The organism is Bifidobacterium erythrocebi, assembly GCF_012932675.1.
GTDB lineage: Bacteria > Actinomycetota > Actinomycetes > Actinomycetales > Bifidobacteriaceae > Bifidobacterium > Bifidobacterium erythrocebi.
On sequence record NZ_JAAIIF010000003.1, the window covers coordinates 1 to 57,671 of the forward strand.

General features: G+C 62.8%; 44 protein-coding genes, 1 tRNA gene and 1 rRNA gene (1 of these 46 running past the window's edge). 28 read left to right on the forward strand and 18 right to left on the reverse strand.

Going from position 1 to position 57,671, the window contains the following annotated elements; translation table 11 throughout:
• The first annotated feature begins 210 nt into the window (after positions 1 to 210).
• Positions 211 to 327: ribosomal RNA gene (gene rrf, locus G1C98_RS00700) — 5S ribosomal RNA — on the forward strand.
• A gap of 824 nt (positions 328 to 1,151) precedes the next feature.
• On the opposite strand, the gene G1C98_RS00705 is transcribed toward rrf, so the two are convergent.
• Positions 1,152 to 1,748, reverse strand: coding sequence for a biotin transporter BioY (locus tag G1C98_RS00705; protein WP_169078305.1), 597 nt, complete (start codon positions 1,746 to 1,748; stop codon positions 1,152 to 1,154).
• Positions 1,749 to 1,914: 166 nt separating this feature from the next.
• On the opposite strand from G1C98_RS00705, the gene G1C98_RS00710 reads away from it, so the two are divergent.
• The 16 genes from G1C98_RS00710 (at position 1,915) to G1C98_RS00780 (ending at position 28,233) form a co-directional block, all read left to right on the forward strand.
• A complete protein-coding gene (locus G1C98_RS00710; RefSeq protein WP_169078307.1) occupies positions 1,915 to 3,762 on the forward strand; it encodes an ATP-binding protein in 1,848 nt (615 codons plus the stop codon).
• A complete protein-coding gene (locus G1C98_RS00715; protein ID WP_169078309.1) occupies positions 3,759 to 5,345 on the forward strand; it encodes an acyl-CoA carboxylase subunit beta in 1,587 nt (528 codons plus the stop codon). Before G1C98_RS00710 ends, G1C98_RS00715 begins: the two co-directional genes overlap by 4 nt.
• Positions 5,346 to 5,438: 93 nt before the next feature.
• Complete coding sequence (locus G1C98_RS00720; protein ID WP_169078311.1) at positions 5,439 to 14,762, forward strand: type I polyketide synthase; 9,324 nt, start codon at positions 5,439 to 5,441, stop codon at positions 14,760 to 14,762.
• Between the two features lie 209 nt (positions 14,763 to 14,971).
• Complete coding sequence (locus tag G1C98_RS00725) at positions 14,972 to 15,478, forward strand: holo-ACP synthase (protein ID WP_169078439.1); 507 nt, start codon at positions 14,972 to 14,974, stop codon at positions 15,476 to 15,478.
• Positions 15,479 to 15,602: 124 nt separating this feature from the next.
• Positions 15,603 to 16,463 (forward strand): biotin--[acetyl-CoA-carboxylase] ligase, encoded by an 861-nt coding sequence (locus tag G1C98_RS00730; RefSeq protein WP_169078441.1) that lies wholly within the window; start codon positions 15,603 to 15,605, stop codon positions 16,461 to 16,463.
• 44 nt (positions 16,464 to 16,507) lie between these two features.
• Positions 16,508 to 16,581: transfer RNA gene (locus tag G1C98_RS00735), tRNA-Gly, on the forward strand.
• Between the two features lie 171 nt (positions 16,582 to 16,752).
• The gene (locus tag G1C98_RS00740; protein ID WP_205831824.1) at positions 16,753 to 17,490 is read left to right on the forward strand and encodes a hypothetical protein; all 738 of its coding nucleotides are present in this window, start codon (positions 16,753 to 16,755) and stop codon (positions 17,488 to 17,490) included.
• Positions 17,491 to 17,676: 186 nt separating this feature from the next.
• Positions 17,677 to 19,002: a UDP-N-acetylglucosamine 1-carboxyvinyltransferase gene (murA, locus tag G1C98_RS00745; RefSeq protein ID WP_169078313.1), complete on the forward strand. Its 1,326-nt coding sequence runs from the start codon at positions 17,677 to 17,679 to the stop codon at positions 19,000 to 19,002.
• 511 nt (positions 19,003 to 19,513) lie between these two features.
• On the forward strand, positions 19,514 to 20,236 hold the full coding sequence (locus G1C98_RS00750; RefSeq protein WP_169078315.1) for a hypothetical protein: 723 nt from the start codon (positions 19,514 to 19,516) through the stop codon (positions 20,234 to 20,236).
• Positions 20,237 to 20,239: 3 nt separating this feature from the next.
• The gene (locus G1C98_RS00755) at positions 20,240 to 23,089 is read left to right on the forward strand and encodes a SpaA isopeptide-forming pilin-related protein (protein WP_169078317.1); all 2,850 of its coding nucleotides are present in this window, start codon (positions 20,240 to 20,242) and stop codon (positions 23,087 to 23,089) included.
• A 20-nt stretch (positions 23,090 to 23,109) separates the two neighbouring features.
• On the forward strand, positions 23,110 to 24,138 hold the full coding sequence (locus tag G1C98_RS00760) for a Cna B-type domain-containing protein (RefSeq protein ID WP_169078319.1): 1,029 nt from the start codon (positions 23,110 to 23,112) through the stop codon (positions 24,136 to 24,138).
• A 301-nt stretch (positions 24,139 to 24,439) separates the two neighbouring features.
• Positions 24,440 to 24,568, forward strand: a complete 129-nt coding sequence (locus tag G1C98_RS09415; protein ID WP_277347553.1) for a hypothetical protein — start codon at positions 24,440 to 24,442, stop codon at positions 24,566 to 24,568.
• Positions 24,569 to 24,622: 54 nt separating this feature from the next.
• Positions 24,623 to 25,084 (forward strand): hypothetical protein, encoded by a 462-nt coding sequence (locus tag G1C98_RS00765; protein WP_169078321.1) that lies wholly within the window; start codon positions 24,623 to 24,625, stop codon positions 25,082 to 25,084.
• Positions 25,085 to 25,099: 15 nt separating this feature from the next.
• On the forward strand, positions 25,100 to 25,981 hold the full coding sequence (locus G1C98_RS00770) for a lysophospholipid acyltransferase family protein (RefSeq protein WP_169078323.1): 882 nt from the start codon (positions 25,100 to 25,102) through the stop codon (positions 25,979 to 25,981).
• Positions 25,982 to 26,084: 103 nt separating this feature from the next.
• Positions 26,085 to 27,083 carry an NAD(P)H-dependent glycerol-3-phosphate dehydrogenase gene (locus tag G1C98_RS00775; RefSeq protein ID WP_169078325.1) on the forward strand — a complete coding sequence of 333 codons (999 nt, stop codon included), beginning with the start codon at positions 26,085 to 26,087 and terminating at the stop codon, positions 27,081 to 27,083.
• 16 nt (positions 27,084 to 27,099) lie between these two features.
• Positions 27,100 to 28,233, forward strand: coding sequence for a D-alanine--D-alanine ligase family protein (locus G1C98_RS00780; RefSeq protein WP_169078327.1), 1,134 nt, complete (start codon positions 27,100 to 27,102; stop codon positions 28,231 to 28,233).
• A gap of 138 nt (positions 28,234 to 28,371) precedes the next feature.
• On the opposite strand, the gene G1C98_RS00785 is transcribed toward G1C98_RS00780, so the two are convergent.
• The 3 genes from G1C98_RS00785 to G1C98_RS00795 all read right to left on the reverse strand — a co-directional run bounded on the left by G1C98_RS00785 (position 28,372) and on the right by G1C98_RS00795 (position 31,378).
• Positions 28,372 to 29,001 carry a TetR/AcrR family transcriptional regulator gene (locus G1C98_RS00785; protein ID WP_169078329.1) on the reverse strand — a complete coding sequence of 210 codons (630 nt, stop codon included), beginning with the start codon at positions 28,999 to 29,001 and terminating at the stop codon, positions 28,372 to 28,374.
• 69 nt (positions 29,002 to 29,070) lie between these two features.
• Entirely contained in the window at positions 29,071 to 30,282 is a 1,212-nt protein-coding gene (locus G1C98_RS00790) for a DUF2974 domain-containing protein (RefSeq protein ID WP_169078331.1), read from the reverse strand.
• Between the two features lie 61 nt (positions 30,283 to 30,343).
• A complete protein-coding gene (locus G1C98_RS00795; RefSeq protein WP_169078333.1) occupies positions 30,344 to 31,378 on the reverse strand; it encodes a PfkB family carbohydrate kinase in 1,035 nt (344 codons plus the stop codon).
• A gap of 273 nt (positions 31,379 to 31,651) precedes the next feature.
• Between G1C98_RS00795 and rpmB the strand changes: the two genes are divergently transcribed.
• The 3 genes from rpmB (at position 31,652) to rsmD (ending at position 35,139) form a co-directional block, all read left to right on the forward strand.
• Positions 31,652 to 31,846: a 50S ribosomal protein L28 gene (gene rpmB / locus G1C98_RS00800; RefSeq protein ID WP_003827419.1), complete on the forward strand. Its 195-nt coding sequence runs from the start codon at positions 31,652 to 31,654 to the stop codon at positions 31,844 to 31,846.
• A gap of 150 nt (positions 31,847 to 31,996) precedes the next feature.
• Positions 31,997 to 34,411, forward strand: a complete 2,415-nt coding sequence (locus G1C98_RS00805; protein ID WP_169078335.1) for an ATP-dependent DNA helicase RecG — start codon at positions 31,997 to 31,999, stop codon at positions 34,409 to 34,411.
• Positions 34,412 to 34,491: 80 nt separating this feature from the next.
• Positions 34,492 to 35,139 carry a 16S rRNA (guanine(966)-N(2))-methyltransferase RsmD gene (rsmD, locus tag G1C98_RS00810; RefSeq protein WP_169078337.1) on the forward strand — a complete coding sequence of 216 codons (648 nt, stop codon included), beginning with the start codon at positions 34,492 to 34,494 and terminating at the stop codon, positions 35,137 to 35,139.
• Here rsmD and trmD read toward each other — a convergent pair.
• Positions 35,136 to 36,047 (reverse strand): tRNA (guanosine(37)-N1)-methyltransferase TrmD, encoded by a 912-nt coding sequence (gene trmD / locus G1C98_RS00815; RefSeq protein WP_169078339.1) that lies wholly within the window; start codon positions 36,045 to 36,047, stop codon positions 35,136 to 35,138. The genes rsmD and trmD overlap by 4 nt on opposite strands.
• A 132-nt stretch (positions 36,048 to 36,179) precedes the next feature.
• A complete protein-coding gene (locus G1C98_RS00820; RefSeq protein WP_205831819.1) occupies positions 36,180 to 37,703 on the reverse strand; it encodes an aspartate ammonia-lyase in 1,524 nt (507 codons plus the stop codon).
• A gap of 125 nt (positions 37,704 to 37,828) precedes the next feature.
• On the opposite strand from G1C98_RS00820, the gene G1C98_RS00825 reads away from it, so the two are divergent.
• Positions 37,829 to 38,740, forward strand: coding sequence for a LysR family transcriptional regulator (locus G1C98_RS00825; RefSeq protein ID WP_169078341.1), 912 nt, complete (start codon positions 37,829 to 37,831; stop codon positions 38,738 to 38,740).
• A gap of 75 nt (positions 38,741 to 38,815) precedes the next feature.
• Here G1C98_RS00825 and rimM read toward each other — a convergent pair whose 3' ends face one another.
• From rimM to cysS, 6 genes are all read right to left on the reverse strand, one after another.
• On the reverse strand, positions 38,816 to 39,430 hold the full coding sequence (gene rimM, locus G1C98_RS00830) for a ribosome maturation factor RimM (RefSeq protein WP_169078343.1): 615 nt from the start codon (positions 39,428 to 39,430) through the stop codon (positions 38,816 to 38,818).
• Positions 39,431 to 39,480: 50 nt separating this feature from the next.
• Entirely contained in the window at positions 39,481 to 39,714 is a 234-nt protein-coding gene (locus G1C98_RS00835) for an RNA-binding protein (protein ID WP_003827435.1), read from the reverse strand.
• 42 nt (positions 39,715 to 39,756) lie between these two features.
• Complete coding sequence (gene rpsP, locus G1C98_RS00840) at positions 39,757 to 40,224, reverse strand: 30S ribosomal protein S16 (RefSeq protein ID WP_169078345.1); 468 nt, start codon at positions 40,222 to 40,224, stop codon at positions 39,757 to 39,759.
• 166 nt (positions 40,225 to 40,390) lie between these two features.
• Complete coding sequence (locus G1C98_RS00845) at positions 40,391 to 41,452, reverse strand: endonuclease/exonuclease/phosphatase family protein (RefSeq protein ID WP_169078347.1); 1,062 nt, start codon at positions 41,450 to 41,452, stop codon at positions 40,391 to 40,393.
• 220 nt (positions 41,453 to 41,672) lie between these two features.
• Positions 41,673 to 43,322: a signal recognition particle protein gene (gene ffh / locus G1C98_RS00850; protein WP_169078349.1), complete on the reverse strand. Its 1,650-nt coding sequence runs from the start codon at positions 43,320 to 43,322 to the stop codon at positions 41,673 to 41,675.
• Between the two features lie 195 nt (positions 43,323 to 43,517).
• Entirely contained in the window at positions 43,518 to 45,164 is a 1,647-nt protein-coding gene (cysS, locus tag G1C98_RS00855; protein ID WP_169078351.1) for a cysteine--tRNA ligase, read from the reverse strand.
• 101 nt (positions 45,165 to 45,265) lie between these two features.
• On the opposite strand from cysS, the gene G1C98_RS00860 reads away from it, so the two are divergent.
• From G1C98_RS00860 to G1C98_RS00875, 4 genes are all read left to right on the forward strand, one after another.
• The gene (locus tag G1C98_RS00860; protein ID WP_169078353.1) at positions 45,266 to 45,991 is read left to right on the forward strand and encodes a type 1 glutamine amidotransferase; all 726 of its coding nucleotides are present in this window, start codon (positions 45,266 to 45,268) and stop codon (positions 45,989 to 45,991) included.
• A gap of 129 nt (positions 45,992 to 46,120) precedes the next feature.
• Positions 46,121 to 47,155 (forward strand): adenosine deaminase, encoded by a 1,035-nt coding sequence (locus G1C98_RS00865; RefSeq protein ID WP_169078355.1) that lies wholly within the window; start codon positions 46,121 to 46,123, stop codon positions 47,153 to 47,155.
• A gap of 136 nt (positions 47,156 to 47,291) precedes the next feature.
• The gene (locus G1C98_RS00870) at positions 47,292 to 48,623 is read left to right on the forward strand and encodes an amidohydrolase family protein (RefSeq protein WP_205831820.1); all 1,332 of its coding nucleotides are present in this window, start codon (positions 47,292 to 47,294) and stop codon (positions 48,621 to 48,623) included.
• Positions 48,624 to 48,697: 74 nt separating this feature from the next.
• A complete protein-coding gene (locus G1C98_RS00875; protein WP_169078357.1) occupies positions 48,698 to 50,887 on the forward strand; it encodes an ABC-F family ATP-binding cassette domain-containing protein in 2,190 nt (729 codons plus the stop codon).
• A gap of 44 nt (positions 50,888 to 50,931) precedes the next feature.
• Here G1C98_RS00875 and G1C98_RS00880 read toward each other — a convergent pair whose 3' ends face one another.
• From G1C98_RS00880 to G1C98_RS00890, 3 genes are all read right to left on the reverse strand, one after another.
• Complete coding sequence (locus G1C98_RS00880) at positions 50,932 to 51,231, reverse strand: type II toxin-antitoxin system RelE/ParE family toxin (RefSeq protein ID WP_169078359.1); 300 nt, start codon at positions 51,229 to 51,231, stop codon at positions 50,932 to 50,934.
• The gene (locus G1C98_RS00885) at positions 51,231 to 51,503 is read right to left on the reverse strand and encodes a type II toxin-antitoxin system RelB/DinJ family antitoxin (RefSeq protein ID WP_169078361.1); all 273 of its coding nucleotides are present in this window, start codon (positions 51,501 to 51,503) and stop codon (positions 51,231 to 51,233) included. Before G1C98_RS00885 ends, G1C98_RS00880 begins: the two co-directional genes overlap by 1 nt.
• A gap of 115 nt (positions 51,504 to 51,618) precedes the next feature.
• On the reverse strand, positions 51,619 to 52,230 hold the full coding sequence (locus G1C98_RS00890) for a hypothetical protein (RefSeq protein ID WP_169078363.1): 612 nt from the start codon (positions 52,228 to 52,230) through the stop codon (positions 51,619 to 51,621).
• A gap of 408 nt (positions 52,231 to 52,638) precedes the next feature.
• Here G1C98_RS00890 and G1C98_RS00895 point away from each other — a divergent pair, with 408 nt between their 5' ends.
• The gene (locus G1C98_RS00895; RefSeq protein WP_169078365.1) at positions 52,639 to 53,178 is read left to right on the forward strand and encodes a hypothetical protein; all 540 of its coding nucleotides are present in this window, start codon (positions 52,639 to 52,641) and stop codon (positions 53,176 to 53,178) included.
• On the opposite strand, the gene G1C98_RS00900 is transcribed toward G1C98_RS00895, so the two are convergent.
• Positions 53,166 to 54,323: a sensor histidine kinase gene (locus tag G1C98_RS00900; protein ID WP_240944870.1), complete on the reverse strand. Its 1,158-nt coding sequence runs from the start codon at positions 54,321 to 54,323 to the stop codon at positions 53,166 to 53,168. The two genes, G1C98_RS00895 and G1C98_RS00900, sit on opposite strands and share 13 nt — an antisense overlap.
• A gap of 23 nt (positions 54,324 to 54,346) precedes the next feature.
• The gene (locus tag G1C98_RS00905; protein WP_169078369.1) at positions 54,347 to 54,976 is read right to left on the reverse strand and encodes a response regulator transcription factor; all 630 of its coding nucleotides are present in this window, start codon (positions 54,974 to 54,976) and stop codon (positions 54,347 to 54,349) included.
• A gap of 157 nt (positions 54,977 to 55,133) precedes the next feature.
• Here G1C98_RS00905 and G1C98_RS00910 point away from each other — a divergent pair, with 157 nt between their 5' ends.
• Positions 55,134 to 55,745 (forward strand): ArsR/SmtB family transcription factor, encoded by a 612-nt coding sequence (locus G1C98_RS00910; RefSeq protein ID WP_205831822.1) that lies wholly within the window; start codon positions 55,134 to 55,136, stop codon positions 55,743 to 55,745.
• A gap of 50 nt (positions 55,746 to 55,795) precedes the next feature.
• Entirely contained in the window at positions 55,796 to 57,055 is a 1,260-nt protein-coding gene (locus G1C98_RS00915) for an MFS transporter (protein WP_169078371.1), read from the forward strand.
• A gap of 86 nt (positions 57,056 to 57,141) precedes the next feature.
• Here G1C98_RS00915 and ilvN read toward each other — a convergent pair whose 3' ends face one another.
• Positions 57,142 to 57,671: the 3' portion of an acetolactate synthase small subunit gene (gene ilvN, locus G1C98_RS00920; protein WP_003827458.1), read on the reverse strand. Its footprint extends 25 nt past the window's final position; only the last 530 of its 555 coding nucleotides appear in the window; its start codon lies off the right edge, out of view — the gene reads right to left on this strand; its stop codon occupies positions 57,142 to 57,144.

Genomic DNA, 57,671 nt, shown 5'->3' on the forward strand with positions numbered 1-57,671 from the left:
TGGAGCTGACCGGTACTAACGGGGGAAAGGCAATCATACTTTCACCATCCGCTTGGGTGGTGGCCCGTATTGCGTCCTGTTTGGTTGTTCCCTCGGCAGGGAGCGTCCGATCTGCGTCACAAGACGAAATGTTTTCGCGTCCATTGTCCGGTTCCCGGACCGTCACGGTCCGATCCCCCCGAACCGTGTTCGGGGACGGTCGAAAAGGTTTGCGGCGACCATAGCCAAGGTGAGACGCCCGGTCCCATTCCGAACCCGGAAGCTAAGGCCTTGCACGGCGATGGTACTGCACCTGAGAGGGTGTGGGAGAGTAGCGCGTCGCCGCTTCATACGTCATGGGGGGTTCCCGTCGAGCACAGGCTCCGGGAACCCCCCATTTTTTATATTGGACCGCACCCCGATTGTCGGGCTGAAGCAATTCAGACTCGATGATCGGAGGTGCGGTTCTTTCGTATGCGTGAGGATCGAAGAAGACGCTACGACGACGGATACCGGCGCGAGGCGCTGAAACCCATCAGGAATGGCCCTCCTTATCCCGTTTTTCCTCGCAGTCCCGGTCCTTACGCTCCTTTCCCGTTTCTCATAGGGCGTGGCTCATGCACGGGAGGGGCCATATACGAAGACGGCAATGAGAGGAAGCAGGAGGCGTCGGAAAGGGACATGGTATGTTCTCCACGGAAAGCCTTGGGGAGGAATTGAACACGGACGTTTCGAGGGTGCCGTCTATTCCGGGCATCCCATGCCGCAGTTTGTGTGTGAAATGGGGCTCGTGTTGTGCCAAAGGGGTATGTGTCAGAGGGAACTGCGTACGAAGGCGTACGAAGGTCCATGAGGGGCCTTGAGCATGGTAGACGGGAAGATACCAGGAGAGTGGAACAGTGGCGTTCTGAAGGCCATTTTGAGTTGTATAGAGGGGCATGTCTTCGTTGCTGCGCCCGAATCATTAACGGTGGCATAAAACAGCGTTACGCAATTGGATGCCGAAGCTGCTCGCTACGCTGCGAGGATCCTTGATATTGCTGTGGACAGTAGAAGCGGCATCGGTGCCGGGGCGGGAAACGACAGTATCGGCGAATACTTGAACTCGTTACGTATGCAAAAGGCCGCCCAGGTGTTTCTGGACGGCCCGAATGGAATCAGAACGAAGAAGATCAGCGGTCGAGACGCGTCAGTCCTGTTGCGGCCAAGGAAGCGATGCAGACCTTGATGATGTCTCCGATGACGAAGCCCATGGAGGCGATGGCGACCACCTTGATGGAGAGGCCGGTAAGCGCGGACTGGACGATGAATCCAAGCGCGTAATCAAGCACGATGCAGCCGGCGAACGCGGCGAACAGGTACCGTGTGACGGTCATCAGCGTGCGCAGAGGGGTGCTGGTATCGGCCTTGCCCTTCAGCGCTGCGGTCAGCATGGCCGCGGGAAGAAAACCGATGAGGAAGCCTGCGCTCGGTCCGACCAGTGCCATGGTGGAGGCGCCACCGGCGAACACCGGCAGGCCGATCGCACCGGCGGCAAGATACATGGCGATCGCAGCCCCTGCCTGACGCCAGGTGAGCATCAGACCGGCGAGCATCACCACGAAGGTCTGCAGAGTGATCGGAACCGGGGTGCCAGGAATCGGAATGCTGCCCGCCGCACTGGCCGCCCAAAGCAGCACGGCGAACATCGCCGGCTTGGCCACGGTGCCGATCCGGCCGCGGGACAAGGCGGCGCAGCGTGCGGAAATCAAAGCAAAGGTATTACGCATGAGATGCCTTTCTAGGCGTGACAAATGAAGGGAATATGTCAATTCCGAGTACAGGATACGGCTGTTTACCTACGGTGACGTTTGTAAATCCTCACAAAAGGTTCGTATCGATTTTGTGTTGCGCAAGATTGTTTTGCCGTGCATACGGGCGTAAATAATTAACACTATGGCGTCAAATGTCAAAAAATTACTGATTGCAAACCGTGGCGAGATCGCCCTGCGCGTGGTACGTACCGCACGTGAGATGGGCATAGCCACTGTTGCCGTATATTCCGAGCAGGATCGCGAATCGCAGTATGTCGACCTCGCCGACGAGGCGTTCCTGCTGAGCGGCGATACGTACAAAGATACCTACCTCAATGAGGACGTGCTGATCGATATCCTTCGCCGCACCGGCGCGAACGCCGTGCATCCGGGGTACGGTTTCCTCTCCGAGGTGCCGAGCTTCGCAAGCAAGGTCATCGAAAACGGTGCCATCTGGGTCGGTCCGAGCGCCGACGCCCTGATCGAACTGGGCGACAAGATCAGCGCCCGCCGAGTGGCGGCACGCGCCAAGGTTCCGCCCGTTCCCGGCCTGTCCGAACCGGTGAGCAGCATCCGCAAGCTGCTGGACTTCGCGCACACCTACGGCTATCCGATCATGATGAAGCGCACCGATGGCGGCGGCGGACACGGCATCACCGTCGTGAACGACGACGAGGAGCTCCGCAGGTTCTTCGCCAGCCATGATTCCCTGCAGGGCGGCGATCTCAACGCGTACTTCATCGAGAAGTTCGTGCGTGCCGCACGTCACGTCGAAACGCAGTGCGGACGCGACTCGCACGGCAACTTCACCGTGTACTCCACCCGCGACTGCTCGCTGCAGCGCCGCAACCAGAAGCTCGTGGAGGAGGCCCCGGCGCCGTTCCTGAACGACGACATCATCGACACGCTTGGCGAATACTCCCGCAGGCTCTTCGAAACCGTGGATTACGTGGGGCTGGGCACCTGCGAGTTCATGGTGACCGAGCAGGGCAAGGTCTACTTCCTTGAGGTCAACCCGCGCCTGCAGGTCGAGCACACCGTTTCCGAGGAAGTGTGCGGCCTTGACCTGGTGCGCGAACAGCTCGTCATCGCCGATGGCGGCGAACTGACTCCGGCACCTGCGCCGCGCGGCCACAGCTTCGAGCTGCGCATCACCTCCGAGGACCCGAACACCAACCTGACCCCGGCCGCAGGCACGCTGGAACGCATCGTCTGGCCCACCGGCCCCGGTGTCCGCGTCGATACCGGCGTGATCGAAGGCGATTCCGTGTCCCCCAAGTTCGATTCGATGATGGGCAAGGTCATCGTCACCGCACAGGATCGCGAAACCGCCGTGGCACGTGTGCGCCGAGTGCTTGACGAACTGGTGATCGAAGGCGTGCCCACGCCGATCCCGCTGTTCAAGGAGATCTTCCGCAACGATGACTTCACCGCGGAACACGGCCATCCGTTCTCCGTGCACACCAAGTGGCTGGAGAGCCATTACCTCAACCGCGAGCCCGCTTCGGCGAAGTCCGGCCAGCCCGCATCGGTCAGCGGTGCCGCGAGCGGCGAACCGTCTGATTCCGGCCGTTCCGAAAGCTTCGTCGTCGAGGTGAACAACCGTCGCGTCAAGCTCACCGTCCCGCTCGACATCGTAGAGAACCTCACCGGCTCGGCACGTGCGCGCGACGCCAAGCGCATCACCCAGCCCCTGCGTGGCGGTGCCCTGCAGCATGCCGGCGAGAAGAACAAGGGCGATAACGGCGACGCCGCCAAGTCCGGCATCATCGCGTCCCCGATGCAGGCCGTCGTCACCCGCATCAACGTGGCGGAAGGGCAGGAGGTTGCCAAGGGAGACCTCATCGTCGTGCTCGAATCCATGAAGATGGAGAACTACGTGTACGCGCCGGCGGCCGGCACCGTGAAGAAGATTTTCGTCGGCCCGGCGAACGGCGTGGAAGCCGGCGACACCTTGGTGACGCTGGACGTGAAGGGAGGCAAGCAGTGAGCGATATTCTCGAAATCGCAGCCGCCCACGCGCAGACGAAGCAGCCGTTGCGCCCGGCCGTGGCCAAGGCGGCGGAATTGGCACGCAACGCCGAGGAACGTGCCCGCACCAAGCAGCACGCCAAGCACAAGAACACCGCACGTGAACGCCTCGATCTGCTGTTCGACACCGGTACCTTCGAGGAGATCGGGCGCTTCCGTGGCGGCGACATCAACGGCGGCAACGCCGGCGCGGCCGTCATCACCGGCTTCGGCGAGGTCTACGGACGCAAGGTCGCCGTATACGCGCAGGACTTCTCCGTGAAGGGCGGCACGCTGGGCGCGGAGGAAGGCCGCAAGATCTGCCATCTGATGGACATGGCGCTGGATCTGAAGATCCCGATCGTCGCCATCGTGGACTCCGGCGGCGCGCGCATCCAGGAAGGCGTGGCCGCGCTGAACCAGTACGGCGAGATCTTCCGCCGCACCTGCCGTGCCAGCGGTTTCGTGCCGCAGATCAGCCTGATTCTCGGCCCCTGCGCCGGCGGTGCCGTGTACTGTCCGGCCCTGACCGACCTCATCATCATGACCCGTGAGAACTCGAACATGTTCGTCACCGGGCCGGATGTGGTGAAGGCCGCCACCGGCGAGACGATCTCCATGGATGATCTCGGCGGCGGCGAAGTGCACAGCACCGTGTCCGGGGTGGCGCACTACCTGGCGGACGGCGAATCGGACGCCATCGACTATGCGCGCACCGTGCTCGCCTACCTGCCGTCCAACGCCGGGCAGAAGCCGCCCGTATACGCGTATGCGCCGACCCGTGCCGAACGCGATGTGGCCAAGCGGCTTGCCGGCATCGTGCCGGACAACGACCGCCAGCCCTACGACATGCTCGACGTGATCCGCTGCATCACCGATTACGGCGAGTTCGTGCAGGTGCACGAGCTGTTCGGCGCATCGTCGATCGTCGGATTCGCCTGCATGGACGGCAAGCCCGTCGGCATCGTCGCCAACCAGCCGGCCGTGAACGCCGGCATCCTCGATGTGGACGCTTCGGAAAAGGTGGCGCGTTTCGTGCGGTTGTGCGACGCGTTCAACCTGCCCATCATCACGCTGGTGGACACCCCCGGCTACAAGCCCGGCTCCGACCAGGAGCACGCCGGCATCATCCGTCGCGGCGCGAAGGTGATCTACGCCTACGCCAACGCGCAGGTGCCGATGATCACCGTCACCCTGCGCAAGGCGTTCGGCGGCGCGTACATCGTGATGGGCTCGAAGTCGATCGGCGCGGACATGAACTTCGCGTGGCCCAACTCGCAGATCGCGGTGCTGGGCGCCGCCGGCGCGGTGAACATCATCCACCGCCACGACCTGAACAAGGCGAAGGCCGCCGGGCAGGACGTGGAGGCGCTGCGCGCCAAGTACATCGACGAATACGAGAAAAGCACCGTCAACGCGAACCTGGCCCTCGAACTCGGAGCCATCGACGCGATGATCGATCCGGAACAGACACGCGAATCCATCGTGAGCTCGCTGAAACTGCTCGCCAACAAGACGCACGTGCGTCGTACGGAAAAGCATCACGGCAACCAACCGCAATGACCGGACGGGCACCTGCCGCAGGCCGATCTTCCGCCGCGCGGCAACGCTCCGCACCACGACTTGAGAATTTTGGAATACAAGTAAGGAAACACCATGAGCAACCCCTTCTTCCTCAACCGCCTCGCCAGCGAGCCGCATGCGCTCGCCTTCGCAGGCCAATCCACCCCATGGCCGGTGGCGCTCGCCGATGAGACGGCGAACCCCGTGCTCGATGAGCGTCTGCACGAGCACATGCGCAGCGCGCAGAACCTGCTGTATCCGGTAAGCGCCGACCTGCTGGCCACCACCGGACGTCCCGTCGACCTGTTCGGCTTCACCCCGAACCCGGCCAAGCTTGGCGCCGCCGCCAACGCCGCGGCCAGCGTGCCGGGCATCGCGCTTTCCCAGCTGGGTGCGCTGATCGACGCCGAAGAGCTCGGCTACAAGCCAGCCGAAGCCAAGCCGGTGGCCGTGCTCGGCCACTCCCAGGGCATTCTTGCCGTGCACATGGTGCAGGCCATTCGTGAGGCCGGCAATGTGGAGGCCGCCGCATCGAAGATCGACGAGATCCTTGCCATCGCGACGCTGATCGGCGTGGCCGGCACCCGTCAGGCCCGTCAGCTCGGCCTGGCCGCTCGTCATGGGGACGCGACCCCGATGCTGTCCGTCAAGGACATCACGCGTGCGCAGGTGGACGCGCTGATCGAACGTGTGGACGGCGCACGCGGCCCGATCGCCGTGGCCGTCACCAATTCCGCCACCCACTACGTGCTGTCCGGCTACCCGGAGGATCTGGCGGCGTTCGGCGTGGAAGTGGCCAAGGAGCACAAGCATCAGGCCAAGCTGCGCGAGGAGAAGGTGCGCGGCGGCCGTGTGTTCGACCCGGTGCTCGAATACCTTGATGTGACGCTGCCGTTCCACAGCCCGCTTATGGCCGACGCTGTTTCACAGACTGTTTCATGGGCCGAGGCCTGCGATATCGACGCCTCCCACGCCCGCGAGCTCGCCGCCGAAGTGCTGCTCAACCATGTGGATTGGGCTGCGCGTGTGCGTGCGCTGATGAACTCCACCGATCCGAGCACGCTGTGGGTGCTGGACTTCGGCCCGGGCACCACCGTCGGCAAGCTGTTCTCCACCGTGGCGCAGGGCACCGGCGTCGGCGTGGTGGAAGCCTCCACCGTGGCCGATCGCGCCGAGCTCTCCACACTGGAGACCTCGCCGGAACGCACCCAGAACTGGACGCGCTTCGCGCCGAGCATCATCCACACCTCCGCGGGCGACAAGGTACGCACCGCGTTCACCGAACTCACCGGTAAGGCCCCGGTGCTGCTGGCCGGCATGACGCCGACCACCGTGGAACCGGAGATCGTGGCCGCGGCCGCCAACGCCGGCTATTGGGCCGAGCTTGCCGGCGGCGGCCAGGTGACCGCCGAGGTGTTCGACCGCCATGTGGCCAAGCTTGAGGAAGAGCTGGAAGAGGGCCGCACCGTCGAGTTCAACGCCATGTTCATGGACCGCTATCTGTGGAACCTGCAATTCGGCGGCCAGCGCATCGTGCCGAAGAAGCGTGCCAGCGGCACGCCGATCGACGGCGTGGTCGTCTCCGCAGGCATCCCCGAACTCGACGAGGCCGTCGAACTCATCCACACGCTCAACGCGGACGGCTTCCCGTACGTGAGCTTCAAGCCGGGCACCGTCGACCAGATCCGTCAGGTCGTGCGCATCGCCAAGGCCGTGGCACCCACCAAGGTGCTCATCGAGGTCGAAGGCGGCTCCGCCGGCGGCCATCACTCCTGGGAGGCTCTGGACGATCTGCTGCTGAGCACCTACGCCGAAGTGCGCGAACAGCCCAACCTGGTGCTCGTGGCCGGCGGCGGCATCGGCACGCCGGAACGCGGTGCCGACTACATCACCGGCGAATGGTCGAAGGAATACGGCCGTCCGCTCATGCCCGTCGACGGCGTGCTCATCGGCACCGCCGTCATGACCGCCAAGGAAGCCCACACCAGCCCCGAAGTCAAGCAGATGCTGGTGAACACCCCCGGCATCCCCGCCAAGGACCCGAACGCCGATCCGTTCGCCCCGCTCGGCGAGCAGTGGGTGCCGTCCGGCCAGGCCAAGGGCGGCGTCACCTCCGGCCTGAGCCACCTGCATGCCGACATCTACGAGCTGGAGAACGCCTCCGCCCGTTGCGGCCGCCTGCTGGTGCGCGTGATGAAGCACCCGGAGGAGCTGGAAAGCCGCCGCGATGAGATCATCGAGGCGCTCAACGCCACCGCCAAGCCGTACTTCGGCGACCTGAAGACCATGACCTACCTTGAGTGGGCCCAGCGCTTCGCCGACCTCGCCTTCCCGTGGGTCGACGAGACCTACGCCGACCGTTTCCTGCACCTGCTGCAGCGCATCGAAGCCCGTGTGACCAAGCAGGAGAGCGGCGAATTCGAATCGCTGTTCGCCTCCCGCGCCGACGTGGAATCCGATCCGAACGCCGCCATCGCCAAGCTGCAGGCCGCCTACCCGCAGGCCGCCGAGCTGAAGGTGACCCCGATGGACGAGGCATGGTTCCCGGTGCTCGTGCGCGAGTACCCCAAGCCGATGCCGTTCGTACCGGTCATCGACAACGACCTGCTGCGTTGGTGGGGCCAGGATCAGCTGTGGCAGTCCGAGGACTCCCGCTATTCCGCCGATTCCGTGCGCATCATCCCCGGCCCGATCTCCGTGGCCGGCATCACGACCATCGATGAGCCGGTGGCGGATATTCTCGGCCGTTTCGAGCAGGCGATGGTCAAGCGCGTCTCCGCCGATTCGCCGGCCGCCGACAAGGCCGCCTTCGCCGAATTGGGTGCCGCCGCATCCGCCGAGGAATTCATTCGCAAGTCCCCGAACATCTCGTGGGTCGGCCACCTGATGGCGAACCCGGCGTTCGGCACCGCCAACGGCGACGAACACTACGAGATCCGCAAGGTCGGCACCAAGGGCAGTGTCGAGCAGTACGATCTCGACATCCACCTGGACACCTACTGGGACAACGATCCGGACGGCGGCAAGTCCAAGCACGCCGTGCGTGACATTGTCATTCCGCTGAACGTTGACGGTGCCGAATCCGGCCTGTTCCCGGTAGTGGACCGCGACCGCCTGCCGGAACACGTGTATCGCATGCTCGCCGACACCGCAGGCATCGGCAACACCGCCATCACCGGTGACAAGCTCACCGCGATGCCGCAGATCGAAGCGGCCGACGACAAGACCGCATACCCGTTCGGCATCGCCCACGCCAGCTACACGCTGTCCGCCAACCTCGGCTTCGACCATGAGGCCGCCACCGGCGGCGCCCTGCCGAGCGACCTCGTGCCGTCCCGCATCGCGCCGGACGCGCTCGTCGGACCGGCCTGGCCGGCGATCTACGCAGCACTCGGCTCCGTGTACGTCAACGGATTCCCCGTCATCGAAGGCCTGCTCAACGCCGTGCATCTCGACCACCTCATCGAACTTGAGGTGAGCGAGGACGAACTGCTCAAGCACACCGGCGAGACCATCCAGCTCACCAGCTGGGCCGAGGACTACTTCGAATCCGCCTCCGGCCGCGTCGTCACCATCCACGTGACCCACGCCGCTGCCGACGGCACCGTGCTCGCCAACGAGACCGAACGCTTCGCCATCCGTGGCCGCGCCTACTCCGACGCACTGCCGCCCGAGGCCCCCGACTACGGCGGCATCACGGCCGACATCGAAAACACGCCGCGCCGCATGCTGCGCCGCGTCACGGTCACCGCGCCGCACGAGATGACCGCCTTCGCCCGCACCTCCGGCGACTTCAACCCGATCCACACCTCCCACCGTGGTGCCGCCGTCTCCGGCCTGGCCGCTCCGCTGGTCCACGGCATGTGGCTGTCCGCCACCGCCCAGTACGCCGTGCAGGCGCTCGACGAGAAGGGCGCGCACTACGAGATCGCAGGCTGGACCTACAACATGTACGGCATGGTGCAGCTCGACGACGAGGTGGAGATCTCCATCGAACGCGTCGGCCGCGTGGCACACGCCGGCATGGTGCTCGAAGTGACCAGCCGCATCGACGGCAACATCGTCTCCCGCGCCACCGCCATCGTGCGTGCGCCGAAGTCCGCCTTCGTCTACCCGGGTCAGGGCATCCAGAAGCAGGGCATGGTGCTCGACGAACGCGCCAAGTCCCCGGCCGCCCGCGACGTGTGGGAACGCGCCGACAAGCTCACCCGTGAGAAGCTCGGATTCTCGATCCTCGCCGTCGTGCGCGACAACCCGAAGGAACTGACCGCCAACGGCGTGACCTACCGTCACCCGGAAGGCCTGCTCAACCTCACCCAGTTCACCCAGGTGGCGCTCGCCACCGTGGCATTCGCTCAGACCGCACGTCTGCGCGAGGCCGGCGCCGACATCTGGCCGGCGTACTTCGCGGGCCATTCGCTGGGCGAATACAACGCGCTGAGCTCCTTCGCCGGCGTGATTCCGCTGGAAACCGTGCTTGAGCTCGTGTTCCACCGCGGTTCCACCATGCATCACCTCATTCCGCGTGATGAGAAGGGCCGTTCCAACTACCGCATGGGCGCCCTGCGCCCGAACCAGTTCGGTGTGGGCGACGACGGCGTGCGCGAGTACGTCGAGTCCGTGTCCAAGGCCTCCGGCGAGTTCCTGCAGATCGTGAACTACAACCTGGCCGGTCAGCAGTACGCCGTCGCCGGCACCATCGCCGGTCTGAAGGCGCTGAAGGCCGATTCCGCCCGCCGCGTCGCCGAATACGGCGGCAAGCCGGCGTTCATGCTGGTGCCGGGCATCGACGTGCCGTTCCACTCCACGCTGCTGCGCAAGGGCGTGCCGGAGTTCCGCGACAAGCTCGACGCCCTGCTGCCGCAGTACATCGACTACCGTGGCCGCCTGGTCGGACGCTACATTCCGAACCTGGTCGCGGTGCCGTTCGAGATGACCAAGGAATTCGCCGCCAAGATCCTTGAAGTGGTGCCTTCCGAGCGCATCAAGGCCGCGTTGGACGATCCGAAGGTGTGGGACTCCTACGCCGAGGACGACCAGAAGCTCGGCCGACTGCTGCTCACCGAACTGCTGAGCTGGCAGTTCGCCTCCCCGGTGCGCTGGATCGAAACCCAGGCGCTGCTGTTCGGTTCCGCCGAACAGGGCGGCCTCGGCGTCGAGGAATACGTGGAGGTCGGTCTCGGCAACGCGCCGACGCTGGCCAACCTCGGTGCCAAGACCCTGCGTCTGCCGCAGTTCGCCGGCCGCGACGTGACCGTGTACAACGTCGGTCGTGACGAGGGCCGTGTGTACATGACCGATTCCGATTCGCTGGTTCCGGAAGTTGATGACGAGCCGGTCGAGCAGAGCGCTCCGGCCGCCGCTGCTCCGGTGGCGCAGGCCGCGGCTCCGACCCCGACCGCCCAAGCTTCTGCGGCTCCGGCCGTTCCCGAGGCCCCGGCTGGCGCGCCGTCCGGTGCCGCCGTCGCGGACATCCCGTTCAAGGCGTCCGACGCCATCGCCATGCTGCTGGCCTACTCCGCCAAGGTACGTCCTGACCAGATCGGCGATTCCGACACCACCGACACCCTCACCAACGGCGTCTCCTCTCGCCGTAACCAGCTGCTCATGGACATCAGCTCCGAGCTGGGTGTGGCCTCCGTCGACGGTGCCGCCGAAGCGACCGTGAGCGCGCTGAGCGTCCTGGTGAACAAGGTCGCCCCGAACTACAAGGCCTTCGGCCCGGTGCTTTCCGACATCGTGCGCGATCGTGTGCGTGGCCTGTTCGGTGCCGCCGGCGTGAAGCTGGGCCAGATCACCAAGCGCGTGACCGACACCTGGCAGCTCGGCGAAGGCTGGGCCTCCCACGTGGTCGCCGCTCTGGTGCTCGAAACCCGTGACGGTGCCAGCTCCCGTGGCGGTGACCTTGCGTCGCTGCCCACCGACGCCGCCTCCAACGCCGCTGCCGCGAACGCCCTGATCGATGCGGCCGTACAGAAGGTCGCCTCCGATAAGGGCGTGGCCGTGGCCATGCCGAGCGCCGGTGGTGCCGCCGGTGGCGCAGTGGTCGATTCCGCTGCGCTCGACGCCTTCGCTGCCAAGGTCACCGGTGCCGATGGCGTGCTCGCATCCACTGCGAAGTTCGTGCTGAACCAGCTCGGCGTCGCCGCTCCGGCACCCGAGGACGGTGCCGATGAGAACGCCGCTGTGGTCGCCGCCGTCGAGGCCGAGCTTGGCTCCGACTGGCCGAAGCAGGTCGAACCGCGCTTCGACGCCCGCAAGGCCATCCTGTTCGACGATCGCTGGGCATCCGCCCGTGAGGATCTTGCCCGCGCCTACTACGATGGCAACGCATCCGTGCTCTCCGGCAGCTTCGTCGGTCTGGGTAAGGCGGTTGCGGCCGAAGCCAAGTGGTACGCAGACAAGACCGACGACGCCGAGCTGAAGGCCGCCTTCCAGCGCGTGTCCGCCGAAGCTTTGGAATCCGCTTCCGAAGACGCCTCGAGCAGTCGTTTCGCTGGCGACGTGGCCGTGGTGACAGGCGTGGCCCCGAACTCCATCGCCGCGCAGGTGGTCAATGGCCTGCTTGCCGGCGGCGCGACCGTCGTCGCCACCTCGCACAGCTTCAAACCGAGCGTGAAGGCATGGGCCAAGCAGACCTACCGCGAGCATGCGACGGGCGACGCCAAGCTGTGGCTTGTGCCGGCGAACCTCTCCAGCTACCGCGATGTGGACGCTTTGGTGGACTGGGTCGGCAACGTGCAGAAGAAGACCTCCGGCGCGACCACCACGATCCTGAAGCCCGCCTACGAACCGAGCCTGTTCTTCCCGTTCGCGGCCCCGCCGGTGCACGGCACCCTGGCCGATTCGGGCGAACTGTTCGAATCCCAGGCGCGACTCATGCTGTGGGGCGTGGAACGCGCGATTACCGGTCTGGCGAAGATCGGCGCCGATACGGACGTCCAGCACAAGCTGCACGTGATCCTGCCGGGCTCCCCGAACCGCGGCATCTTCGGCGGTGACGGCGCCTACGGCGAGGTGAAGAGCTCCTTCGATGCGATCGTCAACCGCGCCCGCGCCGAAAAGGTGTGGTCCAGCCGTGTGACCTTCGCCCACCCGAAGATCGGCTGGGTGCGTGGCACCGGCCTGATGGGCGGCAACGACCCGCTGGTCGAGGTCGTGGAACGCCATGGTCTGAAGACCTACTCCACCGCGGAGATCGCGGTGAAGCTGCTTGACCTGGCCACCCGCGAATCCCGCGAGGCCGCCGTCAAGGCTCCGCTCGACGTGGATCTGACCGGCGGACTGGGCTCCGAGCCGATCGACATCAAGGCGCTGCGCGCCGAAGCCATGGCCGACGCCGAGAAGGCCGCCAAGGCCGCCGACGATTCGTCCGAGACCGACGAGACGAAGCAGACCGGCGCGCTCATCAAGGCGCTGCCGAGCCCGCACGTCCCGCAGCAGGCCCCGGTCGACCTGTCCGATTGGAAGAACGTCACCGCACGCCCGGAGGACGAGATCGTGATCGTCTCCGTCGGCGAGCTGGGCCCGTGGGGCTCCGGTCGTACCCGTTTCGAGGCCGAGCTGGGCATCCACTCCGACGGCAAGGTCGACCTGTCCGCTGGCGCGGTGCTCGAACTGGCCTGGAACATGGGTCTGCTCACGTGGAACGACAGCCCGAAGCCGGGCTGGTACGACACCGACGGCAACCTGGTGCCCGAAGAGGACATCGCCGAACGCTACCACGACGAGGTCGTGGCACGCTCCGGCATCCGTCCGTTCGAAGAGGGCATGGGCAACGACTACAAGGACGGCGCCGACGAGGAGGAAGCCGAGGTCTTCCTGGACCACGACGTGACCTTCTCCGTGCCGACCCGCGAGATCGCCGAGGAATACGTCAAGCTCGACGAGTCCCACACCACCATCGCCGCGGACAACGAGTCCGGCGAATGGAACGTGACCCGCCACGCCGGCTCCATGATCCGCGTGCCTCGCCGCGCGACCATGACCCGTACCGTCGGTGGCCAGTTCCCGAAGGGCTTCGACCCGGTCAAGTGGGGCATCCCCGCCTCCATGGTCGGCGACGTCGACAAGATCGCCCTGTGGAACATCGTCACCACGGTGGATGCCTACCTGTCCGCGGGCTTCACCCCGGTGGAGATCCTGCAGGCGGTGCACCCGTCCATGGTCGCCTCCACCCAGGGCACCGGTTTCGGCGGCATGTCCTCCATGCGCAAGCTGTACCTTGACCGCTTCCTCAACCACGAGATCCCGACCGACATCCTGCAGGAAGCCCTGCCGAACGTCGTCGCGGCGCACGTGATGCAGTCCTATATCGGCGGCTACGGCAACATGATCCAGCCGGTCTCCGCCTGCGCCACCGCGGCCGTCTCCCTCGAAGAGGGCGCCGACAAGATCGCACTGGGCAAGGCCGACTTCGTGGTCACCGGCGCGATCGACGACATCGGCGTGGAATCCGTGATAGGCTTCGGCAACATGAACGCCACCGCCAACTCCGAGGAGATGTACGCCAAGGGCATCGACGCGCGCTTCTTCTCCCGTGCAAACGACCGTCGCCGTGGCGGCTTCGTCGAGTCTCAGGGCGGCGGCACCATCCTGCTGACCCGTGGCGATATCGCGCTGAAGCTCGGCCTGCCGGTCGCCGGCGTGGTCGGATTCGTCCACTCCTATGCGGACGGCGCGCACACCTCCATCCCGGCTCCGGGACTGGGGGCGCTCGCAGCGGGCATGGGCGGCAAGGACTCCAAGCTCGTGCACGACCTCGCCAAGCTCGGCGTCACGCCGGATGACATCGCCGTGGTCTCCAAGCACGACACGTCCACCAACGCCAACGATCCGAACGAATCCGAACTGCACAACACGCTGGCCCACGCCATCGGCCGCACCGACGGCAACCCGCTGTTCGTGATCTCGCAGAAGACGCTCACCGGCCACGCCAAGGGCGGTGCCTGCATCTTCCAGGTCAACGGCCTGACCCAGCTGTTCAAGTCCGGCGTGATTCCGGCGAACGCGGCCCTCGACTGCGTGGACCCGAAGCTTGCGCGCGACGACCATATGGTCTGGCTGCGCAAGCCGCTGCACGTCGGCTCCGTCAAGGCGGGTCTGGCCACGTCGCTCGGCTTCGGCCATGTCTCCGGTTTCGCCGCGATCGTGAACCCGGGCGCGTTCGAGGCGTCCGTGGCCAACACCGCCGGCACCGAGGCGCTGAACGAATGGCGTGAACGTGCCAACGCTCGCCTGGCTGCCGGTCAGCGTCGCCTTGAGGAGGGCATGATGGGCCGTGCCGCCCTGTACGAGCCGATCGACAACCGTCGCTTCCATGAGGACAAGCGCGGCTACGACTCGCACGAGGTGGAGAAGGCCATGCTGCTCGATCCGAACGCGCGACTCGGCGCTTCCGGCTATTTCGAGGCCTGAGCGCCCCTGCCGGCCTCGCCGTTTCGGCGGCGACGGCCGGTGGCGGTCGGCGCTGAATAGCGCCGAACAGTGATGAATGGCACGCTGCGGGTGCCCGATTCCCAACGATTCGGGCACCCGCAGCGTATTTTTGTTGTGTGGATGCGCGTTATGCGCAACGCGCAGATTGTACAGACGCAACGCCTGAACAAGTGAACGGGGTGAAAACGATGATGCTGATGGGCCTAGGGCACGATGTGGTCGATATCAACGCGTTTGCGGAGCAGATGGCCGAGCCGGGAACGCGCATGCGCGGCCTGTTCTCGGCCCGTGAGCTGCATCAGTACACCCAGCGCGCTCGGCTGAAGCATGATGACGAATCCGTGCATCTTGCCGCTCGCTGGGCCGGCAAGGAGGCGGTGATGAAGGCGTGGTGCGAGGCGATCGCGCAGTTGCCGCACGGTTCGCAGGGCGCGAATGCGGGGGAGGGGGGCTCCGTTGCCGGAGCGTACCCGTACACGCTTGATGATTTCCCGTGGCGCGAAGTGGAGATTCTGGATGATTCCAGGGGTTGCCCACGGGTTGCGCCGTCCGCGGGCGTTCTGCGGGCGGTGTGCCGGTCCCTTGGCCTGACGGATGCGGAAGGTGACGGGCGGCCCAAGCCGGTGTTCCACGTGTCGCTGTCCCATGATGGGCCCGTCGCGTCGGCCGTGGCCATACTGCGTGTGGACGGCTGAACCGCAGTCGACGGATGTCGAAGCACAGCTGATCAGAACGAAAGAGACGGATGATATGAGCGAAAACACCGTACAGGCCCCAAGCGGCAAGTCAAACAGCGAACGCGAGCAGACCAAGCCGCGCATGCCGCGCACCGAACGCGTGGCCGATCGCGTCTTCGCATATCGCACCATCGATTCGACCAATGTGGAGGCCCGTAGATTGCTGCTCGACGGCACGCTGCACCCAGGTTGCGGCTCGATCGCGGTAATTGCCGCCGATACGCAGAGCGCCGGTCGCGGCAGACTCGACCACACGTGGGTGAGCAGACCGGGCGAATCCTTCGCCGTCACCTTCGTGGTGTCGGTGCCGCGCGGGCTGGCCACGGACGGCTCGGTCAACGGCTGGCTGCAGATGATTGCCGGTCTTGCCGCCATCGACGGATTGCGGGGAGCCGTCCGGCAATGCGGTGCCGAACCGGTCGACGGTGAAAGCGGCTGCATGCTCAAATGGCCCAACGATATTTTTATAGGCGACCATAAGCTCGGCGGCATCCTGTCCGAAATGGCGCCTTTGGCGGAGCGTGCGCAGGCGGGTGGCGATCGCATCGCTATCATCTTCGGCATCGGCCTGAACCTCGCCATCGCCGCCGACCGCCTGCCCACGCCGCAGGCCACATCGCTGCAACTCCACTACGCGCCGCTGCCCGAAGCCGAGGAACTGCGCGACAGCATCGCGGCGGGCATCGCCGAATCCCTGCAACGGCGGTTGCACCGCTTCGAATCCAACCCCGAAACGGAGGCGCACGCATTGCGCGACGAAACGGAACGAATCTGCTATACGTTGGGCCGCCACGCCGTGGCGCACTTCGTCGACGGCAGTGAAATGGAAGGTGAGGCGGTGGCCCTGAACGCCGACGCCTCACTGGATTTGCGCACTTCGGACGGTGCCGTGCACACCATTCGCACCGCCGATGTGGGCGTACTGCCCAATCCTTGTGTATAATGGCACACGTCTTGCCACACTATATGGTACAGTTGCAAGGCAGCGCGGATGTAGCTCAATGGTAGAGCCTCAGTCTTCCAAACTGATTACGCGGGTTCGATTCCCGTCATCCGCTCCACTGGAACCCACCGCAATCGGTGGGTTTCGTTGTTTTGGGGCGGCCGCCTGCCGCGCGGCGCATGCTTGCGCCGATCCACGGAAGCGCGTGCGCCCAGCCGAAACCATTATTATGCTGAAAGAAACACCAGGCTTGAGCAACATCAAGCAACACGAGATTCTCGGGGGCGTCATGGACGAAACCACGCGCAATGCAAGCGCATATGCCGAAACCACCCGTTCGGATCAGTCGGACCAATCGGACCATTCGGACAACGAGGCGAGGGAGATCGTCGGCGGCAAGCTCGAAACGGTCGAAGTGTCGAAGCATCCCGACCCCACCATTCCCGACACAGAGCTTTCCCTTGCGGACATCGAACGCAGCAAATCGCACCCCGTGCGCTGGGTCGTATACAGCATCGGCGTGCTCATCGCCATCGTGGTGCCGTATTGGCTCGGCCGCATGCTTGCAGTGAATCACACCGCATGGGTGACCGACCATTTCAACATCCTCAACCCGCAGGGCATGGCCTTCGTCTCATGGACGGTCACGCTGGCCGCGCTCACCTGCCTGGGGCTGGCGGTGGTCGATTCCACGCATTGGTTGTGGCGCATCCTGTTCGCCATAGCGCTCGCGGGCGAACAGCTGATCGCAGGCCTGGCATTGCTGCGCTTCGACTTCTGGTATTCCACCTACGTGGTGTACGGCAAGTCCTGCGCCATTGCGAACGCCGCGAATCTCGGCATCATCTCCGCCGGGTTCGCCGTGGCCGTATTCGCCGTGGTATGGGTCGGCCTGCTGGTGGTGATCAAGAAGGATTCGCCATTGAACGTGCTGACGCGCAGCTGGGCCTCGTTCATCCTGTTCTTCGCGTTCGAGGTGTGCGCGCTGCTGATCGTGCTGTTCGGCGGTCTGCTGGGTACGGTCTGAACAGGTTGGCCGGGTGGGCGTGAGCCCTTGGCCTGTGCCCGTTTTGAACTCCTGCCTGCGATGTAGACTGGGGTGTTGCGCTCAGAGCAGATGAGTTCGGTGTATTTCACGACGTACTCACATGACATATGGCAAACTTGACAACAGTATTTGTGGAGTCACTGCAAACGCAAGAGAGGTTGATCCGTGGCTGAGAAAAAGAATGACGTGCTGCACGTCGAGGGCGGACGCCCGCTGAATGGCACGATTAAGGTGCGTGGCGCGAAGAATTTCGTCAGCAAGGCGATGGTCGCCGCGCTGCTTGCGCCGGGCGTAAGCGTGCTGAAGAACGTACCGGAGATCCGTGACGTCTACGTGGTCTCCGACCTGCTGCGACTGCATGGCGTTGACGTCGCATTCGACGGCGACAAGGGCACGGTGACCATCGACGCCTCCAACGTCAATCTTGCCGACGTGGCCGATGTGGACACGCTTTCCGGTTCGTCGCGCATCCCGATCCTGTTCTCCGGCCCGCTGCTGCACCGCCTGGGCGAGGCGTTCATCCCCGCGCTGGGTGGCTGCAATATCGGCGGCCGTCCGATCGACTTCCATCTGGAGACGCTGCGCAAGCTCGGCGCCGATGTGAACAAGGAGCATCGCGACGGCATCCACATCACCGCACCCCATGGCCTGCATGGTGCCAAGATCCATCTGCCGTACCCCTCCGTGGGCGCCACCGAGCAGACGCTGCTCGCGGCCGTGCTGGCCGAAGGCAAGACCGAGCTGTCCGGTGCGGCCACCGAACCGGAGATCATGGATCTGGTCGCGGTGCTGCAGAAGATGGGCGCCGTGATCTCCGTCGACGTGGACCGTACGTTCCGCATCGAGGGCGTCAAGGAGCTCAAGGGCTACACGCACACCTCGCTCACCGATCGCATCGAGGCCGCCAGCTGGGCTTCCGCCGCACTGGCCACGCACGGCGACATCTTCGTCAAGGGTGCCACCCAGCCGGAGATGATGACCTTCCTCAACGTGTTCCGCAAGGTCGGCGGCGAATTCGACATCACCGACAACGGCATCCGTTTCTGGCATCCGGGCGGCGATCTGCACCCGGTGGCCATCGAGACGGACGTGCACCCCGGCTTCATGACCGACTGGCAACAGCCGCTCGTGGTGGCGCTCACCCAGGCCAAGGGTCTGTCGATCGTGCACGAGACCGTATACGAGAATCGTTTCGGCTTCACCAAGCCGCTGGTGCAGATGGGTGCCACGGTGCAGCTGTACCGCGAATGCCTTGGCTCCCTGCCGTGCCGCTTCCAGCAGCGTAACTACAAGCATTCCGCAGTGATCTTCGGACCGACGCCGCTGACCGGTCGCGATATCGACGTGCCGGATCTGCGTGGTGGATTCAGCCACCTCATCGCCGCACTGGCCGCCAAGGGGCCGTCCAACGTGCAGGGCATCAGCCTGATCGACCGCGGCTATGCGGACTTCCGCGGCAAGCTTGAGGCGCTTGGGGCCGATTTCGAGTAACGAATAGTGCCGGTCCGGCGGTGCCGGGCTGGAATCATGACGCCACCCACGACAGTGGGTGGCGTTTTGCGTTGTGACGTGATTGCGATAGGGGCTCGGCGTGGCTACGGCGTGTCGCTCTGAAAACGTTTTCCGGCGAATGTCGTCAACAATTATGGACACTTTTTTGTTCGTCCGAGGAACAAAGTGGTACTGTTGTATGCAACATTCGGAATTAATCGCTTCATCGATGGTGCTGAAGACTCAGGGTTTTCGGCTGCTATCGTTGTCACGATTTCTGACATATGTGTCATGCGCGCCGCTGTGGCGGAACCGGTGCAATACGGCTGTCACATGATCGTAACCCCCAACGGCGGGGGTTCGGTATGCATTGGAATTCCGGGCTTTTTCAATTTTTCGGGGGTGTTGGAGGCGCTATAGGGGGCTTTGCCCACAAGGTCGGAAAACTATTGTTCCCAAAACGTAATTGTGAACATTTTTTCTGTGCAATGCCGAAAGGTAGCCTCCCCAAATGCGCAAAGTGCGATTCGCCTTGCAGAACCATGTCTGGCGGGGACTCGTCGCCGTTGTGGCGGCGTGCTCCATCGTCGTATCCGTAGTAGCTGCGGCAGGTGGCGTTATGAACCATAGCGCCCAGGCCAGCGAGACCGGTGCCGCGCCTGCGGACATGACGGAATGGATCACCGGCGTGCGGCTCCAGTACAAGAACGAGAAGGGCGAATGGGTCGAGCTGAAGGACGGCGCGACGCTGACGCAAGGCGCTTCCATCGACTTCGATATGGCCTGGCACATCCCATCCGGCGGCCTGGTGGACGCCGACGGCAACCCGACGACCTCGATGAGCTATTCGCTCGGCAAGAACATCAGCATCGAAAGCAAGCTTTCCGGACGCGTGTTCGAAGGCGGCGAGCCGGTAGGCACCTACACGATCGGCACCGACGGCACCATCACCATCGACTATTACCCCGAATTCGCGCGAAAGAACTGGCCGACCGACAAGGGCGGTGACGGCGAAAGCATCGACGGCAGCCTCTCGTTCGAGGGCTCCGCGCAGATGACGGAAAACAACGAATACGAGGATTTCCAGCTGCCCATCGGCAGCGGGCAGACCATCACCGTCCACCAGAAGCGCAAGTACGATCTGAACGTCAGCAAAAGCGTCGTCAGTCAGGACAGGTCGACCGGCAAGGTCGTCTATTCCGTCGTGGTCGATAGCAGCTACGGCACTCCGTAGGACGTGACCCTGAACGATGTCATGACCGGAAACGGCGGGCACGGTCAGGTTCTTGCCGATATAGACTCCTTCAAGGTCGTCGATGCGAACGGCAACGAGGTCGCGGTCTCCAAGCCGCAGGAAGGCGCCTCCGACTTCAGCCTGACACTGCCCAAGATGGCAAGCGGGCAACGGTACGTCATCACCTACACCACGACGTTCGAGGATTTCTCGAAGACCGCCGACATCTCCGGCAACAACACGGCGACCGCCTCGTCCGGCAACGACTATCAGGACAGCGCCAAAGCGAACGTGACCTTCGACAGCACCAAGCCGGACATCAGTAAAACCGCCGGCGAACTCGACGCGGACGGCAACCGCACCTGGACCATCACGGTCAACTCGGCCGGCATGGATGTCAACGGCTGGACGCTGACGGACGTGCTGGGCAACGGCATGAGCATGGCCGGCAACGACGGCAAGGTGACCATCACCACGTCGGACGGAACCTCCTTCAAGACGACGCTGCCGTACACCTTCGGCACGAACGCCAAAGACACGAACACGTCCGCACGCTATACGATCACGTACTCCACTCGCTTCGACGGCCAGTACAAGAACGAGACCAACAAGGCGTTCATCACCCCTCCCGGCGGGCAGGCCGGATCATGTTCCGGCACATGCGCCTCCACCGGCGAGGTGAGCGTGCCGGGCGAAGGCTCCAACGCCTTGGAGAAAACCGGTCAGACCGTTCCCGGCAGCGAGACCGGCACGACCGTGGACTATCTGTGGACCGCGAAAATCGAAGCCAACGCCTCCGACATCACCGGCCCGTGGACGTTCACCGACACGTTGAGCGACAGCACCGAAGGCTGGTACGGTGCCAAGCAGACCATGCTCTCCTCCAAGCAGGAACTGAAGGAAGCCGTGCTGAGCGCGTTCTCCGATGCCGGCGTGGCCATGAAGGCCGACGATCTGACGGTCTCGGTCACGGATGGCGGGTTCACCGTCACCTCGAACAAGACGATTCCCAAGGGAACCGTGGCGCGCTTCCAGTACCGTTCCCGCGCCACGCTGCCGAACAAGAACCTCGCTGATTGGATCTACCAGGGCGGCTACGGGTATTCGAATACGATCAAGCTGGGCTCGCTGCAGGCCACGGGCACGATGTGCTACAAGCCGGTCAAGGACACCGAGATCTCCAAGCTGAACGATACGTACGGCCATTCGTGGGACATGCCCACCGACAAGCGCGAGTACAAGCTGGGCGACGTTCCCTACTACACGGATGCCAACGGCGCCAAGCGGCGCGTGCTGTCGTGGCGCATCAAGACAAGGATCAGCACCGGTTCCACGGGCGTGAGCATCGTCGATCAGCTGCCGAAGGGCCTGACCTTGCTTGATGGCGCGCAGTCGGTGTACTTCGACAATTCCACCGGCACGAAAACGGTCAACGGACTGGGCGTCGGCGTGCTGAAGGACGGCGAATCGGACGGCACATTGAGCCTGCAGGATTTCAGCTTCAATGGGAATTCCGGCACGGCATCCCTTGCCTTCGGCGGCAGGACCTACCAGCTCAAGGCGAGCATCGGCAGCGACGAGAGCCAGCAGACCATCACCATCGATCTGCCGGATGCTTTGGTGAAGGCCATCGGCACCGCGACACTGAACGTCGAGGTCCGGGCGGTCATCAACGAGACACAGTTCCCCGAAGAACTGCTGGTGCAGCACGATTACGACAACACCGCGACCATCCGCTACACCAACGGTGGCCAGGAGCACTCGAAATCCGCCGACCAGCAGCAGAACGTCTACTCGGACGCCATGGCCGATCTGATCGCCAAGGATGGTCAGGCTGAGCAGGACAACAACCGCATCACCTACACGCTGACCGTCAACCCGGAAGCCCGGTGCCTCACCGCAACGGACGCCAAAACGGGTGACACCTGCGTCCCCGTGACTTTCACGGTCAAGGACGAGGCCACCTACAGCCACTACGGCGCGTGGAACAATGCGAGCAACAGCCAGGACATGGTGATGCGACTGGTCCCCGGCAGCGCGAAGGTGTATGAGATCGGGCCGGGATGCACCCGGTACGACCGCTCGAAGTGCGTGGCGCTCGACCCCCAGTCGTATACGCAGACCTACACCAGCGACCACAGCGATCCCACGGCATACAAGGAGCAGCTGAGCTTCGAACTGGCCAACTGCAAGGGCTACCTGATCTCGTACACCTACGAGTATTCGGGCAAATCGGTCGGCGCACAGCTCGTAGTGGATAACAGCGCCACCGTCTTCGGACGGGTCGCCAAGCGCAACGGCATCCAGACCGCCATCAAGAAGCATTCCGCCACCTCGTACACCATCGGCCTGTCCGTCTACAAGGTGAACGAGGAGAACGAATCCGAATTCATCCCCGGCGCGACATTCGATCTGTACGGCTATACGTCCGACGGCACGTGGGAGAAGCTGTCCGGCAGCATCGTCAGCGGTGCGGACGGCAAGCTTTCCGGGTACGGTGCCGCGAACCTGACCTACAACCGCGCATACAAGCTGGTCGAGACCCAGGCGCCGAGCGGATGGACGGTGAACACCAAGCCGCTGTATTTCGTGATTGTTCCGGAAACCACGGGCAAATACCCCGAACTGTACCCTGCGGACACGAAGGATATACGGTTCGTGCAGAACAACGGCATCCTCTACTTCACGGACAAGAGGGAGACGCCGATGCTGCCCGCGACCGGCGGTGAAGGCGTGAACGGCATCATGGCCGGAGGCGCGCTGCTGGCGGCGGCGGCCTGCCTGGGACTTGCCGTGGCGAACACCGTCAAAACGCGCAGGGCGGCCGACGATAGCGAGGTGATCGGACGATGAAACTGACTAAGGGACATAACATGGCGGTCGGTACGGGCATCTCGGCATGGGCCCGATTCCGGAAGCACCTTGCGGCCGTTGCCGTCTGCCTTGCCGCATGCGCGGGCCTGTTTCTTGGGGCTCCGGCAGCAGGAACCGCTTTCGCGGCCGAAACGACCGCGAATGGTGATGCAGCCGGGAATGCAGCCGACGGTCGTATCACGTTGGAATACCGCTACCAGGGCAACAACGTCGTCGGGGCCACGGTGAGCCTGTACCGCGTGGCCGATTGGAACGGCAAAGGAACGTTCAGCCTCACCGGCGCCTTCTCCGGCGTGGACTACGACTGGGACGGCCTGATGGGCCAGCTTGCGGCATCGACTGCAGGCGGGCACCCCGATGCCTCCGCATTCCAGACCGCGGCCACCACCCTCGGCGCGTACGCCAAGGCGCGGAATATCGAGCCGACGCGCAACGGCGTCATCTACGATTCCGGCGCATCCTTCGGTGGGCTGGGCAAGGGGCTGTACCTCATCATGTTCGACCGCTACGCCGATACGCAGGTCCGCTGCGGTGCCTCGGCAAGCCTGGTGTCATTGCCGTTCAACGACAGCGGGAACCTCGTCTCCGAGGTCACGGTGCAGGCCAAGAACGATTGCGTCCCCGCGCCGCATGCGCCGAAGACCACGCGGCTCAGCGTGCGCAAGGTCTGGAACAAGGACGACGCGCGCTCGCGTCCATCATCCATCACCGTGACCCTGCTCAAGGACGGTACGCCGGCGGGCACCGTCGCCCTGACCGCAGCCGGCGGGTGGAAGCACAGCTGGACCGGTCTGAGCGGCGACCACGACTGGACCGCGGTGGAAACCTCCGTGCCGGACGGCTATACGGTGGCCATCGATCGCAACGGCACCGACCTGACCATCACCAATACGGGTGGCGGGCATGCCGCAACCAACGGGAACATCGCCAGAACCGGCGTGGACGCGATGCCCGTGGTGCTGGCGGTGATGGCCGCGGCCGCGATCGCCCTGCCGGTGCTGATCGTGGTCAAGGCAAGGCGCGAATAGCGCTCGCCGCACCGGGCGATCGGTATGAAGACGATGGAACGGATGACGGCGGATGAAGGCAATTGTGAAGATTTTTGCAAAAATCCCATGGCATCGTATTCATCGTGCCAATGCGACATCCCCTTGGAGTAAATATGTCTGCGTAAATTGTCGTTCGAATTTGTTGTAACCATAATTGAGTACCTTTCCGGGAAGGCCGTGCGTCTGGCGCGAGACCGGCTGAAACGTATGTTTTCGGCGAAATCACGGCATTTCGATGCCGGCCGTGTGCACTCCCCGGAAAACCTGAAAGGGTTGGATCATGGCGACAGCACATAGCCTGTTCACGTTGAAGGAAGCGTCATACCTGCAATCCTTGCCCGCCGTGAAGCGTGTGACGGCCACCCGCATCACCTATGAGGAGTCGTTCAAGGTGGAGTGCGTGCGGTGATACCTGCAAGGCGAGTCGGCGCGGAAGATCTTCCGTGAGGCAGGCCTGGACCCGATGCTGATCGGGGAGAAGCGCGTCGAGCGTTGCATCGCCCGGTGGAAGACCACGAAATCCATCGTGGACGCCGCCATCGAGCGCGAAGGACTGCTGAACAGCGCGGCCACGGGAAGCGCCGAAGGACGCAGGGAATCCGAGCGCGTGAACATGCAGGCGTTGCTGGACAGCTACGACATCGCCAATGCGGCGTTCGCGGCGGTCAGTGACAACAAGAAGGAACGCGAGATATTCGACGTGCGCGACCTCATCATCTATCAGCAGGCGCAGCAGATCAGCTTCCTGCAGAACCGCATCGCCGGCCTGCTCGGCGCTTCGGAGCCGGAGCGCAATGCCGGGCGTAGGCCGGAGCGCACGGCCAACGAGCAGGGGCTTGTCGAATGGGAGCGTATCGGTGCCGGCCTTCCCGGAAAAGAGGAGGGCCAGACGGCGCCTCTTCTCGCAGCGACGTTTAGTGCCTGATGCACAATAGAGACCATGGCATCCAAAGGAAAACCCTCGCCGCGTTCGGCGGTCAAGCCGCTCAGCGACGAACAAGTCGCCCGGCTCGCACAGCGGCATCATCTTGTGGAACCCCTGCACGATCTGCCAAATGAGCCGCGCACCGTCAACGAGGCGGAAATCGCCGCCCAGAACCCCAAAGCGACCCGGCGTCTGCTCACCGGTTGCGACATCGTGCTGCGCAACCGCAGCAAGGTGCGCGCATGGGGATTGGAAAACGTTCCGCAAACCGGCCCCTTCATCACCGCGGCCACGCACGTGACCATGTACGACGTGTTCGTGCCGATGGTGTCCCTGTTCCATCAAGGACGGCGCCCGCGCTATATGGCCAAGGCCGAAATGGCGAAATGGCCCGTGATCGGCAAATGGTTCCAGGCCGTCGGCCTGCAGCCGGTGCGCCGACGCAGCGGCCAGGCCCGCGCCATCGAAGAGACCTCCGTCGAAATCCTCACCTCCGGACGCCCGCTCACCGTCTGGCCCGAAGGCACCCTGACCCGCGACCCGCAGAAATGGCCCATGAGCATGAAGAACGGTGTGGGCATCATCGCGCTGGAGGCCTCGCGCCGAACTGGCAAGCAGATCCCGCTGTTCTGCGCGGTGACATGGGGCGCCGCAAGCATCAACCAGTGGTGGCCGTGGCCGCGCAAGAACGTGGTGATGTGCTACGACACCCGGCTCGACTACTCGGATCTGCTGGAACACCAGGATTCATGGGGCGAATGGCCAAGTGAACAGGACGCCGACGAGCTCACCCGCCGCATCCGCGTGCGCATGACGCAGATCATGGAAGAGATCCGCGGCGAGAAGGCACCGGAAGGCTATTGGGATTTCCGCACGATGAAGCGGGTCACCGACTGATCCGCCGGAACACGGACTCATGACGGCCGCCATGCCGGTTCCGCATGACCTAGAACAGATGTATCGTCAATACCGTTTGCGCGCAAGATAAGGAAGTAGATCAATGACAAATGTGACCGTGCTGGGCGCCGGTGCATGGGGCACCGCCTTCGGGCAGGTGCTCGCCGATGCCGGCAACGATGTGACCATGTGGGCCATCGAGCCGGAAATCGTGGAAGGCATCCGCGACCATCACCATAATGGTGTGCGCCTTCCCGTAGTGGAACAGCTGCCCGCCAACATGACCGCCACCGGCGATCGCGCCGAAGCCGTCAAGGATGCCGAGATCATCGTGGTGGCCATCGCCGCCCAGTTCGCCCGCGTGGCCCTGGCCGATTTCAAGGGCCTGATCCCGCAGGACGCGATCGTGGTGAGCCTGATGAAGGGCATCGAACGCGGCACCAACAAGCGCATGGACGAGGTCGTGCGCGAATCGCTCGACCTGGACGCCGAGCATTTCGCGGCCGTATCCGGTCCGAACCTGTCGAAGGAGATCGCCATGCGTCAGCCGGCGGCTACCGTGGTCGGCTGCGCGAATCTCGACAATGCGGAAAAGGTCGCCCGTGCCTGCACCACCGACTATTTCAAGGCGTTCATCACCACCGACGTGATTGGTCTGGAAATGTGCGGCAGCCTGAAGAACGTGGTCGCGCTCGCCGTGGGCATGGCCCGTGGCGCCGGCTACGGCGAGAACACCGCGGCCATGATCGAGACCCGCGGACTGGCGGAACTCACCGCGTTGGGAGAGGCCGCCGGGGCCGACCCGAAGACGTTCGCCGGCCTGGCCGGCGTGGGCGATCTCATCGCCACCTGCGGTTCCCCGCTGAGCCGCAACTACACCTTCGGTTCCAACCTGGGCAAGGGCATGAGCCCCGACGAGGCGGCCAAGGTGAGCAACGGCGTCGCCGAGGGCGTGCCGACCACGGCAGCCGTGGTGGCATTGGGCAAGCAGTACGGCGTTCCCACTCCGCTGGCCAGCGCCATGAACCGTGTACTTGAAGAAGGCATCTCCTGCGCCGACATGCTGGCGCAGCTCTTCGACGGCAACATCACCGCCGAGTGAAAGGAACGAAAGGAATATGGCTAAGAAACGCATCATGGTGCTGTACGGCGGTCGCGCCGACGAGCATTCCATCTCCTGCATCTCCACTGCCGGCGTACTGAACGCGATCGACACCGACCGCTTCGACGTGGTCCCCGTGGGCATCACCAAAACCGGCCAGTGGATCGTCGGCGGCGAGGACCCGCGCGGTTGGAACCTTGACGGCGGCAAGCTGCCGGAGGTCGTCGCCATGCCCGGGTCGCGCGCAGTCACGCTGGACGTCTCCCGTGGCCAGGACGGCTTCTTCGCGGATGATCCCGACCAGCCGGACCACGTGATCTCCCTTGGCCATATCGATGCCGTATTCCCCGTGCTGCACGGCGTGTACGGCGAGGACGGCACCGTGCAGGGCCTGCTGGAAATGATGGGCGTGCCGTACGTCGGGTGCGGCGTGTTCGCATCCGCGGCCTGCATGGACAAGCATTACACCAAGATCGTGCTGAATGCGGCGGGCATCCCCACCGCGCCCGGCGTCATGGTCGACGCTCGCCGTGCCACGGGCGAATCGGCGTACGAGGCTGTGAAGAAGGCCAAGCTGGAGTACCCGCTGTTCGTCAAGCCGTCGCGCGCCGGATCCAGCTTCGGTGTGACCAAGGTCGAGCAGAACGACGACGAGCAGGCGCGGATCGCCGACCTGGGAGCCGCAGTGGCCGAAGCCGGCAAGCATGACTGGAAGGTGCTCATCGAGCAGGGCATCGATGCGCGCGAGATCGAATGCGCCGTGCTGTGCGCCGCGCCCGGCGACGAGCCCGAGGCCAGCTGGCCCGGCGAGATCGTGCTGGACCACCGCGATCAGGGCGATGATCAGTTCTACGATTTTGACTCCAAGTACATGGATTCCTCCGCATCGCATGTGGAGGTGCCGGCGAACCTCCCTGTGAGCGTGCTGGAGGATGTGCGCGATGTGGCACGTCGCGCCTTCGCCGCGGTCGACGGCGCGGGTCTGAGCCGCGTCGACACGTTCGTCACCCCGGATGGCACCGTGATGGTCAACGAAATCAACACCATGCCGGGATTCACCCCGATCTCCATGTATCCCAAGGCCTGGGAGGCTTCCGGCATCGGCTACACCGAGCTCATCACCCGTCTGATCGAGGGCGTGCTGCGCTGAGCGGACGGCAATACGCCCGGCGATGCGGCTGCAAGCCGTAGGAGCGAATGAAGATGATTGAGGCGTGCGCCCGGGAAACCGGGCACACGCCTCAATTGGTATTCGTAGAGTCCGTGATGCGCGGCGATGCTTCGAGCGCTATTCGCCGGCCTTTCCGGCAGGCTTGCCCGACGGCAGGCAGTTCTCCAACAGCAGGTCGTACACCCTGGTGGCGATCGCAGTGGCATCTTTGTCGGCAAGCACTTCGCTGCCATGCGTCTCGCTCATGTGCAGCCACCGGTTCAAAATGCCCATGATGCCGCCGACGATGAAGTCCATCATGAGGTCGGTGCGCGGATCGACGTCCTCGGGTTCGCGCGACAGCACCTCCAGCAGAGCCTCACGCTCGTTGTCGTGGAACGCCTGGTAGAGTACGGGGTCGGTGTTCGGACCGACGATCATGGTCAGTCGGGCCGTGCGCTTGCGTTCCTCCTCGGTGGAGATGAGCTCGCCGACGTGCTTGCGCCAATGCTGCAGGTCGGGCACCTTGCCTGCGCCGCCGCTCTGCGCCAACGGGGAGCGGTTCACCTCATCATGAATGGCGCGATAGGCAAGATCGTCGAGTTTGTTGAAATGATAGTAGAACGAATTGCGATTCACGTTCGCCTTGCGGACGATATCGGTGACGGTGATGTTTCGGTATTTGCGTTCGCTCAGTAGCTGCCAGAAGGTGTCGATCATGCGTTGCATGGCCGACGGGGTGTCGCAATCAAGACGAGGACGGGGCATCGTTGCTCCTTTTAACAATGTGTCCATTGAGTTATCATAACTAGGCACCAATCATACTAGTTGTTGGGACTATCTGGTGATATTTCGATTGCGAGCCGTGGCCGCCGCCACCAGCATGCGCATGGCCTCCAACAAGTGCTTGCGCTCGTCGGGCGTCAACCCCACGATCGCGCCGATCATACTGGGCAGGGACAATGGCATGGAGGCGATGAGGCCGGAGAAGGTGGTGGCGCCGCTGGCATGGATCACCTGGAACAGCGCGTCGACGGCATGCTCGCGTTCCTCGCGGCTCAGCCCCGTCATCCAACGATTGAACGACGAATTGAACGTATGCGAGCTGGGTGCGATATCATCCACGCGCACGAAGGCGTCCCCTTCCACCTGCCAGGCGAAGGCGAAATGCTGCATGATGCCCTCGCAGTCGGCCTTGACCACCACACACGGCTCCGGCGTTTCCAGCACCATGCCGATAATCGACGAGTCGGGTACGATCTTATGCACCTTGCTCACCGTGGACAGATACGGTTCGCTCGTCACCACATGCTCGGGGAAACCGGGGCCGTCGAGCGAATACACGGCGGTGATGCGCTTGCGGACCTTGTTCGGCACGTTCATCGCCGCATACACCGCCGAATTGCCGCCCTTCGAATGGCCGGTCAGGATCATATCGCCGGGCCAGAGCTTCGCCACGGCGCTCACGTATTCCGCAGCCATGCATTGCGAGGGGACCGGGTATTGGAAGGCCATGTTGAAGTCCTCCTTCCAACCCACCAGCGAATCGTCGGTGCCTCGGAACGACAGCACCAGCGTGCCGTCCGGCAGCAGGAAGGTGACCGCCGCGGTCTGCGTTTGCTCGGCCGTGTCGAAACGCTCCGCGAAGGCGCCCACATGCAGCCCGGAGAAGCGTGGATTGGCGGCTACGGTGCGTACGAACGAATGGGTGATCGCGGGATCGGTGAAGTTGACGGCGTGCACCTGGTGCCGGCAGGCGTTGTCGGCACCGCCGTGCAGCACCTCGTCCATCTGCTTGAGCGTGATGTCGGAGAAGGGCGTGCGGACTAGCGCCCGAAGGGATCGGCGCGGGTCGTGCCGATCCAACGGGAAGTGGCGTACTCTGCCAAGGAACGTGCCGTACGCCTCCTGCTCGGCGTCCAGATCGGGAACAAGCTGCGGAATGTCCTCATATGCCAGTTGCGCCAGAATCAGGGCGTCCACCTCGTTGAACGGAAGTTCCTCGAACGAACGGCGCTCCTCGCGCGCGTAGTCGATGATGTTGCCCACTGCCGTCACTCCTTCAGCTTGCGTACACCGCTATTCTACGGTCGCCGTGCCGCTACGCGCCCTACTCCTCGAACAGCGCCATCGTCTCCTCATAGCTTGGGCATACCGGCACGCCGCCGTCATTATGCTGAATGGCCAGCGATGCGGCGGCATTGGCGATGCGAACGGAATCGGCCAGAGACCAGCCCTTCGCAAGCATGGCGCACATCACCCCCGTATGGCATGAGCCGGCGGAACGGGTGTGCACCGCCTTGGTGGGGAAGCCCTCGATATGCTCCACGTCGCCGCCGGGCTTGCGTACCCACGCACCCCTCGACCCGGCGCGTACCACCAGCGGCGCGCGCAAGGCATTGCCGAGTTCGTCGCACAGCAGCCGCATGGATTCGTCGAACCCGCCGCCAACGGTCATGGTCGCGCTGTCGTCGATATGCACGCCCATGCGATCCGCCAACGTCTCGGCCTCCTGCCGGTTGCAGGACCAGATGGGGCGTGCGAGCACCAGATCCTCGATGAGCTTGTCACTCACCTGATTCAGCGCATTGGTGGAATTGAGTACCAGCGTCCAGTCGCGTTGCTTGGGATCGGTGCCGGCACGGCGCAGGAACCCGTCAAGCCCGACGGCGGTCTGATTCAGCAAGGTGTTGCCGCTGATATGCACCACGGTGCCGCTGGCAGGCTTGATGGCGTCGAAGGTATGCTCGTCGCCCAGCGTTTCCGCGCCGTAATGCGCGATATAGGTCTTGCGTTCCTCCTCGTCCTTGAAGACGAGACGGAACCCCGAATCCACGTCGTCGAGATCGGGGCCGATATGCTCGATGCCGGCCCGCTTGAGCACCGTCCTGACGGCCATCGCCCAGATGCCGTCACCGATGATGCCCGCGTGCTGTGCCCGGACGCCCATGCGGCTGGCGGCGTCGAGTATGCGGTAACTGCCGCCCGGGGTGGGCTTGGTGTTCCTGGTCACCGCGAAATCGCCGGTCTGCGGCATTTCGTCCACGTCCAGCATGATGTCCATCCACACCTGCCCCAGCGAGATCACCGTGGGCTTATCGGCCGCGCTTTTGGCGCGGTCGGAGATGATGCTGCTCAGTCGCATAATATCCTCCTTGATATGGGATGCCGTGCAATCCGAATTTTTCAAGATTCTACGAGCGCAAGCTGGAAGCCAGGTGGGAATCCTATGCGCTCGGCGAACAGGCCCCGCAGTTCCTCGGTGCCGACGCCTCCCTGCGGTTTGGTGGGGATGCGCGGCATATTTGCCAATTGTCAGGGCTGGTTGTATAGTTGAGAAGTTGTGTGTTCAGCCGTTCGGCAACGTACGTCTGAATTACGCAGACTTGCAAGTCAATGTAAACGTAGGGAGACCATCATGGCAGCTCGTTGTGCAGTGTGTGGCAAGGGTCCGCAGGTCGGATACACCGTGTCCCATTCGCATATCCGCAACAAGCGCACCTTCCGCCCGAACCTCCAGCCGGTGCACACCACCGTTGACGGCGAAAACGTTCGCGTCCGCGTGTGCGTCAAGTGCCTCAAGGCCGGCAAGGTTCAGCGCGTGGCCGCGTGAGTGCGAGATACATCGCGTTAAACCCCGTTCGAGTGTTCTGCTCGGCGGGGTTTTGCTTTATCTGAACGCCTCTCCGTTCGTGCTGGCACAGTCGCCTTGCCCGAACGGTTGTCTGCGAGAGGTCTGCACGGTACGGATAATATGGGCTCCATGAGTATTTCGTTGGACACACCTCTCAGCTCGCTGCTCAGCAACAAACGGCGGGTGTCCACGCTCAAATCATTCGGCATCGTCAGCGTCAACGACGCGCTGACCTACTATCCGTTCCGCGTGACCGACCCGGTGCCGCCGCGTGCCATCCGCGAAGCCAGCCCGGGGCAGGCCATGGCGTTCGCGGCCACCGTGCGTCAATGCCGCATCATTCCGATGAACGCCAGACGCGGGTATCGTCTCGAAGCGGTGGTGGATGACGCCGACTTCGCTGCCACGCGCAAGGTTCCGGGCGGTGTGGCCCGTCTGGTGTTCTTCTCGGGGCGCAGGGGGTACGTCGATTGGATGGCCATGCGATTGGCCGAGGGAACGCAGGTAATCGCCAGCGGTGTTCCCGGCGAATACATGGGCCAGTTGCAGTTCACGCACCCGGATATCGTCACCGTGGCACCTGCCGCCGAGCAGCAGGAACCGGCGGATGGTGCCGAACCGGCGGCAGGCGCCCCGCGTCGTACGCGATCCTATGATGTTTCCACGGCCGAAGAGGGATTGGCCCGAGTCTGCCGCCCACGGCCCGTGTACCATGCGTCCGCACGACTGTCGAGCGAACGCATCCATGAGACCATCACCGGCCTGCTGTGGATGTTGGGAGGGCGTGACATGGCAGCCCCCGGTACCGACAGCATCGCGGTGATGAGTGACGAAGACGAGGAACGGTTCGCCGGAACGCTGGCCGAAGCCATTCCCGACATCCTTCCCGAACAGATCCGGACGGAACGCGGTCTTATGCATCGTGCCGAGGCGTTCCGCGCCATCCATGACCCGTCATCCGTGCAGGCATTCCACCAAGGCATAGCCACCCTGCGTTACGAGGAGGCGTTCATCTGCCAGACCGCGCTGTTGCAGGCCAGACGAGCCAACGGCGGCGCATCCGCTCACCCCTGTACGGGCGGCGATCACGATGACGGGCTGGTGGAACGGTTCATCGCTTCCCTGCCGTTCCAGCTCACCGAAGGGCAGCGGCAGGTCATCGCAGATATCCGTGCCGACATGGCGCAGAGTCACCCCATGCAGCGCTTGCTGCAGGGCGAAGTCGGCTCCGGCAAGACCGTAGTGGCGGTCGCGGCCATGCTGCAGGCCGTCGAAGCAGGGCATCAGGCCGTGCTGGTTGCCCCCACCCAAGTGCTTGCCGAACAGCATGCGGAAACCATCCGAGCCATGGTGGAGGGGCTGCGTTCCCAGGCCATCCCCGTCACCCTGATCACCGGCGGCATGAAGCTGGCCGCCCGCCGCAAGGCCCATGCCATTGCGGCAAGCGGCGAACCGGGCATCATCGTCGCCACGCATGCCGCGTTCTCCACCACCTTCCAGGCTTCCAATCTTGCGTTGGTGGTCATCGACGAACAGCACCGCTTCGGCGTGGAACAGCGAGAAAGCCTGCAATCCAAGCCGGCGGACGGCAGTACCCCGCACATGCTGGTCATGACCGCCACACCGATTCCGCGTACCGCGGCCATGACCTGGTTCGGTGATCTGGACATCTCGTGGCTCACCGAGCTGCCGGGCGGGCGCAAGCCGATCCGCACCTTCGTGATTAACGAGGCGGACGGGCACACCATGGCGAATATGTTTTCGCACATCCGTGCGCGCATCGACGCGGGGGAGCGGGCCTATATCGTGTGCGCGCGCATCGACGACCCGTCCGCAGGCGAGACGGGGCGGCAAAGCGGGGAAGGCGATGGCGCGAACGGCGCGGTGCTCGACCCCTATGCCGTCGACGATGAGACGCCGCAGCAGCGTCCGCCGCTCCATACCGTTACGGAAATCGCGGATCGCTTGCAAAAACTGCCGCAGTTCCAAGGCATCGCGTTCGCCACGCTGACCGGTCGCGACAAGGACGATGTCAAGACGCAGGTCATGGCCGATTTCGCTTCGGGCAAGACGCCGGTGCTGGTCTGCACCACCGTGATCGAGGTCGGTGTGGATGTGAAGCAGGCCAGCTGCATGGTGATTTTCGACGCCGATCGGTACGGACTGAGCCAGCTGCACCAGCTGCGTGGGCGCGTGGGGCGAGGCGGCACCGATAGCTGGGCGTTCCTGATCTCCCGTGCGGAGCCCGGTTCGACCGCCGAATCGAGGCTTGAGGTCATCCACGATTCGCTTGACGGTGCGGAAATCGCCCAGGCCGATCTGGAATTCCGTGGTGCCGGCGACGTGCTGGGCGATACGCAGTCGGGCACGCATTCGAGCCTGAAGCTGCTGCGTGTGGTCAAGGACGCCGAGCTGATCGTCGATGCACGGTCCCGCGCCGAGCGGATGCTGGCACAGGACCCGGAACTGAAGGAAAGCGTGCAGCTTGCCGGCGCCGTTCTGGACTTCACCCGAGGCAATGAGGAGTTCCTGACCAGCAACTGACCAGCCGGTCGGCCAGCAACTGACGCGGTGCCCGCCGGCCGGTCGGCTCCTGGTTCTTCCCGCCTTGTAGGCTAAGGCGTATGCGCGTGATTTCAGGACGATTCAAGGGCATGGCGTTGGCCACGCCGAAGCAGGGGACCAGACCCACCACCGATCGCACGAAAGAGGCGATTTTCTCCCACCTGGATTCGTGGGGTGTGCTGGACGATGCGCGGGTGCTCGATCTGTTCGCCGGCACCGGTGCCTTGGGAATCGAGGCGTTGAGCCGCGGTGCCCGTGAGCTGACCGCCGTGGAGGCTTCGCGGCCGGCCGCGGCGTTGATAGGAAAGACCATGGCGCAGCTCAAACGCAACCGGTCATGGTCGTCCGATCTGCGTGCGCAGGTGCTGGTCAGGAAGGCCGAGGCCGTGGCGGCCGGCACCGCGAATGCGCCATACGATGTGGTGTTCATCGACCCTCCGTACATCTTCGCCACGGAGGACTGTAATCAGCTTCTGGCGGCCTTGGCCGAGAACGGTTGGGTGAACGCGCACAGCGTGATCGTGCTTGAACGGTCCGCCCGCTCCAGCGAGCCCGCGGCACCTGCCGGCTGGGAGATCACCCAATCGCGTACGTACGGCGAGACCGCCGTGTTCTATATCGAAGCGGTTTCCGCCGATGTCGAAAGCACGGATTCCGAAGATACGGAACCCGAAGACCAGCGCGAAAGCGAAAACAGCGCCGACTAGCCGCGTTTGCGCGGGTGCTCGCCGCTGACTTCCCAGCCAAGCGCCATCAGGGTTTTGCGATCCGCCTTGTCGAGCGCCCTGCAATCAAGCTCCTCGATCAGATCGGGGCGGATTTCGTTGGTGCGTGCCAGTGCCTCGTCACGGCGGAACCGGTCGACCTTGCCGTGATCGCCGGACAGCAGCACGTCCGGCACGTGCAGGCCGCGCCACTGCGCCGGCTTGGTGTACTGGCGATGTTCCAGCAACGCGCCCTCGCCCGTATACGATTCCTCGACGATCGACTCGGGGTTGCCCATGAATCCGGGAATCAGGCGGGTGATCGCCTCAAGCATCACCGACGTGGCGACCTCGCCGCCGTTCAGCACGTAATCCCCGATGGAATATTCGCGCACATCCACGCCCCGCGCACGGTAATAGGCGGGGATTCGCGCGTCGTAGCCCTCATAGCGGCCGCATCCGAACAGCAGACGATCGGCGTGGCTGAGTTCGGTGGCGTCGCGTTGGGTGAACAGGGGAGCGGAGGGATTGGGGAAGATCAGGACGGGCTTGCCGGCAGCGGCCTCTGCCGTGGCTGCGGTTGCCGTGCCCGCATCCGTCGTCGCGGACGTATCGGCGGCATCGGTATCATCAGTATCGCCCGCATCATCGGTCATATCGACGCCCGCAACATCGCAGGCCTCCAGCCCCAGCAGTTCATCCAGACATTCCGCCCATACCACGGGCTTCATCACCATGCCGGCACCGCCGCCCACCGGCGTATCGTCCACGGAATGATGCACGTCATGCGTCCAGTCGCGCAGATTATGCGTGCGCACCTCGATGAGCCCCTTGGCTTGCGCCTTGCCGAACAGGCTCAGGTTCAATACGTCGAAATACTCGGGGAACACGGAAACGATGTCGATCTTCATAGTTACCCAGAGTAACGGGAGCGGCGGAATAGCAGGCAAACGCCGTTCGCGCCCACGCTGGGCCACACCTAGTCATGCCGATGGCGGCTGACGCGCCGCGGGCACGACGCGGGCACGAACGGTTCCGGCATATCAGTACACGCGGGTCAGGTCGCGCGGATCGAGGATCGAATCGAGGATTTCCGGGCGGATGCTGCCGTCCCTGTCAGCGGCGGCGCGCACGGTGATGTCCTTGGCCAGCGCATCCTTGGCGATCTGCACTGCCTTCTCATAGCCCACATAATCGATCAGCGACGTGGCCAGCGACGACGAGCGCATCGCCTCCTCCAGTCCGGTCTCCTTGTTCACCTTGATGCCGTTCACGCAGCGTTCGCGCAGCGTATCCATCGCGCGGGCCAGCATGTGCATGCCGGTGAGCATCGCGTGCAGCATCACCGGCTCGAACGCGTTGAGCTGCAGCTGGCCGGCCTCCGCGGCGTAGGAAACGGTGGTATCCATGCCCATCACCATGAACACGGTCTGGTTCACGCATTCCGGGATCACCGGGTTCACCTTGCCGGGCATGATCGACGAACCGGCCTGGCGTGGCGGCAGCTGGATCTCGGCGAGTCCGGCTCGCGGGCCGCTGGCCAGCAGGCGCAGGTCGTTGGCGATCTTGCCCAGGTGCAGCGCGGTGCGCTTGATCACGCCGGACAGGGTGACGAAATCACTGACATCCGAGGTGGCGCCGACCGGGTCCGACGCCGGCCGGATGGGCAGGCCGGTGAGCTTGGCGAGGTGACGTGCCGCAAGTTCGCGGAACCGAACGTCGGCGCAGATGCCGGTGCCGATCGCAGTACCGCCCAGGTTCACCACGCTGAGCGGCTCATGCTGCTGTTCCAGCAGCGCCGCATCGGATCCGAGCTGGGTGGCGAACGCGCCGAATTCCTGGCCGAAGGTCATGGGTACGGCGTCCTGCAATTGCGTGCGGCCGATCTTCACCACGGTCATGGTGCGCTGCGAGAGCGAGGAGAACGAGGCGCTGAGCTTGCGGGTGCTGTCGATCAGCGTGCGCGAGGCCTCGATGAGCGCAAGACGTGCCGCTGCGGGGTAGGAGTCGTTGGTGGACTGGGATTTGTTCACCGTGTCGTTCGGGTGGATAATCTCGTACTCGCCGCGCGGGTAGTGACCGAGTTCCAGCGCACGGTTCGCAATGACCTCGTTGACGTTCATGTTGGTGGAGGTGCCGGCACCGCCCTGCAACACGTCGATGGGGAACTGGTCGTCGAGTTTGCCGGCGATCACGTCGGCGCAGGCGCGGTCGACCAGTTCGGCCTGGTAGGCGTCGATGCCGCCAAGCTCGCGGTTGGCGCGTGCGCAGGCGCGCTTCACGGTACCGTAGGCGTGGATGATTTCCGGGTGGTCGCTCACGGTGATGCCGGAGACGGGGAAGTTGCTGATGGCGCGGAGCGTGTGGATGCCCCAGTAGGCGTTGGCCGGCACCGCCGCCGAACCGATGCAGTCGTGTTCGATGCGCGTGGGCTGCGGCTCGATGCCCGGCTCGTTCACGGTTGCCGCCGCGGTTGCTGTTTCCGCTGTGCGCGCGGCTAAGGTCTTCGTTGCGAGACGGGGCATGGTGTGGGATGCGGTGGTTGCGGTGCGCTGTGCCATGGTCATGTGTGGGTTCCTCTCGTTGCTTGTGGCGTTGCTTTGGGTGGCTTGCTCAAAACACGGCTCACCTTAAGCGCAAGTTTTGTATCGTACAAGAGGTGGATATCCTTCGTATCCCATAGGATTAGCCTATGACTATTACGCAGATACGGGCGTTCTACCTCGCCGCGACCCTGGGGTCGTTCACCGCGGCCGCGGAGTACATGGGCCTGACGCAGCCCACGATCTCCGAGCTGGTGCGCAAGGTGGAGGATCAGTACGGCATGGCGCTGTTCGTGCGCAGAGGACGCAGACTGGTGCTCACCACGGCGGGCCAGGCCTTGATGCCGTGGGCGAAGCGGCTGCTCGACGCCGAACTGGGCGCGGACAGCGCATTGACCGCGCTGAGCACCGGCGAAGGCGGCACGGTGTCGTTCGGTATCCTCAAGAACGCCAACTACTACCATCTTTCCGACCTGGCGGCGGTGTTCCGCGAGGCGCACCCGAACGTGCGCATCCGGCTGCTGGGGCAGAACTCCTTCGAGGTGGCGGATGCGGTGCGCAACGGTACGTTGGAGGCCGGCCTGCTGTGCCTGCCGGTGCCGACCGAAGGCCTGCACATCCAACCGCTGATGCGTCATGAGATCCTGTGGGCCAGCAGCAAACCCGAGCGGTGCATGCAGCCGATGCGTCTTGTCGACATGCCCAAGGAACCGCTGATCCTATACGATGCCCGCCATGGCGAGGAGGATCCGACACGACTGCAGCTCACCCAGCAGGCGCAGCAGTTCGGTGTGACGCTGGAACCGGATATCGAGGTGGAGTCGGTGGATGCCGCGATGTCGCTGGTCTCGCGCGGTCTGGGCGATTCGATCGTGCCGCAGGCGGTGGCGCAATCCGAGCATTTCCCGTCGAACATCCATGTGACCACGCTCGAATGCCCGATCTACGACACCTTTGCGCTGGTGCGCCGCGAGAACTGGGAGCTGTCGCCCATCGCCGCCCACCTTGCCGATCTTGCCGTGAGCATGCTGTTGAACAAGGTTTCCGGCGAAGTCGCCTAAAACCGTCAGAAAATCGACCGAATACAGTAAGGCTCCGAACGCAGCGTTGTGAACCGCGTTCGGAGCCTCATCTTTTTACAATCCGGGAATCAGACCTCCCGGCGGGTCGAGGGTCAAGTATCCCTCCTCCAGATCGATCTGCGGCACCAGTTCGTCCACGAACGGCACCAGCGTGGTCTTCTCCACGACTGGCGTGCCGTCGGAGGTGGTGCCGGTCTCGACCGGTTCCGCCAGGCGGATCTTCAACAGCGACTGTGCGGGCGAGTCGATCACGTCGACCACCTTGCCGATCACCTTGCCGGCAGGCGCGCCGATCTCGTTCTCCTCGTCCATGCGCGCCTCAAGGCCGATGAGATCCTTCGGATACCATTCGTCGGTCTCAAGCATGTCTTCCGGATCGTCCGCCTCGCCATACAGCTCGGTGCCGTTGAGCGCTTCGGAGGCGTTGCGGTCGTCGCAGCCCTCCAGCTTGATGATCCAGCGGTTCTTGAACGTTCGCGAACGCTCCACCACATACCGTTGCTCGCCGTCTTTGGAGAACAGCTCCGATCCCGGCTCGAAGCGCCATTCCGGTTCGTCGGTGAACACCTGTACGGTGACCTCGCCCTTCATGCCCTGGGCGCGGCCGATACGACAAACCCTCAGCAGCTCACGCTGCCGAGGGTTCTCTTGCATGTTCTGATCTGCCATGCTGTGCAGTTTACCTCATGGGCACGGATGAGGCGCCGATTCGCGGTGAATCAGCGGCGCACGTCCATGATGTCGACGCGGACCTTGTGGTCGCTCAGCGCCTGCACCACCGTGCGGATCGCATTGGCGGTACGGCCGGAACGGCCGATCACACGACCGATGTCCTCGGGATTCACACGCACGCGAAGCATTTCGCCACGTGCGTTCTCGCGGGACTTCACCGACACATCGTCGGGAAAATCGACGATGTTCTTAATAAGGTGCTCCACAGCCTGTTCAAGCATGATCAGTCAGCCTTTCTCGTTTGCCTTGCGCTATGGCTCAGCTCACTCGGCGTCAGCCGGGGCTTCTTCAGCGGCTTCCTCAGCCGGTGCTTCGGCTTCGGCAGCGGCAGCTGCTTCGGCCTCAGCCTTGGCCTTGGCCTCGGCTTCAGACTTGGCGGCCTTGAGCTTCTGGGCTTCGGCTTCCACGGCCTCGACACGAGCGGCGGCGTCCGGGCCGGCCTCAACGGTCTTCAGGGTGCCTTCAGCACCATCGATGCCCTTGAACTTCTGCCAATCGCCGGTGATCTTCAGCAGCTTCAGAACCTGCTCGGTCGGCTGGGCGCCGACGCCGAGCCAGTACTGGGCGCGCTCGGAATCGATGACGATGGTGGAAGGCTGGGTGTTCGGGTTGTAGGTACCGATCTCTTCGATGGCACGGCCGTCACGCTTCTGGCGGGAATCCATGATCACCACGCGGTAGAACGCGTAGAACTTCTTACCCATGCGCTTCAGACGAATCTTGGTTGCCAAAATGGCTCTCCTTGTATATCTAGGGGTGTGCGTTTCGTGTTCTGTGTGGGGCACGGAATCCGAAACCCACTGTTCCTCACGGCACGGGGTGTAGAGGGCGCCACGCGCGCGCGAATAACTGACCCATTATAGCGCGAGGGTGCGGACGTGGAACGGGCCGCCGGCGTCAGTCGAGTGTGAGGGTGGCGGTGAGCGCGTAATGGTCGGTGCCGTCGATGATGAAGGATTCCACGCCGCTCGGTTTCAGGCCGTCGGTGAAGAGCACGTGGTCGAGTTCGAGATGCGGCCATTTCAGCCAGCTGGGGAACGTGGCGATGAACCGTGTGGCCTGGGTGCGGCTTGCGTCGTGGAATCCGCCGGCGAGCAGGGCGCGGAAGCTCGGGTGTTCGATGGAGGAGTTGAGATCGCCCATCACCACGCCGATGCCGTGCGGTTCGCCGCTGGCCATGCCGGCGATCGCGCTCAGGCCGCGGATTCCGGCGGACCATGCCGGGCAGCCGCGCATGGGGGATTTCGGGTGTGCCGAGGCGAGCATGACATGGTAGGCGTCGCCGGCCGGCGCTTGCGGCGATGGCAGCAGGTCGATGGTCATCGACGGCACGTCGGCCGCGGGGATATGCACGATGGAGGTGGAGGATCGTGTGGGCTGGTAGCGGCTGAACAGCACGTTGAAGCCGCCGTTGTCGGTGGTTTTGCCAGTGCCGGACTGCCGGTAGGGGAGCAGATCGCCAAGCCCGGCCTCGCGCAATCGTTCGATGAGATCGTCGGTGGTCTCCTGAGTAGCGAGTACATCGATGTGCCGTGAGCGCACCGCCTGCACGATGTCGTGCGCATTGGCGCGGCCGTACCGGCAGTTCACGGTCATCATGCGCAGCGAGCGCACCGCCGTTGTCTTGTCGCCGCCGCCGTTGTCGTTGTTGCTGTTTCCGTTACCGTCGGAAGATGTTTCACAGTATGTTTCACGCTGTGCCGCACGGCTACGGGCCGGATTCCAATACGGCCACAGCCGCGCCACCGATGCCGCTGCCGCCAACACGAACGCGCACAGCGGCACCCACGCATGGAAGCATGCGCTGACCACGGCCATCACCAGCGACGGCACCCACAGCAGCGGAATCAACGCGATCAGGTACGGCATCGGCATATGGCCCTCCACGCCCGCCGGCAAGCAGCTGAGCAACAGCCAGCACCACAGCAATACGGCCAGCACCACAAGTGCGATCGTCATACAACCCCCAGTCATCGGTCGTCATGCGCGGCAAGTACGAGATGAAGGCTCGCCCGCGCGTCTTTGGGTATTCTAACGGCTGCTGCGTGAGGCAACCGTGGTATCGGCGGATTGCCGCCGGCGATTTCGCGGCGATATGGCAGGAGCCGGGCGGAATGATCCACCCGGCTCCCACATGATTATTGCCGTCAGATTGCTATCAAACGGCTGCCGACTTTCGTCAGCGACCGAACAGTCCGGCGACGCCACCGCCAAGATTCGGCGGCAGATCGGGCATGCCGTCTTCGCCGGCCTCGCCCATCAGATCCTGCAAACCGGCAGGAAGCGCGGGGTTCTGCGGCTTCTTGGCGAACGCGGAACCGCCGTTGCCGGAGGACTTGCCGGCCAGCTTGTCGCGCAGCGCCTTCTCCTCGGCCTCGCGCTTCATTGGATTGCCGGACTTGGAACCCTTCTTGTTCTTCTTGCCCTTCTTGTTCTTCTTGCCCATGGACGGGCCACCGAAACCGGGCAGACCGCCGCCATTGTTGTTGGACACGCGCTTCATCATCTTCGCCGCCTGCTCGAAACGCTGCAGCAGCGCGTTCACCTGCGAGACGGTCACGCCGGAACCGAAGGCGATACGGCGACGACGGGAACCGTCGATGATGCTCGGATCGCGGCGCTCGGCCGGAGTCATCGAACGGATGATGGCCTCGGTACGGTCGACTTCCTTCTCATCGAACTGCTCAAGCTCCTTGCGATGGGCCGCCATGCCGGGGATCATGCCCAGCAGGTTCTTCATCGGCCCGAGCTTGCGCACCTGCTGCAGCTGGTCGAGGAAATCATCCAGACCGAAGGAACCCGCCGACAGCTTTTCGGCGGCCTTGCGGGCCTCCTCCTCATCGAACTGCTTCTGCGCCTGCTCGATGAGCGTCATGATGTCGCCCATGTCGAGGATGCGCGACGCCATACGGTCGGGGTGGAAGACCTCGAAGTCCTTCAGCCCCTCGCCGGTGGAGGCGAACAGAATCGGCTTGCCGGTCACGGACGCCACGGACAGCGCCGCACCGCCACGGGCATCGCCATCCAGCTTGGACAGCACCACGCCGGTGAAATCGACGCCCTCATCGAAGGCCTTGGCGGTCTGCACGGCATCCTGGCCGATCATCGCGTCGATGACGAACAGAATCTCATCCGGCTGCACGGCGTCGCGGATATCGCGGGCCTGCTTCATCAGCTCCTCGTCCACGCCGAGACGACCGGCGGTGTCGATGATCACCGTGTCGTACAGCTTCTGCTTGGCAAGCTCCACCGCGTCACGGGCGACCTTCACCGGGTCGCCGGTGGTCTGGCCCGGAACCATCACGTCCTCGCCGCCGTCGGACTGCACGCCCTTCTCCGGCGCGTACACCGGCACGTCGGCGCGTTCGCCGACCACCTGCAGCTGCGTCACCGCGTTCGGACGCTGCAGATCAGCCGCGACCAGCAGCGGGGTATGGCCGGAATCCTTCAGCCAGTAGCCGAGTTTGCCGGCCAGTGTGGTCTTACCGGCACCCTGAAGACCCGCGAGCATGATGATCGTCGGCGGATTCTTCGCGAAGTTCAACGGTCGATCCACACCTGCGCCCAGGACACTCGTCAACTCCTCGTTGACGATCTTGACGACCTGCTGCGCGGGGTTGAGCGACTGGGAGACCTCGGTGCCCAGTGCGCGCTCGCGGATGCGGGCGGTGAAGGAACGGACCACGTCGAGCGCCACATCGGCGTCGAGCAGTGCGCGGCGGATCTCGCGGATGGTGCCGTCGATATCGGCCTCGGAAAGCTTACCCTTGCTCTTCAGGTGCTTGAACGCGCCGGAGAGCTTGTCTGTCAAAGAACTAAATGCTGCCATAATGTTCCCAAGTCTAGCCGCCGCGCGGGAAATATCGGGGCATGGCACGTGCCGTCCGGCGGCTTGGCACGGTCCGTTGTGCGGTCGATTCGGACGAAAACGACGAAATGGCGGTCCGTTCGGTCGAAATCAGAGCGGAATTCGACCGAACGGACCACCATTTCGGCAAAGTCCGTATGGGAGGCGGAAACTACATCACTTCAGCGACCAGGTGGAGCCCTGGGGGCCGTCCTCGATGGCGATGCCGGCCGCGTTCAGTGCGTCACGGATCGCGTCGGCCTTGGCGAAATCCTTGGCCTTGCGGGCCTCGGCACGCGCCGTAAGCTGCTCGGAGATCAGCGCGTCGAGCGCATCATGCTCGGCGGATTCCCCTTCGCCGGCCTCGCCGCCCGCGGCGCCGCCGTTCACCCACGGTTCCGCCAACGGATCCAAGCCCAGCGTATCGAGCATCGCGCGTACGGCGAGCAACACCTCGCGCACCTCGGCCTTGGCGGCATCGGAATCGGCACGATCGGCCAGCTTCGACAGCAGCGTGTTGCCGGAGCGAATGGCGGTGAAGATCGCGGCGGTCGCACCAGACACGTTGATGTCGTCGTTCATCGCGGCGACGAAGTCGGCCGGCAGTGCGTCGGCGGAAACGGAAGCGACCTCGGCGCGGCCGGGCTGTTCGCCGATGGCGATGCCCGCACGCTCGATGAAGTTCGAGACGCGCTCATAGGCGGACTGTGCCTCGGCGAGCGTCTGATCGGACCATTCCAGCATCGAGCGGTACTGCACGCCGCCCAGCGCGTAGCGCACCACCCAGGCGGAGTTGTTCGCCAGCACGGCCGGCACGGACAGGCCGTTGCCCAGCGACTTCGACATCTTCTCGCCCTTGGCGGTCACCCATGCCGAATGCATCCAACGCGCGGCCGAATCGTAGCCGGCGGCGCGGGTCTGCGCCATCTCGTTCTCGTGGTGGGGGAATCGCAGATCAAGCCCGCCGCCGTGGATGTCGAAACCGTCCTTCAGATAACGGTGGCTCATCGCGGAGCATTCGATATGCCAGCCCGGGCGGCCGATGCCGAACGGGGTGTTCCAGCGCGCGTCGAGCGGATCGGAATCCTTCGGCGCCTTCCACAGCGCGAAATCGCGCGGATCGTGCTTGTCGGGGGAGGCGTCGGCCGGATCGACGGGATTGTACTTGTCGTCACCCGCATTGTCAACGGACGGTCCCATCGCGTCGGTCACCTTGGAGGCCTCGTCCTCGACAGCGGTCTGCTTCTGGTGCGTCAGCTCGCCGTAATGCGGCCAGGAGGCCACATCGAAGTACACGTTGCCGGTCGGCTTGCCGTTGTCGTCGCGCACCACGTAAGCGTGGCCGTTATCGATGATGCGCTGGATCATGTCGATCATGTCGCTCATATGGCCGGTGGCACGCGGCTCGACGGTGGGCGGCAGCACGCCCAGGTCGGCGTAGGCCTGGCTGAACTCGCGCTCGTAGTAGTATGCGCGGGCCCACCACTGCTGGCCTGCGGCGGCGGCCTTGTCAAGAATCTTGTCGTCGATATCGGTCACGTTGCGTACGAAGGTGACCTGATAACCGAGCTTGAGGAACCAGCGGCGCACGATGTCGAACGCCACGGCGGCGCGGATATGGCCGATGTGCGGCGAGGACTGCACCGTCGCGCCACAGACATACATGCCCACTTCGCCTGGTTTGATCGGGGTGAACGTGCTTACGGCGTGCGAGGCCGTATCGTACAGCTTCAGTCCTGCGGCGGCCTTGGCCACTTGCGCCGAGACAAGCGTGCTCGGCATGACGGAAGCGTTGAAATCCTGCGGTTCCTGAGTGTTTGCCATAGTTCCCAAGACTAGGCATCAAACCAGACAAGGGGCGTGCGCGGCCGGCGCTCACACAGCAAACGTTTGCCGTTTACGTAGGTCGTGCCACAATAGGGGATATGACAAAGCCGCAAGTGTTGATTTTGCAACATGTTCCGTGGGAGAAGCCAGGGCGCATCCTCGACAGTCTGGACGACATGGAACTGCCGTACCGGATCGTGAACGTCGCCAAGACGAAGAAGCCGGAACTGCCGAATTTCAACGAGGTCGCCGGCGTGGTGATCATGGGCGGCCCGATGGGGGCGCAGGATTTCGACGAATACCCGGGGCTGAAGGCCGAAGCCAAGCTGGCGCGTGCCGCGATCGCCGTGAACAAGCCGGTGCTGGGCGTGTGCCTGGGGCATCAGATCATCGCCACGGCGCTCGGCGCAAAGCTCAAATCCGGCAAGGAGCCGGAGATCGGGTTCGCCCCCATCAAACGCACCGACAAGCACGACTACTTCTCCATGTGGGACAAAACCATCAACGTGCTGCACTGGCATAACGACGTGGTCACGCTGCCCGAAGGCGCACAGCCGCTCGCACGATCCGCCGTCACCAAGAACCAGGCGTTCCGCTTCGGTTCGGCGCTCGGTCTGCAATTCCATCTCGAAGTCACGCCGACCCTGCTGGAGGAATGGCTGGACGAGCCCAGCATGGTCAAGGATCTGAAAGCCGCGGGTGGTTCCAAATCCAAACTGCGCGAGGATTTCGCCGAATACAATCCGCGCCTGCAGCCGCTCGCCGACCAGGTGTTCTCCGGCTTCGCGGCCCGTTGCAACTCCTATGCCGCCACGCTGCGGTAGCCGCATGGAATCAGTCGCATCGCGATAGCCGCAGTGCGACGGCTCTCAAGGTTTTCCCAAGAAGACGCCGTACGATCGGTGTCATCAAGGCCGCAACGGCACCGCCGCCCGTGTACAAGGAGGAACACCATGGCCATCAGCACCCGTACTGCGCAAGCACTTCGTACCCTGCCCAAAACCGAACTCCACCTGCATATCGAAGGCACGCTGGAACCGGAACTCGCCCTGCGACTGGCGGAACGCAACGGCGTCACCCTGCCGTTCGACGGACTCGACGATCTGCGCTCTCGCTACCATTTCGCCGACCTGCAATCCTTCCTCGACCTGTACTACCAGCTCATGAGCGTGCTGCGCACCCGCGAGGACTTCGCCGACCTGATGTTCGCCTACCTCACGCACGCGCACGAGGACGGGGTGCGCCGCGCGGAGATCTTCTTCGACCCGCAGGTGCACATGAACAACGGACTCGACTACAACCTCGTGCTCGACGGCCTGCAGGACGGCATCGCACGAGGTCGCGACGCATACGGCATCGACGCCGCGCTGATCCTCAGCGTCGTACGCGACCTGCCGGTCGAATCGGCGCAGGCACTGCTCGACGCTGCGGCACCCCGTGCCAGCGAACTGCTGGCAATCGGCCTGGACTCCGCGGAAGTCGGCTACCCGCCCGAACTGTTCGAACAGGTCTACGAGCGCGCGGCGGGCATGGGACTGCACCTCGTCGCCCACGCCGGCGAGGAGGGGCCGGCGGAATACATCCGGCAGGCGCTGGACGTGCTGCACGTCGAACGCATCGACCACGGCGTGCGCATCGTCGATGACCCCGCGCTCGTGCAACGCGTGGCGGCGGAAGGCATCGGACTCACCGTGTGCCCGCTGTCGAACCTGCGACTGCAAGTGGTCGACGACGTGGCCAACGTGCCGATCCGCCAACTGCTCGACGCCGGCGTGCGCGTCACCGTCAACTCCGACGACCCCGCGTATTTCGGTGGATACATCGCACGCAACTACACGGCGCTCGCCGAAACCGGGCTGCCGGTGACGGCGCTCGCCACTATCGCGGGCAATTCGATCGAGGCATGCTTCGCGCCGGAGGAGGGCAAGGCGGCGATGCGCGCCGAGCTGGAGCGGTGGAAGACGGAATACGCCGATCTGCTGGTATAGTTTCCGCCGGTTTATGCCGGATATATGCAGGATTGCCGGCATAATGCGAATGCCGGAACAGGCGAAACAGACGGAATACATGGCACGAACGCGCGGTATGCGTTTTACGCGGACAACGCGCGCAGAAGGGAAACATATGCATGTGAACGCACAGGCCGGGCGGCACCCGGGCAATCGAATGCTGTACGTCGGCGACATCGCCTTCACATCCATGCCGGACCGGCTGGTCGGCATCAGGCGCGGCGTCGTCGCGGTGGAGAACGGCATCGTTTCGGGATGTTACGAATCCATGGCCGATGTGCCGGCCGATTGGCAGGACGTGCCTAGAACCGACTTCGGCGACGCGCTGGTGATCCCGGGATTCAACGACCTGCACATCCACGCCCCGCAATATCCGACCGCCGGGCTCGGCCTCGACAAGGAACTGCTTCCCTGGCTGGAGACCTACACGTTCCCCGCCGAGGCGCGATTCGCCAGCCCCGACTATGCGCGGATCTGGTACCGGCGCTTCATCCAGCGCATGTGGGAGGTGGGCACCCTGCGTTTCAGCGCGTTCGCGACCCTGCACCGCGAAGCCACGCTGACGCTCGCCCGACTCGCGCAGGAATCGGGGCTCCGGCCGGTCCTCGGCAAGGTCAACATGGACCGCAACGGTTCCGAGGAACTGAGCGAAAGCACCGAGGAATCCCTGGACAACACCGTCGCCGTCATCGAAACGATGCGCAGCGAGACTCCTGATATCGGCTACATTGTCACGCCGCGTTTCGTGCCATCCACCACGCCCGAGCTCATGCGCGGACTCGCTGAAATCGCGCAACGGTATGATCTGCCGGTGCAATCGCATCTGTCGGAAAACCGCGGCGAGGTCGCATGGGTGCGTGAACTGCACCCCGAATGCGCATCGTACACGGACGTGTACGAACAGTACGGGCTGCTGCGGGACGGCAAAACGATCATGGCGCACTGCATCTACCTGGACGACGAGGAAATCGACACGTTGCGCCGCCATGACGTGACCGTGGCGCACTGCCCGCAATCCAACGCCAATCTGACCAGCGGCATCATGCCGGCGCGGCGCTACCTGGAGCAGGGGCTGCACGTCACCATCGCCAGCGACGTGGATGCCGGGCATGTGCCCGACATGAACCGCCACATCGCCGCCGCGGTTGCGGTATCGAAGCTGCGGCAGACTCAATACGCCGACGAGACTGCGCTGCGCCTGCCGGAAGCGTTCCATATGGCCACCAAGGAACCAGGCAGGTTCCTGGCCGCGGCTACGGGGCAGGCACCCGCAGGATCGTTCGAACCCGGCTACGCGTTCGACGCGCTGGTGGTGGAGCCGATGACCTCGCCATGGGAGCTAAGTGTTGCGGAACGGGTGGAGCAGTTCATCTACACGGGCACGCCGGCGAACATCAGCCACCGGTACGTGGCCGGGCATGAGATTCCCCGCCCCTTCGCCGAGTAGGCGCGAGATTTCGTAGTCGTCTGCGGGCCTGACGCAGACAACGGTGTTCCGCCGGCGCGCTACATTGGTGCTTTATGCCGACTTATGATTTGGGACTTGAACACGTATCGCTCGCCTTCGCCACCAAAACCATCTTCACCGATGTGACGCAGGGCGTCTTCGAAGGTGATCGCATCGGCATCGTCGGCAGGAACGGCGATGGCAAATCCACGCTGCTGCATCTGTTCCGTGGCACGCAGAAACCCGATTCCGGGCGCGTGACCATGCGCGGCGGCCTGACCTTCGGCATGCTCGACCAACGCGATCCGCTCGATGACGACGCCACCGTGCGCGAGGCCGCGCTCGAAGGTCGCGAGGACTACGAGTGGGCGGCCGAAACCAAATCGCGTGAAATTGTGGAGGCTTTGCTTGGCGGCATCAGCCTGGACGCGAAGATCGGCTCGCTGTCCGGCGGTCAGCGCCGTCGCGCCGATCTGGCGCGCCTGCTGCTCAAGGATTGGGACATCCTCGCGCTCGACGAGCCCACCAACCACTTGGACGTGGTAACCATCCACTGGCTCGCCGAACACCTTAAAAACCGTTGGAGCAAAGGGCAGGGCGCACTGCTGCTCGTCACCCACGACCGCTGGTTCCTCGATGAGGTGTGCGAGTCGATGTGGGAAGTGCACGATGGCAAGATCGAACCGTTCGAAGGCGGCTACTCCGCATACATGCTGCAGCGTGTGGAACGCGACCGCCAAGCCGACGTGCGCGAGACCAAGCGCCGCAACCTTGCCCGCAAGGAGCTTGCATGGCTGTCGCGTGGCGCTCGCGCCCGTTCCACCAAGCAGAAGTTCCATGTCAAGGCAGCGCGCGAGCTCATCGCCGACGTGCCGCCTATGCGCAATACGCTGGAATTGAAGCAGATGGCCACCTCCCGCTTGGGCAAGCAGGTGGTCGATCTGATCGATGTGACGCAGATCTTCGAGCACGCGCAGGGTGAGGCCGACATCGACCCCGATGTGGCGCAGATGGAGGATTCCGCCTCCCGCGTGGACGTGGTGCCGGCCATGTATGCCGAACCGCAGGTGCATGGGTCCGTTGAGGTGGCGGTCGATGATCTGACCGATCCACGCCTAGTGGATGCCGGTGTCACCGAGGCGCGGCAGGCCGCCGCACAGGCCGCACAGGCCGAGGAACAGGCACAGGAATCGGGTGCTGACGCCGATGATTCCACGCCTGAGGTCACGTCCGCGGCGCAGAAGATCACCGTGACTGGCCGTAAGATTCTTGACGATGTGACCTGGCTGATCGGTCCCGGCGATCGTTTCGGCATCGTCGGCGCAAACGGTGCCGGCAAATCGACCCTGCTGAAGATTCTCGACGGTACGATCACTCCGACCGCAGGCCATGTGAACATCGGCAAGACCGTGAAGTTCGCGGTGCTCTCGCAACGCCTCGACGAGCTGGAGAAGCTGGGCAAGTACAAGATCAAGGAAGTGTTGAGCCGCTACAAGCCAAGCTACATCGTGGACGGCAAGGAGACCACGCCGGGGCAGATGATGGAACGCCTCGGCTTCGAATCCGCGCAGCTCATGACGCCGATCAAGGACCTTTCTGGTGGACAGAAGCGCCGCATGCAGCTGCTGCTCATCCTGCTCGACGAACCGAACGTGCTCATCATGGACGAGCCCGGCAACGACCTTGACACCGACATGCTCGCCGTGATGGAGGATCTGCTCGACACCTGGCCGGGCACGCTGATTGTCGTCTCCCACGACCGCTACCTGCTCGAACGCGTCACCGACCAGCAGTTCGCGCTGATCGGCGGCAAGATCCGGCATCTGCCCGGCGGTGTGCAGGATTATCTCGATATGACCGAGGCCATCAAGAACGGTAAAGACCCGTTCGCGGACGAGAAGGCCGGTAAGAACGGCAAGGGACGGAAGAGTGGCGATGCCGGCGATGCCGCTGCGGCTGGTTCGGCTGGTTCCGCGGCTTCCTCAAGCGATGCTGAATCGAATGTCAGCGACGCCGGTTCGGCCGAATCCACGCCGAAGCTCACCGGCAAGGCATTCCATGAGGCGTCCAAGCGCGTCGCCGCGATCGAACGCAAGCTGGGCAAGTTGGAGGAGCAGAAGGCCGATCTGGAAGCGCAGATGGCTGCGCATGACCCGAGCGATTACGAGGGGTTGAACAAGCTCAACGAGCAGCTGCAGACCGTCACGGACGAGTCCGAATCCCTCGAAATGGAGTGGATGGAGCTCTCCGAACAGCTCGAGTAGCCCCATTCGAACAAACTGACGGTGGCGATTCGCTCAGCGTCAGTTTAACGGAATAATTCGTCGTGGCTGCCGGTGCGTTCGAAGAACGCGACTGTGCCGTTCGATGACCAGATCACCAGCCAGTCCCCGGCGTTGGCGACATGGCATTCGTACCGTCCACGCCAATTGCCGGACAGGGTGTGCATGTTGTGGCGGCGGCGCAGCTCATCCAGTGTTTCCGGGGTGTTCTCCACCACCAGATCGATGACTTTTTCAAGCTCGGCCAGGTTCAAGTTACGCCGCTTGGCGTTCTTTTTCAAATCACGGCTGAAGGCCTTCGCGAAGTCGGCGGTCAGTCGGCCCATCAGCGCATCGCCGCCTCGATCAGGTCATGTCCGTTGGCGAAACGCCCTGCCTTTCCCGATGCCATGAAGCTGTTCGCTTCGGCGGCGGCGCTCCGGCTTTCGTCATTGGGCTCCTCGGGGGCGAACGTCAATGGGATGCGCCCGGTGTTCACCATCTGCTTGAACACTGCGCGCACCACCGATGAGAGATCCAGGCCGTAGTATTCGGCCACGTCGGCGGCCGAGCGCTTAAGATCGTCATCCATTCGTATGGTCAACGTCGATGCACTCATCAGAAACCTCATTCACTTGTATGTACAAATAGTCAATATTGTACGTACATTTTACCAAGGAAAGTAATTCCATCCAAGGCTGACAGCTGATTAGCCGCGTTGCGCGCCAGCTTGCCTAGCGAAGGCAATCGTCGAGCAACGCCTGCAGTAGTTCCAATACGCTGGTAATGCTGAATCCTGAGGATTCGTGCGAAGTCTCAATAGCTCCGTTCTCCGGGTCGATGCTGTAGCCTCCACGCGGTACGTGCCGGAACGCGCCGAATGTGCAAGGCGCCACGCAGCAGGAAATCGCGAATACGACAACGCTACAGATGGTCCCGATGCCATATGCAAGCAGAGGCCTGCAATCTTTTAGCATGAATGCCGATGCGCCGTCGACGGCCAGCATGGGGCGGAACACGAACCACAGCAAGGCCGATTGCGCAATCGCAAATGAGAGACCGGAAAGCAGTTCCTTGATGACGGATGGCGTTCCGCGGCGGAATACCATCGGGCGTGTGGGCGAATAGCTTTGTTCCCCTCGTAGCCCGGAACCGAGGAACGCATACCAGCAGGCGACAGTTGGAACGACCATAAGAACGAACGCGAGTTTGATGTTCTGATCAATGCCGTAAGCCGTTGGCAGACCGGCGTTACTGATGATGTCTTTGATGATTAGACAGGGTAACGCACACTGCGCCACGCAGATAAGTAGTTCGCCGATTACAAGCAGAAACTGAATATGCATGCCTCGTGTGCGTGTGACAAGGATATGCGCATATCGTGGCGTGCCGGATGCAATGGAATCGGGTGTAAGACACGCGGGGCAGACGGAGCTGCATGCCTGATGATACTTAAGACATTGCGCGCACCGTACGTATGCCCCTGAATCACGAGGGAGAAGCCAAGGCAGTGCAATAAGCACGATGCCGATGCATAATGCCGTAATCGCATGGATGGAATCAATCGTCATCTCGTCACATTCCCCAACTACACATAAAACTCTTCCGCAAACCCGTGTCCAGTCTAGTGCTTTTGGATGTATGTTAGCCATTCGTGCGACAGCGAGGTGTGGTGTCGTATGGTTCGATGTCATATTCTCATTTTTACGGGAAGCTGCAGTTGTTCCCGCTGGAGAAACCGATGGAGGTGTCTCATGAATCAAGTGACGCGAAGAAGCCTCGGCTGTGTGTTGTCTGTTTTGCTGCTGTGTGCATGTGTCGGTTGTGCGAATCCCGCACATGAAACCTCTGATGGCAGCGCTGTTCAGAGCAGCAGCAAGAACGATGATGCTGCTGAGCAAGCGTATAAAGCGTTTACTGTGGACGCTCTGGACCGTGTCGCCGTCGATGATCTCAATGACTCGGACAAATTGGTTCTGGTAAACAAGCTGGGCGCGAAATCCGTGCACGGCGATGGCACTGTTCCGTTTTCCAAAAAGGTCGACGAAAACAATATGTACTACGTCGTTTCCATGTGCGAACAGAAGGAACAGGCTCCTTACTCGCTCGTCCTCTACAAAGATGGGCAGCCGCACACTCTGACCACGAGGGAAGCCTGTACGTCCAATGGAATAGAGACGATCTCTCTGCCGGCGAAGAATTTCCCCAGCGCGACATCATTGTCCATTATCAATATCGACAACACGGATCTTGTTGTCTCCGTATATGAAGTAAAGGAGAATCATCGGGAATAACGTTGGCGGCTGGTTTGATTTGCTTGATGGGTTAGCGGAATCGTCAGGGACAATGACCATTCTTCATTTTCTGAATTTATGGTCATTGTCCCGTTACGTTGCCGCACGAATTTTTGTATGAGGGCGATTCCATAGTGGTTCTTCGATTCGCTATCCATCGCGGCGCTGTACGGATTCGATGCGAAGATGTGAGCCTCGCCTGATTCCGCCGATCCTGCTTCCACCGAGAGAATAAAGGCAAAAGGGCCTGGTTTCCCATGTTTTGCGATGTTGTTGAGTATTTCGGTGCAGGCTGTTTGCAACAGTGGCAGCTCCGCTTTGTCTATTACGTTCAAATCCCCACGGATTATTGGCATTCCGGCAAAGCCTAGAGTTCTGAGCCTATTGCATTGGCTCTCGATGCGTTGCTGGAAAAGATCGAGATCATTCCTCTTATCTGTCTCATTACCTGTCTCAAGATCGTTGGCCATGGGATTGATGATTTGGGTGCGAAGCTCATGCAACGCCTGCGTAAGTACCTGTTCGATTTGTGCTAAAGCATCATTGCTTTTCACGGATTCTTCCTTGCGACACAGCAGAATCGCATATGTCATAGACCCTGCAATGGAATCATGCAGTATGTGAGTCTCTCTGAGCCGTTCCTGTTGCCGTCGTACTTGTTCTTGCGCAATCGTCAGGTCGGTCTTCCGTCGCTCTGTCTGTATCTTCCACCGTATGGCAAAGCCGACGAAAAAGGCCCCGATATAGGAGCATGCAAGCACGGGGATGCTTGGATTGTAGTCGATACCGCCTGTCCAATATCCCAAAGGAAGCGCCAGAGCGCAAAGCATCGGTCCTGCGATGGCAAATGCAAATCGTCTGACTTCAAACGCAAGTATTCCGCATGCAAGCCATGTGCCGTACAAGGTCGAAGGGCCGTCGCAGATTGCCGGGATTAGCGCGCACGCTATGTGCGTTGCAAGGATCGCCATACTTGCCGGCATGGGGAACCAGGCTAATAGCAGCAGAGCAATGCAATAAGGCGTCAAATATAGCCATGACCAGAGGGATATGTTTGCCCAGGCGGTCAGTTCGAGCAGAAAAAAGCAAATGCAGATAACGGATCCAGCCAGGTAAGGCTTATGCGCGGTCTTTGCCAATGACATTATGTGTTGTGACAGCTTCATCGTTATATCCAGCCATTTCTCGCACACGTCGCAACAGCTTCGGCGCGACTGTGAGCATGAAGTTTCTCGAAAGCTCGCCGTGCATATGTTTTCACCGATGCTTCGCTGACGTTGAGTTGCCGGGCGATGGCGGAAGTGGTGAATCCGTTTGCATAGCTGGCGATGATCTGCAATTCCTTGCCGGAAAGTCGCATGGATTCCATGCTCTTTCCCGTCCACGACGCAACTTCTCCATTTCCAATGGCTTTTCCGATGATTCGGACCAGTTGAATTGTGGGAATTTCTTTTGGAAGAATCGCATAGAACGCCTCGGTCCATTGCGCTCCGTGCGTTTTTTCGTTTTCGCTGTCCAAAAAGGCGCTGATGCCGATGACGATAATATCTGGATATTGTTCCTTGACATGACGTGCCAATTCCACGCCGTCCATTCCGGGCATTGCGATATCGGTGAGTATGGCCTGCGGTCTTTGCGAAGAGTCCCTCATGGCGTCAAGTGCTTGTTCGGCTGAAGTGACGGTCCATAGAATCTGTATTGGTGCGCATGTTTCGACCAATAAGCTCCGGATTGCGTTCGCGACCAGCGGATCATTGTCCACGATCCCTAGGGTCGGATCATTGGCAAGCGTGTGCATAATGCCCCCATTAGTCTGCTTTTCGCTCCAGAATAGACGTTTTGTTGCTGCAAGGAAATCATAGCGTTGACGGCGGCATGTATTGCGACTGAGTTCAAAAATATATTGTACAAATAATTTGTATATAATAGGAGGCGGCGGAAAGGAGACCTCTGCAATGACCGAGACAATCCCAGACAAAGCACGGCTGACTGAAGATGCCGCAGTAACTGTAACCAATGCCGATACTCTTCGGGCCATGGCAAGTCCGATTCGTATGAGGATTCTTGGAACATTGCGGGTGAATGGCGAGCAGACCGTAGGAAGCATCAGCGAGCAGCTTGGCGAAGCGCCCGGTGCCATCAGCTATCACTTGGGGCAGCTTGCGGGGGCCGGACTTGTGGAGAAGGTGAAGTCTCCTGATGGTGATCGAAGAAAAAGCTGGTGGAAGGCTTGTCAAAGTGCGATTCGTTTGGGAAGGTCCGGGGAAAAGGGCGAAGTTGAGGATGCAAAGGCTGTGGATTTGTTTCGGCGCTCAGCAGCGGTCTCCTATGAAATGGCCTATGAGCGTTTTCTGGACAAGCTGTCGGAATTGCCTCAGGAATGGGCTGATTCATGCACCAGCGATGATCATGTGTTGAATCTGACTGCCGAGGAAATGCGTTTGATGGTTGAAGAACTCAATGAAGTCATACATCGTTGGCGGATCAAAGCTGATATGCACGGCGACGATGGGGCGGACACCAGGCCAGTTGCCTTGATTCTGCAGGCCTTCAGGTGGATTTCGTAGATGTTGTCGGGCTCCCGTGAGTTCATGGACAATCCAGAAGGCGCAAGGAAATGAAATCAGAAATGAAATCACTCTGGCAATCCGCAGGATACGTTCCTTGGTTCACTGCGGATACGGCATCGGCAGCTGGGTCAGCACTGCGTACATTGGCAATCAGCTTGCTCGGATATGCGGTGTCCGGCTCCACCGTCGCTGCCGGTTGGCTTGGAACGGCGTCGATGATTGCACAACAGGTTGCGAGCGTATTCGGAGGCACCTTCGTCGACAGACATGACCGCAAACGCCTCATCGTGGCGAACGCTGTCATCGGCGTTCTGGCTTGGGGTGCGATCGCGGTGCTATTGCTGTGCGACGCATTGTCGTTTCCCATATTGCTGCTGATTGCGGTGCTTGCATCAGGCATTAATGGATTTCTCGGGAGCGCCACGGATGCGTTGCTTCGCTCAATCATCGATATCCGCTATTATCCCAAGGCACGAAGCCTCAACGAGGGACGTGACGCGACCATCACCATGGCGGGAGGCCCCATCGGAGGATTCCTGTACAGCGTCGCTCCATGGCTGCCATTCCTGGTGTCGGCATGTATGTACGCCGTGGCTGGTGTCGCCGCCACCGGCATTCGCGAACATGATTCGGATAACAGGCGTATCGGAAAAACGGATGGCGATGCGGCGAAAGGTGGTTTCTTCCGTGATTTCCTGGAAGGCTGGTCATGGTCGTTGCACAGGAAGACGCTGGTGGTCGTGCTCATCGTGGCGGCATTGCTCAATTTCGGCGTCAATGGCATCCAATACGCCATTCAGCTGCATCTGGTGTCGTGCGGGACTAATGCGACTTCCATCGGATTCATCAGTGGTGGCATATCGCTGATGATGCTTGTGGGATCGTTGCTGGCCGGCAAACTGAGCGATAGGGTTCCGGTTGGTTCAACCGTGTGCGTCGCCTACCTGTTCATCTGCCTATGTGTCTTGCCAGTGGCTTTGACCGACAACTACTGGGTCATGCTGGTTGCCAATTCGTTCGTCGGTCTGCCGTTCCCGCTGTTTAACGCGATGCTGCTCGGCTTCATCTTCGCCAAATCGCCCATGAACATGCAAGGGCGCATCACTGTCACATTGACGGTTCCGGCCCAGGTGCTTTCGATGTTCTGCAGCGCAGTGGCCGGTAGCTTGCTTCCGGTTCTCGGATTCCACGGCACGATGCTGGTGTTTCTCGCCATTCTCGTGGCAAGCGCCGTGCTGGTGATGTGCTCCCGTTCCATTCGTGGCATCCCCAAGGCGTCGCAATGGAAGTCTGCGGCATTGCGGTGAGATATCGAAGCAAATGAAAAGCGGTGTCCCACGAGACGAGTCGTGGGACACCGCTTGCCGTAAATCAGGCAGATTGCTCAGACCGTTCAGCGACCGGTGATCTCGGAGCCGAGCACCTTTTCGCTCAGCGCCTTCGGGCCGCGGGTCACGGCGACCGCGCCGGAACGCACCAGCTCGATCACGCCGTAATGCTCCAGCAGGCCGAGCAGCGCTTCGATCTTGTCTTCGGAACCGGTGGCTTCGATGGTCAGCGACTCCGGATTCACGTCGACCACGCGCACGCGGAACATGCGCACGATCTCCAGCACGTCGGAACGGTTGGACACGTCGGCCGCGACTTTGATGAGCACGAGCTCGCGCTCCACGGTGGAACGCGGGTCGAGCTCCACGATCTTGAGCACGTGCAGCAGCTTGTTGAGCTGCTTGATGATCTGCTCCAGCGGAATGGCTTCCACATCGGCCGTCACCGTGATGCGCGAGATATCGGGGCGCTCGGTGGGGGAGACGGACAGCGAGTTGATGTTGAACGCGCGGCGTGCGAACAGGCCGGCCACGCGGGCCAGTACGCCGGGGCGGTTCTCCACCAGCACGGACAGCGTGTGACGCTCGGAACCGG

Coding starts and splice junctions, on each gene's coding strand:
- G1C98_RS00705 (WP_169078305.1), bottom strand. CDS start 1,748: ATGCGTAATACCTTTGCTTTGATTTCCGCACGCTGCGCCGCCTTGTCC.
- G1C98_RS00710 (WP_169078307.1), top strand. CDS start 1,915: ATGGCGTCAAATGTCAAAAAATTACTGATTGCAAACCGTGGCGAGATC.
- G1C98_RS00720 (WP_169078311.1), top strand. CDS start 5,439: ATGAGCAACCCCTTCTTCCTCAACCGCCTCGCCAGCGAGCCGCATGCG.
- G1C98_RS00725 (WP_169078439.1), top strand. CDS start 14,972: ATGATGCTGATGGGCCTAGGGCACGATGTGGTCGATATCAACGCGTTT.
- G1C98_RS00730 (WP_169078441.1), top strand. CDS start 15,603: ATGCCGCGCACCGAACGCGTGGCCGATCGCGTCTTCGCATATCGCACC.
- G1C98_RS00740 (WP_205831824.1), top strand. CDS start 16,753: ATGGACGAAACCACGCGCAATGCAAGCGCATATGCCGAAACCACCCGT.
- G1C98_RS00750 (WP_169078315.1), top strand. CDS start 19,514: ATGCGCAAAGTGCGATTCGCCTTGCAGAACCATGTCTGGCGGGGACTC.
- G1C98_RS00760 (WP_169078319.1), top strand. CDS start 23,110: ATGGCGGTCGGTACGGGCATCTCGGCATGGGCCCGATTCCGGAAGCAC.
- G1C98_RS09415 (WP_277347553.1), top strand. CDS start 24,440: ATGGCGACAGCACATAGCCTGTTCACGTTGAAGGAAGCGTCATACCTG.
- G1C98_RS00765 (WP_169078321.1), top strand. CDS start 24,623: ATGCTGATCGGGGAGAAGCGCGTCGAGCGTTGCATCGCCCGGTGGAAG.
- G1C98_RS00770 (WP_169078323.1), top strand. CDS start 25,100: ATGGCATCCAAAGGAAAACCCTCGCCGCGTTCGGCGGTCAAGCCGCTC.
- G1C98_RS00775 (WP_169078325.1), top strand. CDS start 26,085: ATGACAAATGTGACCGTGCTGGGCGCCGGTGCATGGGGCACCGCCTTC.
- G1C98_RS00780 (WP_169078327.1), top strand. CDS start 27,100: ATGGCTAAGAAACGCATCATGGTGCTGTACGGCGGTCGCGCCGACGAG.
- G1C98_RS00785 (WP_169078329.1), bottom strand. CDS start 29,001: ATGCCCCGTCCTCGTCTTGATTGCGACACCCCGTCGGCCATGCAACGC.
- G1C98_RS00795 (WP_169078333.1), bottom strand. CDS start 31,378: ATGCGACTGAGCAGCATCATCTCCGACCGCGCCAAAAGCGCGGCCGAT.
- rpmB (WP_003827419.1), top strand. CDS start 31,652: ATGGCAGCTCGTTGTGCAGTGTGTGGCAAGGGTCCGCAGGTCGGATAC.
- G1C98_RS00805 (WP_169078335.1), top strand. CDS start 31,997: ATGAGTATTTCGTTGGACACACCTCTCAGCTCGCTGCTCAGCAACAAA.
- rsmD (WP_169078337.1), top strand. CDS start 34,492: ATGCGCGTGATTTCAGGACGATTCAAGGGCATGGCGTTGGCCACGCCG.
- trmD (WP_169078339.1), bottom strand. CDS start 36,047: ATGAAGATCGACATCGTTTCCGTGTTCCCCGAGTATTTCGACGTATTG.
- G1C98_RS00820 (WP_205831819.1), bottom strand. CDS start 37,703: ATGACCATGGCACAGCGCACCGCAACCACCGCATCCCACACCATGCCC.
- G1C98_RS00825 (WP_169078341.1), top strand. CDS start 37,829: ATGACTATTACGCAGATACGGGCGTTCTACCTCGCCGCGACCCTGGGG.
- rimM (WP_169078343.1), bottom strand. CDS start 39,430: ATGGCAGATCAGAACATGCAAGAGAACCCTCGGCAGCGTGAGCTGCTG.
- G1C98_RS00835 (WP_003827435.1), bottom strand. CDS start 39,714: ATGCTTGAACAGGCTGTGGAGCACCTTATTAAGAACATCGTCGATTTT.
- G1C98_RS00845 (WP_169078347.1), bottom strand. CDS start 41,452: ATGACGATCGCACTTGTGGTGCTGGCCGTATTGCTGTGGTGCTGGCTG.
- ffh (WP_169078349.1), bottom strand. CDS start 43,322: ATGGCAGCATTTAGTTCTTTGACAGACAAGCTCTCCGGCGCGTTCAAG.
- cysS (WP_169078351.1), bottom strand. CDS start 45,164: ATGGCAAACACTCAGGAACCGCAGGATTTCAACGCTTCCGTCATGCCG.
- G1C98_RS00860 (WP_169078353.1), top strand. CDS start 45,266: ATGACAAAGCCGCAAGTGTTGATTTTGCAACATGTTCCGTGGGAGAAG.
- G1C98_RS00865 (WP_169078355.1), top strand. CDS start 46,121: ATGGCCATCAGCACCCGTACTGCGCAAGCACTTCGTACCCTGCCCAAA.
- G1C98_RS00870 (WP_205831820.1), top strand. CDS start 47,292: ATGCATGTGAACGCACAGGCCGGGCGGCACCCGGGCAATCGAATGCTG.
- G1C98_RS00875 (WP_169078357.1), top strand. CDS start 48,698: ATGCCGACTTATGATTTGGGACTTGAACACGTATCGCTCGCCTTCGCC.
- G1C98_RS00880 (WP_169078359.1), bottom strand. CDS start 51,231: ATGGGCCGACTGACCGCCGACTTCGCGAAGGCCTTCAGCCGTGATTTG.
- G1C98_RS00885 (WP_169078361.1), bottom strand. CDS start 51,503: ATGAGTGCATCGACGTTGACCATACGAATGGATGACGATCTTAAGCGC.
- G1C98_RS00890 (WP_169078363.1), bottom strand. CDS start 52,230: ATGCATATTCAGTTTCTGCTTGTAATCGGCGAACTACTTATCTGCGTG.
- G1C98_RS00895 (WP_169078365.1), top strand. CDS start 52,639: ATGAATCAAGTGACGCGAAGAAGCCTCGGCTGTGTGTTGTCTGTTTTG.
- G1C98_RS00900 (WP_240944870.1), bottom strand. CDS start 54,323: ATGTCATTGGCAAAGACCGCGCATAAGCCTTACCTGGCTGGATCCGTT.
- G1C98_RS00905 (WP_169078369.1), bottom strand. CDS start 54,976: ATGCACACGCTTGCCAATGATCCGACCCTAGGGATCGTGGACAATGAT.
- G1C98_RS00910 (WP_205831822.1), top strand. CDS start 55,134: ATGACCGAGACAATCCCAGACAAAGCACGGCTGACTGAAGATGCCGCA.
- G1C98_RS00915 (WP_169078371.1), top strand. CDS start 55,796: ATGAAATCAGAAATGAAATCACTCTGGCAATCCGCAGGATACGTTCCT.